Origin of the sequence: Saliniramus fredricksonii, from assembly GCF_900094735.1 — a bacterium.
Taxonomy (GTDB): domain Bacteria; phylum Pseudomonadota; class Alphaproteobacteria; order Rhizobiales; family Beijerinckiaceae; genus Saliniramus; species Saliniramus fredricksonii.
In genome coordinates, this window is record NZ_FMBM01000001.1 from 457,416 (window position 1) to 515,086 (window position 57,671).

Below are 57,671 nucleotides of genomic sequence, written 5' to 3' on the forward strand. Positions count from 1 at the left end.
CGATCGCCGCCGTCGGCATGGCCGGGTTCGAGCGCCGTACCATCGGCACGCTTTCGGGCGGGCAGATGCAGCGCGTGCTGTTTGCCCGGCTCTTGCTGCAGGATGCCTCGCTGATCCTGCTGGACGAGCCCTTCACCGCGATCGACGCCAAGACGACCCGCGATCTGCTCGATCTGGTCCGGCGCTGGCATGACGAGGCCCGCACCGTCATCGCCGTTCTGCACGATATCGACCTGGTGCGCGAAGTCTTCCCCGAAACACTTCTGATCGCACGCGAGCCCGTCGCCTGGGGCGCCACGGACAATGTCCTGCGTCCGGAGAATCTCCTGCGCGCACGCCGCATGGTCGAGGCGAACGATCCGTTCGCCCAGGCCTGCGAACGCGCATGACCCCGGGGACGTGATCGTGTTCGACGCCCTGATCGGCCCCTTCATCCAGTTCGACTTCATGCGCCGGGCGCTGTTCGGCGCATTGGTGCTGGCGCTGGGCGCCGGGCCTGTCGGCGTGTTCCTGATGCTGCGGCGCATGAGCCTGACCGGCGATGCCATGGCACATGCGATCCTGCCCGGGGCCGCGATCGGCTTTCTGATTGCCGGGCTGTCTCTGCCCGCCATGACGCTCGGCGGACTGACTGCCGGAATCGTCGTGGCCGTGCTCTCGGGGCTGGTGACGCGCTATACGGTGCTCAAGGAGGATGCGTCACTCGCGGCCTTCTATCTGCTCTCGCTCGCGCTCGGCGTCACCATCGTGTCCCTGCGCGGGTCCAGCGTCGATCTCATGCATGTGCTGTTCGGCTCCGTGCTCGCCCTCGACGATGCCGCGCTGATCCTGATCGCTTGCATCACCAGCGTGACCCTGCTGATCCTCGCCGCGACCTATCGCGGTCTGGTCATGGAATGCGTCGATCCGATGTATCTGCGCTCGGTGGCGCGGATCGGCACGCCACTGCATCTGGTCTTTCTCGGTCTCGTCGTGCTCAATCTCGTCGGTGGCTTCCAGGCGCTCGGGACCCTACTCGCCGTCGGGCTGATGATGCTGCCTGCAGCCACTGCGCGGTTCTGGAGCGCGGATGTCACCATGATGGTCATCATCGCCGTCGCCACGGGCATGTTCTCCGGGATGGGCGGTCTGCTGCTCTCCTACCATCACGGCCTGCCGGCCGGCCCCGCGATCATCCTGGTCGCCGGTATCGCTTATCTGATTTCGCTCTTCCTCGGGCGTGAAAGCGGCCTGATCCGGGCCGCCTTGCCACGCCGCCACCTCGAAGCCTGAAGCGCTGATGCGAAAACGGAGGTTTTTATGCTTCACAGACGTAATATTATAACATTGCTTGCCGGGACGATGCTGGTCGGAGCAAGCAGCATTCCCGCGCTCGCGCAGGAGCGCATCCAGGCAGTCGCGACCTTCTCGATCGTCGGTGACATCGTCGGCAAGGTCGGCGGCGAGCGCCTCGATGTGACGACGCTGGTCGGTCCTGACGGCGACGGTCACGTCTATTCGCCCAGCCCCGCCGATGCCCGCCGCCTCGCCGAGGGTGATATCGTCTTCACCAACGGTCTTTTGTACGAGGGCTGGATCGATCGCCTGATCGCCTCCTCGGGTACGCAAGCCCCGGTCGTCGCGGTTGCGGACAATATCGACGCGATCCCCGATGGCGGGCATGGCGATGCACATGACGATCACGGCCACGATGACCACGGCCACGATCACGATGACCACGGTCACGACCACGACCACGATCATGACGGCCACGAGCACGATCATGGCCACGATCATGACGACCACGACGACCATGGCCACGACGATCACGACCACGGGCATGACGATCACGGGCATGACGATCACGGGCATGACGACCACGGGCACGACGATCACGGGCATGACGATCACGGGCATGACGATCACGTCCATGGCGAATTCGATCCGCATGCCTGGCAGGATGTCGGCAATGTGAAGGTCTATGTGGCCAATATCCGTGATGCGCTGATCGCGCATGATCCCGATGGCGCGGAACTCTACAGCAGCAATGCCGAGGCCTATATCACCGAGCTCGCCGCGCTCGATGCCGAGATTCGCGAGGCCGTGGCGGCCCTGCCGGAAGGCGCGCTGGTGATCACCAGCCATGATGCGTTCCGCTATTTCACGCATGCCTATGATCTGGAATTCGATGCCCCGCTTGGCACGTCCACCGAGGTCGAGGCCACGGCACGGGATGTGGCGCGGCTGATCGGGACCATTCGCGCCAACGACATCCGCGCGGTCTTTGCCGAATCGCTGACCGATGCCCGGCTGATCGAGCAGATCGCACGGGAGGCCGGGGTGCCGGTTGCCGGCACGCTCTATTCGGATGCACTTTCTCCGCCCGACGGCCCGGCGGGGACTTACATCGACATGATGCGACACAATATTAGTCTCATCAGCGAAGGTCTCGGTTCCTGAGGCCTTCCGGCAAATACGAAGCGGCGGGGCGATCGATGCGCCCCGCCGCCTTCGATCAGGAGGCAACAGATGTCCGATACGCAGCCGCAGACCGAAGCCCTCACCGGCAAGATCCCCGTCACCGTCCTGACCGGGTATCTCGGCGCGGGCAAGACGACGCTTCTCAACCGCATCCTCACCGAAAACCACGGCAAGCGTTACGCCGTCGTCGTGAACGAGTTCGGCGAGGTGGGGATCGACAACGACCTCGTCGTGGGCGCGGACGAGGAAGTCTTCGAGATGAACAACGGCTGCATCTGCTGCACCGTGCGCGGCGACCTGATCCGCATCATGGACGGGTTGATGAAACGGCGCGGCAAGTTCGACGCGGTCATCGTCGAGACGACGGGGCTGGCTGATCCGGCCCCCGTCGCCCAGACCTTCTTCATGGATCAGGATGTCGCCGACGCGGCGCGGCTCGACGCGGTCGTCACCGTCGCGGATGCGAAATGGCTCGTGGAGCGGCTGAAGGATGCGCCGGAGGCCAAGAACCAGATCGCCTTCGCCGATGTGATCCTCCTGAACAAGGTCGATCTCGTCAGCGAGGCCGAACTCGCCGATGTCGAGGCGCGTATCCGCACCATCAACCCCTATGCCCGACTGCATCGCACCACGAAATGTGATGTCGAGATCGCACAGGTTCTGGAGCGCAATGCCTTCGATCTGGAGCGCATCATCGAACTGGAGCCCGATTTCCTCGAGGAAGGCCATCACCATCACCATGACGAGGAGATGCAATCCATCGCCATCACCCTCGACGGTGAGGTCGATCCGGAGAAGTTCCTGCCCTGGATTTCCGAACTCACGCAGGTGCAGGGGCCGGACATCCTGCGCTGCAAGGGCATCGTCGCCTTCCCCGACGAGCCCAAGCGCTTCGTCTTCCAGGGCATCCACATGATCCTCGACGGCGATGTCCAGGGTGACTGGAAAGCCGGTGAGCCCCGCCGCTCCCGCGTCGTCTTCATCGGGCGCAATCTCGACGAGGCGGCGATCCGCGAGGGCTTTCTCGCCTGCGCCGCATGATGGCTGTGCGCGTGCATCGCGGCGCGGTTTCCGTTAGGCAAGGAGCGTCCGGCAGCCGCCGGGCGCACCACGCGAGGACGACATGCCGCCGCTTTTCGAAGAACTCGACTGGAGCCCGACCCCGATCGGACCGGTAAGCCTGCGCCGCCGGCAGGACCTGCGCACCGGCAAAGACGTCTACGAGGTCAAGCTCGGCGAGGAATTCCTCATGTCGAGCCGGTTCACCGCCTCCGAAATCGCGCTCGCCCGCGCCGGTCTGGCCATGACGGAAGGCGATCACCTCGATGTCGTGGTCGGAGGTCTCGGACTCGGCTATACGGCGGTGGAAGCCCTGGCCGATCCGCGCCTGCGCTCGCTCACCATCGTGGAATATCTCGAACCTGTGATCGCCTGGCACCGTAACGGGCTTTTGCCGCTCAGCGCGATCCTGCGCGATGATCCGCGCGTGCGCTTCGTCGCGGGCGATTTCTTCGCCATGAGCGCCGACGATGGCTTCGATCCCGATGAGCCCGGTCGCCGATTCGACGCGATCCTGCTCGATATCGATCACAGCCCGGAGGCCCTGCTCGATGCGCGCAGCGACAGTTTCTACACGCCGCAAGGGCTGAGCAGCCTCGCGCGCCATCTGTTGCCGCGCGGGGTGTTCGGCCTGTGGTCGAACGAGAGCCCGGATCCGCGCTTCGCCGAGCGGCTCGCCGGCGTGTTCGACGCGGCCCGTGCCGAGACCGTGCGCTTTTACAATCCCTTGCAGGAGAAAGAGGCGGTGCAATGCGTCTATCTCGGGCGCCGGCGCGACGGATGAGGCGAAGCCATGCCCGTCGATTCCACCGGACCCGCGACGCCGCCATGCGCGCCGTCTCCGCCATGCCCGCTCTGCCGCAGCCGATCCGCGCAAGCCTTCGTCACGGTCACGGGACGCGATTACTTCCGCTGTCCGCTTTGCGCCTTGCGCTTTGTCGATCCGGCGCATCATCCCGACCGCGAGACCGAGCGCGCCTGTTACGCGCTGCACGAAAACGATCCTGACGATCCGCGCTACCGCGCCTTTCTCGCCCGGCTGGCAGACCCCCTCCTCGCGGAACTGCCCCCCGGCGCATCCGGCCTCGATTACGGCAGCGGCCCCGGCCCGGCGCTCGCCGCCATGCTGCGCGAGGCCGGGCACCGGGTCGCGCTCTACGATCCTCTCTTCGCCCCGGATACCCGGGTGCTGGAGAAGAAGTATGATTTCGTCACATGCACCGAGACCGCCGAGCATTTTCATGATCCGGCCCTCGAATTCACCCGGCTCGACGCGCTCTTGCGCCCCGGCGGGTGGCTTGGCCTGATGACGATATTCCAGAATGACGATGCGCGCTTCGCCGGCTGGCATTACCGGCGCGATCCCACCCATGTCGTGTTCTACCGGGAAGAGACCATGCACTGGATCGCCGACCGTTTCGGCTGGCACTGCACGATCCCGCGTCCCGATGTGGTGCTGATGCGCAAGCCGGGCGGGTCGGCAGAGGGGCAGACGTGACCAATTTCCTGCACGAGGCCCGTTTCAGGGCGGTGGCCGGAGTGCTGCGTGAGGCGGGTGCCCGCCGCATTCTCGATCTCGGCTGCGGCGACGGCGATTTCATCCTGCATCTGCTGGATGATTCGCAGATCGCGGCGATCACCGGGGTGGAAAAGGACGAAGCCGCATTGGGGCGGCTGCGTACACGGCTGCGCGATCATCCGCTCGCGCGGAAGGTGCAGATCATCGCCGGCGACATCACCCGCCCGCCGCCCGGCTTGCCGCAAGCGGATGCAATTGTCCTGGTCGAGGTGATCGAGCATCTCGGTCCAGGTCCCCTGCAAGCGCTGGAGCGCGTCCTCCTGCGCGACATCGCCCCGCCGCTCGCCGTGATCACGACGCCGAATGCCGAGATGAATCCGCTTCTCGGTGTGAAACCCGGGCGCATGCGCCATCGCGATCACCGTTTCGAATGGGACCGAAAGCGCTTTCGCGCCTGGGCGGAAGCCGTCGCCGCACGCCACGGCTACACCCTGGATCTCACTGATATCGCCGGCAAGCATCCACGATTCGGCGGCGCCAGCCAGATGGCGGTGTTTGCCCGCGACAGCTCCGGTCGGTGAGCCGAGGCTGGACGGCATGTGAAGGTTTTCGGCGCGAACCCCTTTGTTTGATGGGGGCGTTGCCGGAGGTCCTTGCCTATCATCGCATCGCAAATCAGCCGAAGGGGACGCCATGACCATCCGACCCAACGCGCCGAAGCGCTTTCCCGCCATGAAAATCGCCAGCGCCCTCAGCCTTGCGCCGCTGCTGGTGCCGCTGCTCGCCGATTCGCCCGTGCAGGCGGCAGCCCGCCCCGAATCGCATGCGCTGGTCTTCACCGCAGAACCCCCGCCTTCGCAGATGAGCGTGACACCGCTACCGGAAATCACGATCGGCGACGCGGCATTGGCTCAGCGTAAGGCGCTGGTTTCAGGCAGTACCGGCGCGCGATCGGGCGCCGGTTCCATTGGAACGCGCGATGCGGTCGTGGTCGCCGCGGCCGATAGCGGCCCTGCCATGACATCCGATCCCGGTCCCGCATCTCCGCAGGGAGCAGGCGAAGGCCAGCCGGGCGGCGGCGCCTCGGGCGAGCCGCAGGTCGCCGATGACGGCATTCCGACGGCCCGCAGCTTTCCCGGCCTGCCGACCATGCCGGTGATTCCGACAGGGCCGGCGCGCGACGATCTCTTTCCGCTCGTCGATCCGCAGGATTCGTCCCGGTTCATGCCCGACGATGATATCGAGACCGTCAGCGACGGTTATCTGGAGGCGCCGCGCCAGGTCGAGGCGGGGCGTGAGTTCACCGCCCGATGGGATGATCGGCTGTCGCGGCATGATCGCGTGACAATCGTGCCGGAGGGCACACCGGACGAAATCCTCGGCGACGGACAGCAAAACATCCGGGTGGGCAACAACAGCAGGCGCGTCGTGCGCGCGCCCGATGCGCTCGGCACCTACGAGTTGCGCTATTTCTCCGACGACGAACAGCGTGTCCATGCGCGCGTCACCGTCGAAGTCCGCGACCCTTATATCGCGATCAGCGTGGATGACGAACTGCATGCGGGCCGCGATTTCACGGCCAGCTGGGACCGGCGGCTCTCGCGCCATGACCGGATCACCATTGTCCCGCACGATGCGCCGGAGGATGCGCTGGGTGAGGGAAGCCGAAATGTCCGCATCGGCAACAATGAGCGGCGGGTCCTGCTTGCGCCGGACGAACTCGGCATCTACGAGGTCCGCTACTGGCGCAACCGGCAGGAGCGCGTCGTCGGCAGCGCCCTGGTCAATGTCGTCGATCCGGAGATCGAACTCGACGCGCCCGATACGGCGATTGCCGGCACGGACTTCACCGTCGGCTGGGGCCAGCGGCTCTCGCGCCACGACCGGGTGACCATCGTCCCGCTCGGAGCGCCCGATGATGTTCTCGGCGAAGGGCAACAAAACACCCGTGTCGGCAACAACGAGCGCCGCACCCTGCGCGCGCCCGACACGCTCGGCGCATATGAAGTGCGTTACTGGCGCAATGAACAGGAACGCGTCGTCGGGCGTGAGATCATCGACGTGATCGATCCCGAGATCCTCGTCATGGCACCGCCGCAGGTCGAGGCGGGGAGTGAATTCGACGTCAGCTTGAATGAACGGATTTCGCGCCATGATCGCATCACCATGGTGCCGACCGGATCTCCCGAGGAGATGGTGGGATCCGGGGAGCAGAACGTCCGGATCGGCAACAATCAGCGGCGCACCCTGCGCGCCCCCGGGATGGATGGCGAATACGAGGTGCGCTACTGGCGCAACGCACAGGAACGCCCCGCAGGCCGGGCGCTGATCACGGTCGTGCCCGAGGGTACCGATATCGCGACGACCGATCAGGATACCGCATCCGCGCAGGATCTGATTGCCCTGATGGAACGCCTCGTCGAGCGCGCAAACCGGCTCGACGCGGTCCCTGCAAACGAGCGCCGAGCAATCCGTGACGAACTGATCGCCTTCGGCCCGCCCGGCCTGCAGATGCTCGGCGAATTCATGGCCAGCGGCCGGATCGAGCCTTGGAAGGCAGCCGGGTTCATGGGCGGGTACTTCGATCCGGCACCGCCCCCTGCCATCAGGCCCTATACCGGCTTCGTTCCCCCGGCCGCCGGCATGGGCGGCAGTGCGGGCCAGGCGCCGGCACAGGCGGGCCAGGGTGATGCACAGGCCCCGGCGCAGCCTCAAACCCGGTCACAAGCGCAGAATACGGCAGAGCCGGGGGCACTCAGCCAGCAGGACGAGCGCAGCATCATCATGCTGATCGCCCGGCTCGAAGACGCGGCGCCGGGCGCGCAACAGGCGATCATCGATGAACTCGCCGGCTATGGGTCCGCAGCCACCGATATCCTGCTCGAAATGATGCAGGACGGTCTGATCGACCGCGCCCTCGCCCTGCGCGCCGCCGCCGCGATCGAGGCGGATGGCGAGACGCAGCAGGACCAGACGCGGCAGGACCAGATGCGCATGCAGCAAGCGCCCGTGCAGCAAGTCTCGCAGACGGATGCGCAACGACCCGCCGGCTATCAGGTCATCGGCGTGGCTGCCGACGACATGCTCAATGGCCGCGACCGCCCCGGCGTCCCCGGCAGTACCGTGATCGGGCAGCTGGCACCGGATGCGCGCAATGTCGAACGCAGCGGCGATGTGCAGGATGTGGGCGGGCGCGACTGGTGGCATATCCGCCATCACTCCCTTCCAGCCGATGGCGGCTGGGTGAATGCGCGCTTCCTCGCAGTACAGGGCGAGGGGGCGCAGACCGCCCCGGATGGTCCACGCAAGCCCTTCACCGAGGCCGAGGGCTATGCGGTCATCGATCACGGAGCCGTGCGCGACCGGCTGTTCGAGACCTTGCCGCAAACCTCCGCGATCTTCGCGCCGGGTGGCCGGCTCAACCCGCTCACCCAGGCGATTCTGATGCTGGAGAACGAGGAAGGCGTCGTGCCGCATGCGCGCTATCGCATCCGCTATGCCATGGAGGGGAGGGAAGACGGCACGGGCGGGCCGCCGGTGCCCTACAGCTTCGTCGCAATCGACCGCTATAATCTCGGCGCAGCCTTCCGTGAGGCGGTGGCGGAATCCTCTGGTGGGGCACGCACCCCGCCGCCGGAATCCTTCGATGCGGGCGAGCATGTCGCCTTCCGCATGACCTTCCGCCCGATCCAGGGCCGTACCGCCGATCCCGTGGCGATAAGCCGGCGGGTGATCTCCGATGACGAAGCCCGCACCACGCGCTGCCTCACCCTGCCCTGCCTCGATGTGGCCAGTGCCGGCGATGAGGCGATGCCCTGGCGCGAGCACGATGGCAGCGGCACGGGTTTCGATCGTCCCTACGAGGATATCCGCAACGGGGCCTATACGCCTGCCGCCATGGCGGATCTGCTCGTGCTCGAGAGTGGCGCGGCGCGGATCAGCGAGGGGGATCTGCGCTGGACGGGCTTCGAGGAATCCGAGAGCGTGCGCCCCGGCGAGCCTTTCTTCGAGATCGTGATGGATGTCAATCTGGCCCAGGATTTCGGCATCGAGGCCATCTCCTGGTACGGCCATCTGATGGATGATTCCGTCGCGGCGATCTGGCAGCGGGCGATGACCTTCGCGAGCGGGGATGCGGCGCCGCATCTGTTCACGGAGCGGGCCTTCGAATGTGCCCGCGGCACGCCCGGTCCGGCAGGGCTTTGCCCCTGATCGGATAACCGGGCAGGGCGGCGCTTCGCGCGGTTGCGCCCCGCCGGGATCCCAGCACCACCCACACGCAAAAAAGTCACGACCAGAGCAACAGGGGCAGGCATGTTCCAGCGCATCCAGCATTTCTTCAATACACTCTCGACCAACTGGTCGGAGGATCCCGGCGCGCGCGGTGCGGCCAAGATGACGGCGGGCGGGGTGCTCGTCGCCGAAGGCGTTTTCGGCGTGGTGCGTGGCCGGACCGGACGCAATGGACGACGGCAGCGCGGCGGCCTTCTCGGCGGGATACTCGGCATCGTCTTCGGCATCATCTTCATCAATGTTGCCGGTTTCGTGGAGGGGCCGGGCATCGATGATCCGGTCGAAATCACCGGAGAAGTCGTCGCCGTCGAGCGCGCCGGCACCAGCGGCGAGAACGACACGCCGATGTACCGCACCCGGATCGCCTATACCGTGGACGGAGAGAGCTACGAATTCAGTCCCCGTGGCCGAAGCTCATGGCGACCGAATGTGGGCGCGGATGTCGATGTCGCCTATTCCCGTTCGGACCCGGCCCATGCGAAGCGGATCGGCGGCATCGAGGAATGGGCGCCGCAGATCTTCGGCTGGGCCGGATGGTTCGTGGTCGTCACCTCCGCATTCAGCCTGCTCGTCAGCATCGCCCTGATCATCTTCGGCATCTGGCTGTTCCAGCAAGGCCGCGCCGATCGCCGGCTCAGCGGTGAGGATCGCAGCTTCTTCGGCGATCTCTTCGCCATCGCAAAGGACGTGCGCGCGGGCAATATGGATATCGCCGAGACGGCGGCCGGCATGGCGGGGGCTGCACAGGGATCCGGGCAGCCCGCTGCCGCAGCGCCCGCGCAGCCTGAAGCCGGCGCCGCATCCGCCACGGCAGCCACGGCTGCAGCGCCAGCCGGCTGGATGCTCGACCCTGCTGACGAGAGCATGCTGCGCTGGTGGGACGGGCAGCAATTTACCGATCAGCGCCGCCCGCGCGATTGAGGCCACTCAGCGGAACAGCCTCACCGGAACAAGGCAGGAGCGCACCATTTCGCTGGTGGTGGAGCCGATGATCAGGCTGCGGATGCGCGAATGGCCATAGGCGCCCATCACCAGGAGATCGATCTTCTCGGCCTCGATGGCCGTGATGATGACGCTTTCGGGCTGGCCTTCGCGAATTTCCGAAGAGACGGTGAAACCGGCATCGCGCAGAACGCTTTGTGCGGTTTCCAGCCGCTCCCGCACCATGGCCGAGGGCTGGCCGACGGTGAGAAGGCGGCATTCCATGCCGGTGAAGAGCTTGCCGGCGGCGATGTGGCGCACGGCCTTCATCACGCTGTCGCCGCCATCGAAGGCGATCAGGAAACGGTTTTGCGGCTTGAACGCGCGCGAGGTGACGAGAACGGGCTTGCGCGAGGCCCGGACCACCCGCTCCAGATTGGAGCCGAGATGCATCCTGGCGAAATCCGCCGCCTCGCCACGCTTGCCGACGATGACGAGGGCGGCATCGCTCTCGGCTTCCTGCAGGGCCTCGACGAGATCGCCGTTGCGCAGGCGCGTGTTGATCTGTTCGACACCCTGTCCACCGATGCGCGCGCGGGCTTCCTCGAGGATCAGCCGTCCGCGCTTTTGCGCCAGCCGCGCCCGCTCCTCGTCATGCGAGGCCAGTTCGGCCAGAAGATTCTCCCGCGCATCCGCATTGATGGCGCCCGAGAGATCCGCCGGCGCCGTCGAGACGTCGCGACGCCCGAGCACATGCATCAGTTCGACCGGGTAACCGGTCTTCTGCGCGACCCACGCCGTATGATCGCAGACGCTTTGCGAATAGATCGAACCGTCGATCAGCGCCACCAGTGCGGACATGCCGCCTCCCTTTCGATTTCGCTTGCACGCCCATGGCCGCAAACCGCCACCATCGCGTCCGTTCCTCGCAGAATGACGGGGTCCCGGTCAAAAAACCAGCCGAATCGGGCCAGACCGGGCATGGATGCCGATCAATGCCCCATCAGCTTGTCCATGGCGCCCGGCTTGTCGTGGATGGCGAGCCTGTCGACGAGGGTTTCACTGGCCTGGTTCATGCCCACGAGTGCGACCTCGGCGCCCTCACGACGGAATTTCAAGACCACCATGTCGAGGGCGGCGACGCTGGAAATATCCCAGATATGGGCGCGTGAGACGTCGATCGTCACCTTCTCCAGCGCCTCGCGGAAATCGAAAGCGGCGGAGAAATTTTCAGCCGATGCGAAGAACAACTGCCCTTCGACCCGGTAGGTGCGATGCGCCCCGTCGGATGAGAGCGTGGAGGTGATGCGGAAGATCTGGGAGATCTTCCAGGCGAAGAATATCCCCGAGAGCAGCACGCCGACCAGCACGCCGATGGCGAGGTTATGGGTACCGACCACGGTGATCACGGTCGCGAGCATCACCACGGAGGAGGAGCGGGGGTGATCGCGAAGATTGCGGATCGAACTCCACGAGAAGGTCCCGATCGAGACCATGATCATCACCGCAACGAGCGCGGCCATCGGGATCACCCCCACCCAGTCGCCCAGCACCACGACCATGAAGAGCAAGAAGACGCCGGCGGCGAAGGAGGAGAGCCGCCCGCGACCGCCCGATTTCACGTTGATGATCGACTGCCCGATCATGGCGCAGCCGGCCATGCCGCCGATGAAACCGGTCGCGGTATTGGCCACGCCCTGCGCCACGCATTCCTGCTTCTTGTCGCTCGGCGTATCGGTCAGCTCGTCGACGATCGTCGCCGTCATCAGCGATTCGAGCAGACCCACCGCCGCGACCGCCGCCGAATAGGGCAGGATGATCATCAGGGTCTCGAGATTGAGCGGAATGTCGGGGATCAGGAAGACCGGCAGCGTCGAGGGCAATTCGCCCATATCGCCGACGGTGCGCAGATCGAAGCCCATCATCAGGGAGACGGCGGTGAGCACCACGATGCAGACCAGCGGGCTCGGCACGGACTTTGTCAGCATCGGCAGCAGATAGATGATGCCAAGCCCGGCCGCGACCATGACATAGGTGAGCATCGGCACGCCGGTGAGTTCCGGGATCTGGGCGAGGAAGATCAGGATGGCGAGCGCATTGACGAAGCCGGTCATCACCGAGCGCGAGACGAAGCGCATCATCTGCGCCACACCGGTCATCCCGGCGGCGATCTGCAAAAGCCCGGCCAGAACCGTCGCCGCGAGCAGGTATTCCAGCCCGTGATCGCGCACGAGCGTGACCATCAGCACCGCCGTCGCGGCCGTGGCTGCGGAAATCATGCCCGGGCGTCCGCCCACGATCGCCGTGATCACGGCGATCGAGAAGGACGCGTAGAGCCCGACCTTGGGATCGACACCGGCGATGATCGAGAAGGCGATCGCCTCCGGAATCAGCGCGAGCGCCACCACGAGGCCGGCGAGGAGATCGCTGCGGATATTGCCGAACCAGTCCCGGCGCTGGCGATTCCAGAAATCAATCGTCACGAAACGGCTCCGTTACCTGCCGCATCACAAACGAGGGTCCATCGCGCAAAATCACGGCGCGCAGGAACGAAGCCGCTCTGTCGGAAGGATTTCTGCAGGACCCTGCACACGGACGCGACGGATCTCGCGCCGTGCGGGGCACGCTGCTGCACCGCAGCATGAACTGGAGGCGCGTTTAGGATATCCCTGCGACAAAGGCAACAGGAAGCCTTGCAGAGCAGGCATGCGTAGCTGGCCAGTGGGGGGAGCCCCTGAAGGACGAGCTCCGTGCCGGATGAGGCGGCACGTGCTGCCTGCAGTACAAACGATCGGCCAGAGCGTTCACAATCCCATGAAAGCGCGCTCACGATAGACCAGGGCCCGCCGCCTCAGCCCATAGCGCACTGCACGGACTTCGCCCACGAGCAGATGATGCGTCGCGACGAGCGGGCTCTGCTGCAAGCGGCAATCGAAGGCGACAAGCGCATCGGACAGAACGGGTGCACCGGTCTCCAGCGTGTCCCAGCGCCCCTCGGCGAAACGGTCATCGCCGGACAACTCCGTACGCCCGGCAAAGATCTCGGCGAGCATCGCGTCATCGAAAGCAAGCGCATTCACCGAGAAGATGCCGGTTTCGAGAATGGCACGGGTCGTGGCACTGTCCGCATTGGCACAGACGACGAGTGTCGGCGGGCGGTCTGATACCGAAGCGACCGCCGTTGCCGTGAAGCCGCTGCGGACCGTCGCGTCTGAAGTCGCCACCACATGAACGGCGCCGGCGACATGGCTCATCGCATCGCGATAATCGCGTGATTCGAGATTGCTCACGACGGCGACGCCCCGCTTCTCCCCGGCCTGTTGCGCTCCATTGTGCACACTTGCCCCATCTGCCTGATCCCGCCACGTTCGTGTTTCACACAATATTGCCGCAGATATGGTTCCGCCCGGCGGATTGAGAAGAGGCGGCAAGTCCCTGGAATCTGTCGACTGCCGGTTCGGCGTGCACGGGACGGGCGCATCACCGCGCCGTCGCCGTAGCAGGCCCGGCGGCAGATCGAACAGTTTTCAACTGCAAAAATCACATAAATGCGTCTTTGATCGGCATGATTCGGCTCATCCATGGAGATGCAATCGCTCAGGATTCGATCTCCACCACGCCACCGGATTCGAGGGTGCGCCGCAAGCGGGTGAAGGCGAGGCGGATGCGGGATTTGACTGTCCCCAGCGGCAGGCCGGTCTGCTCCGAGATCTCGCTATGCGACAGACCCTCGAAAAAGGCCAAGCGTACCAGTGAGAGCTGCTCGTCAGGAAGACTGCTCATGGCGACCCGCACGGCTTCGTCGCGCTGTGCGGCATCCATGTCCCCCTCGATATCGGTATCGTCGGGCAGATCGAAGACGGGGTCATCGGGCTCGGCCAGGGTCGAACGGTCGCGGCGCAGGAGATCGATGCGGCGGTTGCGGGCAATCCGGTAGAGCCAGGTGGAAAGCGAGGATTTGGCGGGATCGAACAGTTCCGACTTGCGCCAAAGCGTGGTCATCGTGTCCTGGGTGATCTCCTCGGCCAGCGCCGCATCGGCACCCTGACGAATCAGATAGGCCTGCAGGCGCGGGGCGAAGAAATCGAACAGGCGCGCAAAGGCCGCGCGGTCGCGCGACTGCGCGACGGCCCTGGCCAGTGCAGCGAGTTCGCCGGGTGAGAGCAAGCCGGTCCTCGATTCTTCTGGCGGCTGATGCCGCTTCTCGATCTGTTGTGCGCGCGGTGGCGATGGCACGAAATTAGAAGCAGGCGCGCGATGGCGCAATGCAAAACCGCCGATTCAGGAAAGGTTAACGTATTTTTGCCCATTTCAGGACAATGTAGTGAAAAACCGCGAGCACGATTCGCCGCATGGCGAGCCACCAAACTGTCCAGGGTCAGATACATGATGCTCACACGTTTTCTCCGCCGCTTCGCCCCCGCCATCGCGCTGGCCGGTGCCATGATGGCGGCGCCCTCCGGCGGCGCCCTTGCCCAATCGGGCGCGACGCTTCTGGACACCTTCAACGATTGGGGTGCCTACACTGCCAGCGCGGATGGCGCCAAGGTCTGCTATGCGCTGTCGCAACCCGAGCGCCGCCTGCCCGAAGAATTGCGGCGTGGTGCCGGCTATCTCTTCGTCTCGTTCCGCCCGGCAGAGAACGTGCGCAACGAAGTGGCCGTGGTCATGGGCTTTCCCACCCGCGACGGTCAGGACGCGATCGCCGATGTCGACGGTACGCGCTTCACCATGGTGACGAGCGGCGAGAACGTCTGGATCAAGGATCCCGCCGATGAGGGCCGTCTCGTCGACGCCTTCCTCGCCGGGAGTGAATTGCGGCTCGAAGTCGTGTCCGGGCGCGGCAACGAGACGACGGATGTCTACTCGCTGATGGGCTTCACCGCCGCCCTGCGCCGGGCGCGCGAAGAATGCAGCTGACGCGTTGGTCTGCGCGACCGGGCCGCGGCGCTGCGTGACGCACAGCGCCGTGTTGCGCCGGGATGCGCAGGGCTGCGTGGTGTCATGATGCCGGATCGTGGAAAAAGGGCGCGGCGCAATCCGCCGCGACCGGGAAGCCGCGAACACATGCGCGCATGCGCTTCATGCTGGTCGCGATCACCCGGGGATCAGGCGTCGCCTCGCTTCCAGCCCTTGCGTGTCGCCTCTGCCTGGCATCCTGCCTGGCGTCCTATTTGCAGAAGAGACGATAGAGCGTGCCGATCAGTTCGCGCGCTTCCTCGGAAGCGAGGCGGTAATAGATCGTCTGCCCCTCACGCCGCGTGGTGACGAGGCCGAGCGCCCGCAGCTTCGACAGATGCTGTGAGAGCGCCGATTGGCCGAGCCCTACCGATTCGGCGAGGGTGCCGACGGAGACTTCCTCGTCCATCATGCGACACATCGCCATCAGGCGCTTGGAATGACCGAGCGCTGTCAGCAATTGCGCCACCATGTCGGCCTTGGGTTCGAGGGTCTGAAGATCTGAAGCTTTCACATGCACACACGGGTTCGCTGCCATATCTCCGTCTGTAGCGCGGGAAATGCTCTCCTGGCAACGCACATTTTCGAGACGTGATTTTGCGGCAACCGTCTTCGTCAGGACTTCAATGGCCATGACCGTCGAGCCTCCCGCGCAGGGCCGACAGGTCATAGCCTGCGCGCGCCGCGGTTGCGATGATGTCATCTTCCGACATCCGGCCGGCATTGGCCAGGGCCCAGAGCACGCTGGAGCGCGTTCCCGAGCGGCAGAAGGCCACGACCGGCCCGGCGAGCTCGTCGAGCGCGGCGCGGAAGGCGGCGACGTCTTCCGGGGCGAATTGTCCCGAGATCACCGGTACGTAGCGGTATTCCAGACCGAGCTCGGCTGCACGCGCGGCAATCGCTTCCTGCGGCGGCTGGTCCGGACCCTCGCCATCGGGCCTGTTGTTGATCACCGCCTTGTAGCCGGCTGCGGCGATCGCATCGAGATCCTCGAGGCGCAGCTGCGGCGCGACGGCGATATCATCGGTGAGCGGAATATAGGACATGATGCGGTCTCGCTTTCATGGAGGGCGCTGAACCGGGGGTCGGTTTACAACAGACCCGCATTCTGCACCAGCATGTAGATGGCAACAGCGAAGATCAACGCGGCGAAGACGATATTCAGCGTGCCCTTGGCATCGGCCAGCTTGCGCGCCACCCGTGCGCCGATGGCACTGCCGACGAAGCCGCCGGCGATGAACAGGGCCGCCACCGGCCAGTCGACCAGGCCCGAAAATGCGTAGTTGCCCGCCGTCGTGACGCCGAAGGCGCTCACCGCAAAGAGTGAGGAACCGATCGCATTGATGATCGGCATGCCCGTCGCCGCGATCAGCCCCGGCACGATCAGGAAGCCGCCGCCGATGCCGAAGAACCCGGCGAGCAGGCCGGCCCCAAGGCCGAAGGTCACCAGCTTTACGGCATTGTCGCGTCCCAGCACCACGTCGGGAAGCCCGACCGCATTGCGCCGCTTCAGCATCAGCGCGCCGACAACGAGCATCAGCACGGCGAAGGCGGAAAGCAGCATCTCGCCGTCGATCATCTGCCCGATGGTCGAGCCGAGAGCCGCCCCAAGCACGCCGGCGCCGGCGAAGACCGCCGCGCAGCGCCATTTCACGGTGCCCGAACGCGCATGCGAGCCGAGGCTCATCATCGCGTTGACCGCCACGGCGACGGCGCTGGTGCCGATCGCCACATGCGGGCTCGCGACGCCAACGAGATAGACCATGGCCGGCACGGCCAGGATCGATCCGCCACCGCCGACGAGGCCGAGCGAGAAACCGACGAGCGATCCGGATGCCAGTCCGGCAAGGCTCTGGGCGAGGGAGAGGGCGAGCATGGTCTGTCAGCCTGACGCAGAAAGAGGGATACGCGCGACACGCAAAGGGCGCGCCGCGCGGTATGCATGGGACCGGGCGGGCCGGAAGATTACGCCGTCCTGGCGACTGGCGGGTTCTTCAGCGCCTTGTTCCAGGGCATGTGAATCAACACGCGGGCAAGCCCGCAGAAGCCCGTCATGCCGGCGACCATCAGCCCGGCGCCGACGAAGGCGGGGATGATCAGGAAGCCGGGTGCGATGAAGATGCCGGCAAGCGTGCCGAAGAAGCCGAGCGAGCCGGCGCCGATCTGCACCTGACGCATCAGGTCGAGCGGCTGCGACTTGTCCTCGACCACCGGCAGGCCGGCCTTGCGCCACGCGTCAATGCCGCCTTCGACGATAAAGGCGTCGCAGCCTTCACCAGCCTTGTCGGAGAGCGCCTGCGCGTTGGACAAGGTGCGCATGCCCGACTTGCAGTGGAAGAGCACCACATTGGCGCCGTCACGCGGCAGTTCGCCCTTGTCGAATTCATTCAGCGAAAAGTTGCGCGCATGCGGGATGCGCTCGCGCGCATGCTCGGCCCGATCGCGCACATCCACGAGCACGGCACCTTCATCGATCAGGCGCTTGGCTTCGGCGGGGGAGATGGTCGGAAGGCTCATGGTCTGTCATCCTCGTCTGGGTATTCCGGTTGCAACACTTGCGAGGCGTCTCGCCTGCAGGATCTGCGAGCGGCGCCTCTCTGAAGCTGTCAGTAATTTAGAATTTACTTATATATATGTCAAGGGGCGATTTGCCCTGGCACCGGCAATACGCCGTGCGGCTGCGCCGGAGCCGGGCGCCCCAACGAAGAAGGGCCGTCCACGAGGGACGGCCCGACCTCGATTGCGGCTGCTCCGCTGTGGATCTTTCCGGGGGGCTGGGGGGCTGACGTTACCGGAAGAACCCACATGGAAACCATCGAGATACGTATTTTTCTGATGGGTTCGGGGCTTCCGTTTGTCGTGAAAGCGGCGAATTTGTGATTTTGCGTCCTCGCGAAGATTTTCCCGTGTGACACGGGCCGCACCGGGCCTGCACAAACGCCGAAGTTTCCTCTAGAACGACTGCATGAGCACGAACCCGCACAATCCGATTCCCGATCTCAGCCAGGCCGTCCAGCGCGTCGATGCGAGCGCGCATGTCGGCGTGATCTGCTTCCTGCAAACCACCGCCGCCTTCTGTCTCGGCGATGGCGGCGTGCTGCTGGTGCGCGATGGCGCCGAACACCGGGTGCAGGTGCATCCCGATGGCAGCATCCTGTGTGCGACGAGCGATGGCGAGCGCCTCGTCACCGGCGGCGATGACGGGCGCGTCGCGGTCACCGGCGCCGACGGATCGACGCGCGATTTCGCCGATAGCGGCGGCACATGGATCGATGCGCTCGCCCTGCATCATGAAGGCGGCATCGCCTGGAGCGCGGGGCGCAACGTGACCGCGCGTGATCGCAAGGGAAAGGAGAAGCGCTTCACGGCCCCCTCCTCCGCCCGCGGCCTCGCCTTCGCGCCGAAGGGTTATCGCCTCGCGGTGGCGCATTATAACGGGGTCAGCCTGTGGTACCCGAATCTGGAGAAGGAACCGGACCCGCTCGAATGGAAGGGCTCGCATCTCGACGTGACCTGGTCGCCGGACGGGCGCTTCGTCGTCACCTCCATGCAGGAGAATGCGCTGCATGGCTGGCGACTCGCGCCCGATCGCGGCCATATGCGGATGTCGGGCTATGCCGCCAAGCCGCGATCGCTCTCCTGGAGCGCCGATGGCGACATGCTCGCCACGAGCGGCGCCGATGCGGTGATCGCCTGGCCCTTCGACAGCAAGGAAGGGCCGACCGGAAAGGCCCCGCGTGAATTCGGCGTGCGCGCGGCACGCGTCACCCGGGTCGCCTGCCACCCGCATCTGCCGATCTGTGCCGCCGGCTACGAAGACGGCTGCGTCCTGCTGATTCGCGTCAGCGACGGTTCGGAGCTGCTGGTGCGCCCGGCGGTGAAGGGCAGCCGCGTCACCGCCCTCGCCTGGGACGCAGCCGGCAAGCTGCTCGCCTTCGGCTGTGATGACGGGGCAGCGGGCATTCTGCCGCTTCCGTGAGCGTTGCGGGCGGCCTGCATGGCCTCGGCCCCGCGCATGAACAATCATGGCGCAGAAACAGGCAGTAATCGTTAACGAAACTTAACACCCGCATGACCTGCCCTGCCGCTTCCCGGAATATCCATATACGGCGATTTCATGTGGTTTTCGCATGCTGGCGCAGCTGGAGGAACATCACATGGGAATGCTCGCACGAATCGCCGGACCGCATCGCGCCGCGCAACCGGATCTGCGCGCGGCCTTCGAGAGCCTGCCCGTTGCAGTGATGATCTGCGAGACGCGCGATTTCGAGGTCGTCTACGCCAACCCGGAATCGCGCACGCTGCTGGGGCGGATCGGCCATCTTCTGAATATCGATCCAGAGAAGATCATCGGCACCTCGATCGATGTCTTCCACAAAAATCCCGCCCATCAGCGGCGCATCCTGTCGGATCCTGGGAATCTGCCGCACAACGCCCAGATCAGGCTGGGTGACGAGTATCTCGACCTCGCCATCTCGCCCCTGATCGATGCGCGCGGTGCCTATACACATGCCGTGCTGACCTGGTCGATCGCGACGGAAAAACGCCGCCAGCAGGATGAAGTGGCACGGCTCCTGCAGATGATCGACCGCATGCCGATCAACGTCATGACCTGTGATCCCGAGAACTTCACCATCAATTACGTCAATTCCACCAGCATCGAGACACTCTCGAAAATCGAGGAGCATCTGCCGATCAGGGCGAAGGATCTGCTGGGGCAGAATATCGACATCTTCCACAAGCGCCCGACGCATCAGCGCTCCATCCTCGCCGATCCGGCCAACCTGCCGATCAACAGCAATATCCGCGTCGGCCCGGAAGTCCTCAATCTGCGCGTCTCGGCCATCATGTCGAAGGAGGGGCGCTATCTCGGCCCGATGCTGACCTGGAACGTCGTGACGGAGGAGGTTCGGGTGGCCGAGAGCGTCACCGAGACCTGCACCACCATGACGGGAACCGCCTCCGAGCTCGCCAGCGCTGCGGCGCAGATGACCGGGATCGCCCGCCATGCCCAGGCCATGGCCGGCACCGTCTCTGCGGCGACGGAGGAGCTCTCGGCCTCGATCAGCGAAATCGCGACGCAGGCCGCATCGGCGGCCGATCTTTCCGGCTCGGCCAGCCAGCGCGCCGGGACCGCCGATGACATGGTGCGCGAACTGGCCCAGGTCTCGAACCAGATCGGTTCGATCACCGAGGTCATCGCCACCATCGCCGCCCAGACCAACCTGCTGGCGCTGAACGCCACGATCGAAGCCGCGCGTGCGGGCGAGGCCGGGCGCGGCTTCGCGGTGGTCGCCGCCGAGGTCAAGGCACTGGCCGATCAGACCGCCCAGGCGACCAGCCAGATCAAGGCGCAGATCGAGACGATCCAGTCGGTTTCGGGATCAACGGCGGAGGCGATCGGCGCCATCGTCAGCGATGTCGACACCTTGCGCGGCGCTTCGAACCAGATTGCGGCAGCGGTGGAGGAGCAATCAGCGGCGATTCGCGAGGTGACCAGCAACATGACCGGTGTCTCCGACGCGGCGCATCAGACCGGACAGGCGGCCGTTGCGATCAAGGATGTCTCCGCCTCACTCGATTCGGACGCGCATCGCTTCAAGGACGTGATCGACGCCTTCGTGAACCGGCGCGGGAAGAAGTGAGCAGCAACGATGCATGATCCCCGCTGCGCAGGGCTGCGTTGACGTCGATTTGCGCATATGTGTCATAAAAATCGATTGCGCCACAGGCAGGCAAACATGTAACGTGAAGGATAGCGGATCCGTAAGCACAATCATAAATATAAGAAATGATACATGCCGAACGCACCAGGTCGCGGAAAGCCCAAACAGCTCAGTCTTGCTCTTCGGCGTGTCACGCGAAGCCTGCATGACGTTTCCGAGGAACGCTTCGACACGCTGAGCCGGCTGGCACCCGAAAGGATCGCCACGCATCTCGCCATGATGACGCGGATGCTGCTCGCCTGGCACGCGGCGGCAACAGGCAACCGCGCGGCGAACAGCGTGCCGCGTGTTCTCGCCCGCGCCATGGCCGGACACGAAGCTGCGGTCAGTGCCGCCGATGGCGCATCCCCGCCGCTCCTGCCCGTGCCGCTGGCACGTTTCACCCTCATGAATCGCGCCGAGGCGATCGGCAGTGCCTACACGATCTGCGGCGCCGCATTGGGGCTGCGCCCCGCCCTGCGCAGTGCCGCCCCGTCCGGGCCGGAGGAACAGCAGCGCATGGAAGGCCTGGCTTGTGCGGGTGCAGCGATGCAGCAGCGCTGGCGCGGCATGCGCAGGGCGATCGATCTGTGGGGGCTCGAGCATCCGCACATGCAGGCCGATGTGCTTGCCGGTGCCTGCACGGCCTTTTGCGTGGCCCTGACGATCCTCGATGCGATGGTCGAACAGAACATGATGGAGGCGTCGCGCCATGCCTGAACGCGACAACCGCGCCGCCATGGTCCCGCAGCTCGGAGATCGGGAGGGGCTGGAGCGCCATATCGCCATCTGCGAAGCCGAGCCGATCACCTTCCCCGGACGCGTCCAGTCCTTCGGCGCCCTGCTGGCCTTTGATCCGACGGACGGGCGGCTGCATTACTGGTCGGAGAATGCCGGTGCCTGGCTGGGGCGCGATCCGGTGCCCGGATGCGTGCTCGCGGATCTCCTGCCCGCCCCGGCGATCGCCCGGATCATGGAGATGCTCTCCTGCGAGCATTACGCGCCGACGAATTTCACCTCTGTGGCGCGTTTCGACAATCACGTGAACGATGCCGTGGTGCATCAGATCGACGACCTGGCCGTGGTCGAATTGCTGCCTGCGGGGGCGGCCCTCGAGGCCGCGCAGAGCGTCTCCGCCGCACAGGCCGCGCTGGCGCGCCTGCGCGCGACCGAGGGGCTCGACGACCTGCTCGCCGCGACCGCACGGGAATGGCGCGCGCTCACTGGCTATGACCGGGTGATGGTCTATCGCTTCGATGAAGACGGCCACGGCGCCGTCGTGGCCGAATCCTGCGATCCGCAGCGCGAATCCTTCCTCGGGTTGCATTACCCGGCGAGCGATATCCCCAGCCAGGCGCGCCGGATGTATCTGCTGCAGCGGGTGCGGATGATTCCTGATATCCACGCCCCGACGCTGACCCTGCACGCAACCGATTTCATGGCGCGCTCATCGACGGGGGAGGCGGAAGGCGCGTCCGGCGCGGGGCTCGACATGACCTACGCCGTTCTGCGCGCGGTCTCGCCCTATCATCTGGCCTATCTCGACAATATGGGCGTGCGCGCCACGCTCGTCGTCTCGCTGATCCGTGACGGCGCGCTCTGGGGCATGGTGGTGTGCCACCATGACGCACCGCGCATGGTCGACAGCACCCTGCGCGGATTGTGCGACATGCTCGGCCAGAGCCTTTCGGAGATGATCGCCACGCGCAGTGCGGTCGACCATCAGCGGGCGATGGCGCAGCGTGCCGAGGCGCTGCGCAAGGTCGAAACCGCCCTGGATGAAGCCGGGCGTCTGAGCGACGCATTGAAGGCGGTCGCACCGGACCTGCTCGCCGTCATGCAGGCCGGAGGGGTCTATTGCAATTTCGGTGGCGCCGGCCTGCTGCTCGGCGAGACGCCGCCCGAGCGCGATTGCAAGGCGATCCTTCAGGCCATGGCGCAGAAACAGACCGGGCAGGGCCGCCATCACGGCGGCACGCATTGCCTGCCGGAGGCCGATCCGCGCTTCGAATCCGTGCGGCTGGTCGCATCGGGGGCTTACGTCATACCAACCCCCAACACGCCGCTCGACGGTCTCGTCTTCTTCCGGCCGGAGCGCACGCAGGAAGTCGCCTGGGGCGGGGATCCCAACCATCCCGTCCATATCGACGAGGCGTCCGGAAAGCTTGGCCCGCGCCGCTCCTTCGCGGCCTGGATCGAGGTGGTGCGCGGACAAAGCAAGCGTTGGGATGATGTCGATGCGCGCATGGCGGAGCTTTTGCGCCGCAGCCTGGTGAGCGCGCTTTTGCGCATCACCGAGGAGCATGTCGCCTTTCTCGGCCAGCACGAGAGCGAAACCGGGCTGATGACGCGCAGTGCCCTGGAGGCGCGCCTGCGGCGCATCACGGCGGCGGCGCCGCAGGCGCATGTGGGCGTGATGCTGATCGCCGTGAAACAGCGCGAAGCCGTCGCCGCGCGGCACGGAGCCGGGGCTGCCATCGCCCTCGATCGGCTGATGCGCGAGAATATCGGGCCGGCGCTCACCCGCACGGATCATCTCGGGCGCTATGATGACGATACGCTGATGCTGGTGGCGCGCCGTGATTCACCGGAAGCCCTGCGCATGCTCGCGCGCAGCATCATCGAAATGGGGCGCAAGCCGGTGGAGATCAATGGTTACCAGCATACGCCGCTCATCCGTGTGGGGACGGCATTCTGCCCCGAAGTGCCTCCCGCCGAGGCACCGGCAATCGCCATGCGGGCGCTGCGCGAGGCCAGAGACGACAACCGCAGGCGAATCGTCTTCGGCGCGCCGACAGGCCCCGATTCCGGTCCGTCACACGCGGAACTGATGCTGGAAATCGGCCCGGCACTGGCGCGTGGCGAGATCAGGGCCGTGTTCCAGCCCCTCGTCGATATCCGGAGCGGGCGCGTGCGTGGCCTTGAGGCGCTCGCCCGGTTCGAAAGCCCGACCCATGGCCCCGTCAGCCCGGCCCGCTTCATTCCAGCCGCCGTGGAAGCCGGCCAGATCTTTCTGCTGACCACGACCATGATTGATCTCGCCCTGCGCGTCGCGGCGCCGCTCATCCGTGACGGCAAGATCGATTTCGTCAGCGTCAATCTCGATGCGGCGGCGCTCGCCCGGCGCAGCATATCCGCCGTGGCCCGCTCGGCGCTGGATGCGCATGGCCTGCCTTATCACCATCTCGTTCTGGAGGTCACCGAGACCTCGATGTGTTCGCAGGAAGCGGTCGAGGCGCTCCGGCAGCTACAGGCGGAGGGGATGAAGATCGCGCTGGATGATTTCGGCGCGGGCTATTCCTCGCTCGGCGAACTCGCGCGCCTGCCGGCGGATATCGTCAAGATCGACCGCAAGCTGGTCAGCGGCATCGGCACGCAGCCGCGCGTGACGGCGATCTTCTCCGCCGTGCGCAACCTCGTCGCCAGCCTCGGAATCGCCTGTATTGCCGAGGGTATCGAGACACGCGAGGAATGCGATGCTCTTGCGGACGAGGACCTTTTCGCAGTGCAGGGGTATTATTTCGCCCGCCCCATGAATGCCGAGGCTCTGGCGGCCTTCATCGGGAAGGCGGGCCGGGAATCGTGAACCCTCGCCGGCAAACCGGCGCAGGCACACAGGCGGACACGTCCGATCCGGATCGGCAAGCGTATGTCATACAGACTTTGACGTCATCAGCTTGCGCGGCTAAGTCTTGCGTCACCCTCGAAGGCGCGGATCACTCTGCGTCGCCCTTGCGGGGACGATCGGTCGATATGGCCTGCCGGTCGGCTTGTGAAGAATGGTGGTCTCATGCCTGTCGAAACTCCGCTCCTCGATACGATCCGCGACCCGCGCGACCTGCGCAAGCTGTCCGAAGACAAGCTGCGGCAGGTCTCCGACGAACTGCGTTCGGAGACGATCGATGCCGTCTCCGTCACGGGCGGGCATCTGGGCGCCGGGCTCGGCGTGATCGAACTGACGGTCGCCCTGCATCACGTCTTCGACACCCCCGACGACCGGCTGATCTGGGATGTCGGCCACCAGGCCTATCCGCACAAGATCCTGACCGGGCGCCGCGATCGCATCCGCACCCTGCGTACGGGTGGCGGCCTCTCCGGCTTCACCAAGCGGGCGGAGAGCGCATACGATCCGTTCGGCGCGGCGCATTCCTCCACCTCGATCTCCGCTGGCCTCGGCATGGCGGTGGGGCGTGATCTCGACGGGCGCAAGAACAATGTCGTGGCCGTGATCGGCGATGGCGCGATGTCGGCGGGCATGGCCTATGAGGCGATGAACAATGCCGGCGCCATGCATTCGCGCCTGATCGTCATCCTCAACGACAACGACATGTCGATCGCGCCCCCGGTGGGCGCCATGTCGGCCTATCTCGCGCGGCTGGTTTCCGGGCGCACCTATCGCTCGATCCGCGAGACCGCCAAGCAGCTCACCCGCCGCCTGCCCAAGTTCTTCAGCGAGAAGGCGGCGAAGGCCGAGGAATATGCGCGCGGGTTCTGGACCGGCGGCACCATGTTCGAGGAGATGGGCTTCTACTATGTCGGCCCGATCGACGGGCACAATCTCGACCACCTCCTGCCCGTGCTCAAGAATGTCCGCGACATGGAAACCGGCCCGATCCTCGTCCATGTGGTGACCCAGAAGGGCAAGGGTTATGCACCGGCGGAAGCTTCCGCCGACAAGTATCACGGCGTGGTCAAGTTCGACGTGGTGACCGGAACGCAGTCCAAGCCGAAGGCGAATGCGCCGGCCTTCACCAAGGTCTTCGGCGAGAGCCTGATCCGGGAGGCCGAGGCCGATGACAAGGTCGTGGCGATCACCGCCGCGATGCCGTCGGGCACGGGTATCGACATGTTCGCCAAGGCCTTCCCCGGGCGCACCTACGATGTCGGCATTGCCGAGCAGCATGCGGTGACCTTCGCCGCCGGGCTGGCGACGGAGGGCTACAGGCCGTTCTGCGCGATCTATTCCACCTTCCTGCAACGCGCCTATGACCAGATCGTGCACGATGTCGCGATCCAGAACCTGCCGGTGCGCTTCGCCCTCGACCGGGCCGGCCTCGTGGGCGCGGACGGGCCGACCCATGCCGGCTCCTTCGACATCGCCTATCTGGGCTGCCTGCCCAATTTCACCATCATGGCCGCCGCCGACGAGGCCGAGCTCGTGCATATGGTCGCCACCGCCGTGGCGCATGATACGGGCCCCATCGCCTTCCGCTATCCGCGCGGCGAGGGTGTCGGTGTCGACATGCCCGAGAAGGGCGTGCCGCTCGAAATCGGCAAGGGGCGGATCGTCAAGCAGGGCAGCCGCATCGCCATCCTGTCACTCGGCACGCGCCTGAAGGAAGCCCTGGGCGCGGCAGAAGACCTCGACGCGCGCGGGCTGTCCACCACCGTCGCCGATGCCCGTTTCGCCAAACCGCTCGACGAGGAACTCGTGCTGCGGCTCGCCCGCGAACACGAGGTGCTGATCACCGTCGAGGAAGGCTCGATCGGCGGGTTCGGCTCCTTCGTGCTGCATTGCCTGGCCGCCAATGGCGCACTGGATAGCGGCCTCAAGGTGCGCCCCATGGTGCTGCCCGACATCTTCATCGACCAGGACAAGCCCGACGCCATGTATGCGCAGGCCGGCCTTGATGCCGATGCGATCGTCGCGAAGGTCTTTGCGGCGCTCGGTCGGGATGCGGATGGCAGGGACGCGGATGGCCTGGAAGCCGGCGGGCGCGCGAAGATCGGCTGAGAATGCGATGAGCATGCTTTCGCCCGGCGCCACCGATCCCGAAATGCTCTTCACCGTCGCAGACGGCATCGCCCGGGTGGTATTCAACCGGCCCCGGGCGATGAATGCTTTCACCTATGCCATGTATGACCGGCTGGTGGAGATCTGCGAGGCTGTGAATGCCGATCCCGCCATCCGGGTGATGCTGCTCTCGGGCGCGGGCGGCCAGGCCTTCGCAGCCGGCACCGATATATCCCAGTTCCGGAACATGTCCGGGCGCGACGACGCGCTCGCCTATGAAGAACATATGGACCGGGTGTTTTCCACGCTGGAGACCTGCCGCGTGCCGACCATCGCCGTGATCACCGGGGCGGTGACGGGCGGGGGCGCGGCGATCGCATCCTGCTGCGATATCCGCATCGCCAGCGCCGATATGCGCTTCGGTTTCCCCATCGCGCGCACCCTCGGCAATTGCCTCTCGGTGCGCACCATCGAGCGTGTGGTGGCATTGATCGGCGAGGCGCGCACCAGGCAGATCCTCTATTCATCCGAATTGATGGATGCGGATCAGGCGCTCGCGGCGGGGTTCGTCACGCAGATCCTGCCCGATCACGCCGCGCTCGAAGCCCGCGCCGAGGCGCTCGCCGCGCGAATCGCGCAAAACGCGCCGCTGACGCTCTCGGCCACCAAGGAAGCCTTGGCGCGGCTGCGGGCCGGCCCGGCAAAGCCCGGAGCCGATGACGATCTAATCCTGCGCTGTTATCTCAGCGATGATTTCCGCGAGGGCATGGAGGCCTTCCTCGCCAAGCGCAAGCCACGTTTTCGCGGGCAATGACCGGGAGCCGGCTCAGCCGGCCCGCAGATTGCGACCGGTTTGCTTCCCGGCTGTCGCGCCCGGCTCCTTCACCGGCTCTGCGCGGTCTTCACTGCCCGCCTGCTCGGCGGCGACGAAGACGTTGCTCGCGGCCATGATATGCGCATGCATCACCGCTTCGGCCCAATCCGCATCCCGGGATCCGATGGCGGTGACGAGATCGAAATGGTCGAAATCGCTGCGCTGGGCATCGCGATCCCCGAAACTGGCATAGGCCTGAACCAGAAAACCGACATGCATGAGATTGGCTGCCGTGCGGTAGAGGTGGCTGTTGCCACTCAGTTCGAGAATCAACAGATGGAAGGCGCGGTTACGCTCCGAACGCCGGGTCCCGCCTTCGCCGGTCACCCCTTCGCGGGCGATGGCTTCGGCCATGCGTGACAGACGCAAGGTATCCGCTTTGCCGGCATTGCGGGCAGCGAGACGGGCGCCCATCGCTTCGAGCCGTGCGCGAACCTCGTAGATCTGGCGCGCCTCCTCCGGGCTCCACGCCTTCACCACGGCCCCGATATGCGAGGCCATGTCGATGAAGCCGTCACTCGCCAGCCTTTGCAGGGCCGCGCGGACCGGCGTACGGCTGACGGAGAGCCGCTCGGCCAGCATTTCCTCCGTGATCCGTGAACCGACCGGAAAGGCACCCGAGATGATCGCCGAGCGGATCTCGTCATAGACCCGCTCCATAGCCGTGAGACGCATGTTCCCCTTCATCACTCCACACTACCCTGTGATGATCACAAACGCCATGATGCATGACCCGAGCGGGATATAGCCGAGATTCCGGTCTGCGTGGAAGGGGCTTGTGTCACCCGCGTAGCAACGCCTCGATCGCCGTGATCACATGCGGATGTTCCGGCACCGTCGTCGTCGCGAAGACGGCTTCGATGTCGCCGTCGGGAGCGATGAGATATTTGTGAAAATTCCAGCGCGGCGTCTCGCCGGGGCGGACCTCCCGGGCCCAGCGATAGAAGGGATGCGCCTCGGCGCCTGTGACCTGGCTGATCGCCGTGAGCGGGAAATCGATGCCGAACCGAGCCTCGCAGAAGGCCGCGACATCCGCATTGGAGGCGAGTTCCTGGCGAAAATCATTCGATGGCACGCCGATCACGACAAGCCCGGCATCGCGATAGCGGGCATGGAGATTCTGCAGGCCCTCGTATTGCGCCGTGAACCCGCAACGCGAGGCGGTGTTCACAACGAGGATCGGGCGTCCGCGAAACCGCTGCAGATCGAGCCTGTCGCCATTGATGGTCTCGAAGGAGAAACTGTGTGCGTTTCGTCGCGACATTGCCGGCCCGGACGATGCGGGTTCGGCCAGAACGGAACCGCGCGCGGCGGCAAGCAAGCCGAAGCCGGCCAGGATGCCACTGCCCAGAAGCTCCCGGCGATTGATCGCCCCTCGCCTGCGCCTGCCTGCAACCATGATCGACGCTCCCCGCTATCGCCTTTCCGCCACGATGATATGGCGCGCCTGCGCGCGGGTTCCAGGGGTCTTGGCCGCAACCGGCCTCAGCCCGTCACCGAATAGGCGAGTATGACGAGCCCGATGCAGCACAGCGTCCAGGCCAGGGCCCCGCGTGCCGCATGCAGCCGCACGGTGCGATCGAGCCGTGCCTCGGCATCCTCGTCCCAGCCGAAAGCCGCACCGGCGCTGTCGGCGAGATTGCGCAGGGTCGCGACGCGGGCCTGAACGGAATGCGGCCGGCGATGCTGATCGAAACGATCAGGATATGGCCCGGAATCGTGGGACATGGATTCTACTCCGACGCCCGCTGCCGAAGAGACGGCAGCGCAAGGCCCGAGATGCTACGTCGGCTTGTGTTAAGGATCCGTTTCAGGCGCGCCACGCGGCGTTTCGACCCGCGCGATCCGCCGCAAACCGACATGCGCGACGCTGCCCTCGCTTCCGGAGCGCTGCGGGTTTATGCAGATGGCGTATTTCGTGCGACGACGCGGGATTGGGCAAAGGGGTTCGGCATGGCTTCCGGCAACGCGACAGCATCCGTTACGGCACGGCGTGCAGCGAAGGTGACCAGCCGCGATCTCGGCCTCGAGCGCAAGCTGCGGCGCGCCATGCAGGGCGAGGTGCGCTTCGATGCGTTCACGCGCGGGCGCTACGCCACCGATGCCTCGATCTACCAGATCATGCCGATAGGCGTGGTCATGCCGCAGAATGCCGAGGATCTCGAAGCCGCGCTGACCATCGCGCGTGAGGAAGGCGTGCCGGTGATCGTGCGCGGCGGCGGCACTTCGCAGAACGGGCAGCCGATCGGCGAGGGGCTCGTCATCGATTGCGCGCGCCATCTCGACCGGGTGCTCGATTACGACCCGCAGGCGCGCAGTATCCGCGTCGAGCCGGGCATGGTGCTGGAGCGACTGAACGCGCGGCTGAAAGCGGACGGCCTGTTCTTTCCCGTCGAGCCCTCCACCGCCTCGCGCTGCACGATCGGCGGCATGACCGGCAACAATTCCTGCGGCGCGCGCTCGATCCGCTACGGCAAGATGGTCGATAACGTGCTCGCGGTCGATGGCTGGTTCCACCACGCAGAGGCCTTCCGCTACGGCTCGATGGGCGGCGATGACGGCGGCGTCACCGGCTCGGCGGATGCGCGCAGGCTCGCCACCTCGCTGGTCGGGCTCGCCCATGCCGAGCGCGCCGGGATCGAGGCGCGGTTTCCGCAGGTACAGCGGCGCGTGGGCGGCTACAATCTCGATGCGCTGCTTGCACCTGTGCCCAACCTCGCGCATCTGCTCGTCGGCTCGGAGGGCACGCTCGCGATTTCGCGCGCGGTGACGCTGGCGCTCTCGCCCCTTCCGCAACATCGCGTCATGGGCGTATGCCATTTCCCGAGCTTTCGCGCGGCGATGGAGACGACGCGCCATCTCGTCGAGCTCGGCCCGGTAGCCGTGGAACTCGTCGATCGCAACGTGCTCGAACTCGGTGCCGATATCGACATCTTCCGCCGCACCCTCGCGCAGATCACCAGGGGGCAACCTGATTGCCTGCTGCTGGTCGAATTCGCCGGCGAGAGCGCGGATGGCCTGCGTGATGATCTCAAACGTCTCGACCAGTGCATGGCCGATCACGGCTACCCCGATGCCGTGGTGGAGGTGGTCGATCCGGGTGCTCAGAAACAGGTCTGGGGCGTGCGCGAGGCCTGCCTGAACATCATGATGTCGATGAAGGGCGACGGCAAGCCGGTCTCCTTCATCGAGGATTGCGCCGTGCCGCTCGAACACCTCGCCGATTACACCGACCGCGTCACCGCGATCTTCGAGAGACATGGCACGCGCGGCACCTGGTATGCGCATGCCTCGGTCGGCTGCCTGCATGTGCGCCCGATCCTCAATATGAAGACCGATGACGGCGTGCGGGCCATGCGCGCCATCGCCGAGGAGACGTTCGAGGAGGTGCGCCGGTTCGAGGGCTCGCATTCCGGCGAGCACGGGGACGGGATCTCGCGCTCGGAATTCCACGAGGCAATGTTCGGCACCCGCATGGTGCGCGCCTTCGAGGCGGTGAAGAACGCCTTCGATCCGCAAGGCCGCCTCAATCCCGGCAAGATCGTGCGCCCGCTCGCCTTCGATGATCGCGACCTGATGCGCTATCCGCCCGGCTACGCCCAGGCCGCGCCGCGCGAGACCGCCCTCGACTGGAGCGATCACGGCGGCATGCTCGCCGCCGTGGAGATGTGCAACAATAACGGCACCTGCCGCAAGCGCGTCGGCGGGGCGATGTGCCCGAGCTTTCGCGTCACCGGCAGCGAGATGCATGTGACGCGCGGGCGCGCCAACACGTTGCGCCTCGCCATGACCGGCCAGCTCGGCGAAGACGCCTTCACCGATCCCGCCATGAAGGCGACGATGGATCTGTGCGTCTCCTGCAAGGCGTGTCGCCACGAATGCCCGACCGGCGTTGACATGGCCCGGATGAAGATCGAATTCCTCAGCCATTACCATGCCCGCCACGGCCTGCCGCTGAAGGAGCGGCTCATCGCCTGGCTGCCGCGTTATGCGCCGCTCGCTTCGCGGCTGCGCGGGCTGATGAACCTGCGCGACAGGGTGCCGGGGCTTGCGGCCTTGTCCGAGACGCTTGCAGGATTCTCCGCCCGCCGCGCGCTCCCCGTCTGGCGCAAGCCCTGGAGGGAGACCGGCGAAGCAGCATCGCCGGAGGCGGTGATCGGAGACGGGCGGGACGTGGTGCTCTTCGGTGATACCTTCAACCGCTATTTCGAACCGGAAAACCTCGCCGCCGCCGCCCGTGTGCTGGCACGGGCCGGCTATCGCCTGCACCGGGTCGCGCCGGCGGATCGCGGGCGTCCATTGTGTTGCGGGCGCACCTTCCTCTCTGCAGGACGGGTCGACGAGGCGCGTCTGGAAGCGCAGCGCACCCGCGATGCGCTGATCCCCTTCGTCGAGCGGGGCGCGCGCGTCATCGGGCTCGAACCCTCCTGCCTGCTCACCCTGCGCGACGAATTTCACGCGCTTTTGCCCGACGAGGCCACGCAGGCGCTCTGCGACGCCGCCTTCCTCTTCGAGGAGGCGCTCGCCGCCGATCAGGAGGCGGGTGTGATCGACCTTGCCTTCGCCGATCAGGGCGGGCGCAAGGCCTATCTGCACGGGCATTGTCATCAGAAGAGCTTCGAGGCACTTAGCCCCGTCGAGACGCTTCTTCACGCGGTGCCCGGCCTCACGCTCGAGACGATTGAATCGAGTTGCTGCGGCATGGCCGGCGCCTTCGGCTATGATGCACGCACCATTGATACCTCGCTCGCCATGGGGGAACTCTCGCTCTTCCCCGCCCTGCGCAAGGCTGATCCCGACGCGATCATCCTCGCCGATGGCACCTCTTGCCGCCACCAGATCGGTGACGGCGTGGCGCGTGAGGCGGTGCATGTGGCGCGGTTCCTGGATCAGGCGCTCAACGAATGATTCGCACGTTGCGCGAGCCGATCTCACCGGAATCCGGACATTTCATCACGATGCGGATATCATCGTAGCTGCGGTCGGTCCAGCCGGGCTGGAGCCAGTTATGATTCGGCCCCGGCTGACCGGGCGGGCGGTCTTCCCAGCCGAAATACATGTAGGATCCCGGCGTGCAGCCGCGATCCTCGACCTGCGGCGCGCGATGCTTGCCCTCGGGCAGGATGCCGCCATCGCTTTCGCCGACACATTCGTCCAGGCTTTCGCAGCGCACGGTTTCGAGCATGTCGAAACCCTGGTCGATCTGGCCCGGACGGAACCACCGGTTCCATGCGCCCGGAATGTCTTCGGCGACGCGGATGATGTCGAAGATCTCGCGCCCGTTCACGATCCGTGTGTCGGTGAAATATTCGAAGACGGGGGCAAAGGGCGGGCGATTGGGATTATCAAGGAGCCCGGGATGCGATCTCACATGCCGCTGATTGCGCATGCTGAAGCTCAGCGATTCACCTTCGGCGCAACGCGGCCAGTCGAAATCGTATTCCGTCCCCTCGTTATCCGCAATCAGCGTCATCTGGCTGCGATACCGATCGCGCCCTTGCGGATCGGCCGGGTTGGCGGATTCATGGTCGTAGCAATAGGCGAAAAGCTGGTTGTAATCCCCCGCATCGGGGTTGAGATAGGTCATTTCCGGCGGATCGTATTGCTGTGTCAGCGCATCGATATGCACATCCGTGCGTACGCTGACATGCATCGATTCCGCGATTCCGGGAACGACATGCGCCATCACCGTGCGCAGATCGCCCGAGAGTTCCAGCGAGAAGGTATTCTGGTTGATCCAGCTGCCTTCGGAGACGATCGAACCCAGATGATCCGGCTCGCGGCCCTGGCCCGAGACCTGCGCCAGATAGGCCTCGATGACCTGTTCAGGGTTCTGACGATTCTCGGAATTCGCCACATGCAGCGCGAGCCCGTCGGATACGGCCTGGAGTTGCGAACGCGCATCGGTTGCGCGACTGTAATCGACAGCGATACCGGCCACGCCGAAGAGCGGGATCGCCGTCACGGCGAACACCATGGCGACGCCGCCACGTCTGTCCCGGCAGAACTCGAACATTGCACCACCTGCCTTTATCTGCTGATGACCACGTGCTGGAAAAACATCGGTGATGGATAACGCAAATTTAGACGAATGCGCAGCACTTCCGCTGCGTAAAGTTAATGGATATCTCATCGAAACAAGTAGTGAATCTGATTTCTGATTTGGGTCAATTTGATCTGACCATCGTGAAGCGGCGCACGAGCCGCAGATTTCCGCAGCAGACAGATCGACATTGCCAATCCGATACAATGCAAGACATCAAAAGCCTGCAATTAAAACTGATTTATTCTACAGATACACAATTAAAAGATGCCGCATCCCTCGTTGGAAGACGCGTCGCACGACGCCCGACCTTCCTCCCGCGAAAATCATGGCATCTCACGTCGATATCGCCCATATAAGCGTCGGACCCTATCGAAAGCGAAGCCATGAGCGCATTGGCCGGCAGGCGATTTCTGAAGATGAACGGGCTGGGGAACCGGATCGTCGTGCTCGATCTGCGCGGCACGGCAATCACGGTCTCGGCGCAGGAGGCGCGTGCCATTGCGGCACATCCGCGCTCGCCCTTCGACCAGCTCATGATCATCCATGATCCGCGCGGGCCGGGCGCCGACGCCTTCATCCGCATCATGAACAATGACGGCTCGGATGCCGGCGCCTGCGGCAACGGCATGCGCTGCGTCGCCTGGGCGCTTTGCGTCGATCCGCCGATCAGCGGCGGCATCGACCGCGACCATCTGCGCCTCGAAACACAGGCCGGCATGCTCGAGGCCTGGATGCGCGACCAGACCCGCTTCACCGTCGATATGGGCGCGCCGCGATTCGACTGGCAGGACATTCCCCTGCGCGATCCGTTTCCCGATACCCGCTACATCGAGTTGCAGGCCGGGCCGATCGACGCGCCGGTTCTGCATTCGCCCTCGGCGGTGAATATGGGCAATCCGCACGCGGTCTTCTTCGTCGATGATCTCGACGCGCATGATCTCGCCCGGTTCGGGCCGTTGCTGGAAAACCATCCGATCTTTCCCGACCGCGCCAATATCTCGCTGGCCCAGGTACTCTCGCCCACGCGTATCCGGCTCAAGGTCTGGGAGCGCGGCGCGGGGCTGACGCAAGCCTGTGGATCCGCCGCCTGCGCGGCGCTCGTTGCGGCGGCCCGGCGCAAGTTTACCGGGCGCGAGGCGACGGTCAGCCTGCCAGGTGGTGATCTTGACATCGTCTGGCGGGAAAGCGATTCCCACGTGCTGCTGACCGGGCCGGTCGAGATGGAATGGGAAGACCGGTTTCCGGCAGGGATTTTTGCCGGGGCTGCGTGAGGCGGTGCGTACCTGTGGGCAGGCCCGCAGGACGGCAGGATACGAGGATCACAGGATCGCATGACGGACCCGCCGCATGCGCTTCGCAGGAGGTAACGATACACCGCCCATGAGCATCGATCTCGTCACATTCGGCTGCCGGCTCAACACCTACGAGTCCGAGGCGATGGAGCGTCAGGCCCGCGAGGCCGGGCTCGATGACGCCGTCATCGTCAATACCTGCGCAGTCACGGCAGAGGCTACCCGCCAGGCCCGCCAGAGCATCCGCCGCATCGCCCGCGAACGCCCCGGCGCGCGCATCATCGTCACCGGCTGCGCCGCGCAGGTCGAGCCCGGGACCTTCGCCGCCATGCCGGAAGTGGCGCAGGTCGTGGGCAATCACGAGAAGATGCAGCCCGGGACCTGGCAGAAGCTGCAGGCTTTCGGCATCGGCGAGAGCGAAAGGGTCATCGTTGACGACATCATGGCCGTGCGCGAAACCGCCGCGCATCTGATCGACGGGATGAAGGGGCGCACCCGCGCCTTCGTGCAGGTGCAGAACGGCTGCGACCATCGCTGCACCTTCTGCATCATCCCCTATGGGCGCGGCAATTCGCGCTCGGTCCCTATGGGCGTCGTTGTCGAGCAGATCCGCACACTTGTCGAAAACGGCACCCGCGAGGCGGTTCTGACCGGTGTCGACATCACCAGCTATGGCAAGGATCTGCCCGGCGAGCCGCGTTTCGGCACGCTGGTGCGCGCCATCCTGCGGCATGTGCCCGAGCTCGAGCGGCTGCGCATTTCCTCGATCGATTCCGTCGAGGCGGATGATGATCTGATGCGCGCGCTGGCCGAAGAAGAGCGGCTGATGCCGCATCTGCATCTCTCGCTCCAGGCCGGCGACGACATGATCCTCAAGCGCATGAAGCGCCGGCACCTGCGCGATGACGCGATCCGCTTCTGCGAGGAAGCGCGACGGCTGCGTCCCGATCTCGTCTTCGGCGCCGACATCATCGCGGGCTTTCCCACCGAAACCGAGGCAATGTTTGCAAATTCCCTCGCACTCGTCGATGCATGCGGGCTCACGCATCTGCACGTCTTCCCCTTCTCGCCCCGCCCCGGCACACCGGCCGCGCGCATGCCGCAGGTCGATCGCAAGCTGGTCAAGGAGCGCGCCGCGCGCCTGCGCGCCAAGGGTGCGCAGGCACTGCGGCACCATCTCGATGCCGAGATCGGCCAGCTCCGCAATGTCCTGACCGAAACCGCCGATACCGGGCGCACCGAGGGCTTCACGCCGGTCCGCTTCTCCGCCCCGGTCGCCGCGGGCGAGATCCGGGCCGTCACCATCGCCGCCCATGACGGGCGCGTCCTGCACGCCTGAAGGCGGTCACCACACCCCGCCTGTTTTTGCGCCATAGCTTCGACCAATGGCGGGCTGGTATTTCGCATGTTCTCGATGTGCAATACTGGCAAGCACGCTTCGGGGCCGTATGACGCCCCGCGTGAAGGCGTGCACGGCATGATTCTCTCCAAAGCCGGGGAGATGGGCGGAGATGAAGGATGACACGAGCGCTTCTCCCCACCCTCATTCCCTCCCCGCCGGGCAGGGAGGCATGGCGCGCGCTTCAGGAACCAGCGGAGGCGCGATGCTGCCGCAGCGGCTGATGCAGGGCTATCGTGCCTATCGCGAAAAGGCATCCGGGTCGCAACGCGTGCGATTCGCCGGGCAGGCGCGCGCGCAGCAGCCGCAGACCATGGTGATCGGCTGCTGCGATTCACGCGTGGCGCCGGAGACGATCTTTGATGCCGAGCCCGGCGAACTCTTCGTCTGCCGCAACATCGCCAACCTCGTGCCACGCAGCGATTCGCCGATGGGCGATGCCAGCGTCGCGGCAGCCCTCGAATATGCGGTGCTCGCGCTCGCCGTGAAGCATATCGTCGTGCTCGGCCATGCCGGCTGCGGCGGGATCGCGGCCTTCGCGCGGCGCGCCAAACCACTCTCGGCGCAGGATTACACCGGGCGCTGGATTGCCGGCATCGCAGAGGCGCAAACGCGGTTGCCCGAAAAGGCGCGGGGGCAAACCGATTACACCACCCTGCTCGAACAGGCCTCGGTGGCGACGAGCCTGCACCATCTGCGTGGCTATCCCTGCGTCGCGACGGCCGTCGAATCGGAAGGCCTGACGCTGCACGGCGCGCATTTCGATATTCGTACCGGCGCACTCGCCCTGTATGACCAGAACGCGGCCAGGTTCATTCGCGTCGCATAGAGGCTGTGCTGCATGACAGGGCGGTGAGGAAAATCGCTTGCACAGGCGCGGCTCCCGGCGCTATGACTAGCGCAACGCGGGCGTAGTTCAGTGGTAGAACGTCAGCTTCCCAAGCTGAATGTCGTCGGTTCGATCCCGATCGCCCGCTCCAGTCCCGCTCGGCCTCTGTTTATCAACACGGTTACGGTTGTGGGATTGCCGTGCCTTGGAATCCCTGTCGACAGGCCCTGAAACTTTCGCGGATGCCTGCCATAACTGCCGGCAGATCACCGGGGGAAAGCCGCCCGGCTCTCTCTCGATCCGACAAATCACGGCGATGCGCCCGTGTATCGCTTCAGCGATTGCCGGCCCTTTCGCGAATTGAGTCAAAACCGGCAGCGAACACGAATTCGGACAGGCAATGTTGCGTGCCGGCCTTTCCCGGCATGCCCCCCCTGCGAAATCGCGAAGCCCGCATAGGCTGGGCTTCAGCTTGTTCTGACCGGAGGCGCACCATAGCCTGTAACAAAGCCAACGGTCATCAAACGGGAGTTCATTATGCCCCTTACAACGGCGCAGGACGATGGGACGAGGGAGATGGCACGCGCCCGTCTGGCCGTCGATATCGGGGGGACCTTCACCGATCTCGCGCTGGATACGGGCGCGCGGGTGTTCACGCTCAAGGTGTTGACGACGACACGCGCGCCCGAGGAGGGGGTGCTCGAAGGCGTGGCGCGCATCCTCCGGGAGGCAGGGCTGAGCCCCTCCGATATCGGTCTTCTCGTACATGGCACCACGCTCGCCACCAACGCGCTGATCGAGCGCAAGGGCGCACGGACCGCTCTCGTCGTCACCGAAGGCATGCGCGATTCCGTGGAAATGGCCTACGAGAACCGTTTCGAGCAATATGATGTGAATGTCGATCGCCCGGTGCCGCTGGTCCCGCGCGCCCTGCGGCTGCCGGTCCGCGAACGTCTCGCCTCGGACGGTTCGGTGCTGCTGCCGCTCGACGAGGACAGCGTCCATGCCCTTGCGGGCGCGTTGCGCGAAGCGGGTGTCGAGAGCATCGCCATCGGCCTGATCCATGCCTATGCCAACCCGGCCCACGAGCAGCGCGTCGCCGAGATCCTGCAAACGCATCTGCCCGAGGCCTCGATCAGCCTTTCCAGCGAGGTCTGCCCGGAAATCCGCGAATACGAACGGCAATCGACCACCTGCGCGAATGCCTATGTCCAGCCGCTGATGGCGCGCTATCTCACCCGCCTCGGCGAGCGCCTGCGTGAGGACGGGCTGAGGTGCCCGTTCTTCCTGATGACTTCCGGCGGCGGCCTGGCCAGCCTCGACACCGCCATCCGCTTCCCGATCCGCCTGGTCGAATCCGGACCCGCCGGCGGCGCGATTCTCGCCGCGCGCATCGCCACCCAGATGGGGCTCGACAGCGTGCTCAGCTATGATATGGGCGGCACCACGGCGAAGATCTGCCTGATCGACGCGATGACGCCCCTCAAGAGCCGCACCTTCGAGGTCGATCGCGTCTACCGCTTCAAGCGCGGCAGCGGCCTGCCGGTGCGCATTCCGGTGATCGAGATGGTCGAGATCGGCGCCGGTGGCGGCTCCATTGCCCGGATGGATACGCTCGGGCGCATCCAGGTCGGCCCCGACAGCGCGGGATCGGAACCCGGTCCCGCCTGCTACGGGCGTGGCGGCACCGAGCCGACGGTAACCGATGCCGATGTCGGGCTCGGGCGCATCGATCCGGCGCTGTTCGGCCAGGGTGCCGTGCGTTTCGATGCCGATGCTGCCCTGGCGGCGCTCTCGGCGAAGATCGGCGAGGCTGCCGGCCTCGACGCAACGCATGCGGCTTACGGCATCTGCGAGATCGTCGACGAGAACATGGCCAATGCCGCGCGCGTCCATGCCATCGAATGGGGCAAGGATATCGCCGCGCGCACCATGATCGCCTTTGGCGGCGCCGCCCCACTGCATGCGGCGCGCCTCGCCGAGAAGCTCGGCATCGACACGGTGATCGTGCCGCCGGATGCCGGCGTCGGCTCGGCGATCGGTTTCCTGATGGCCCCGATCGCCTATGAGGTGGTGCGCAGCCGCTACATGCGCCTCGACGCTTTCGACGCGGGTGAGGCCAATGCCACGCTCGACGCCATGCGCGCGGAAGCGGAGGAAGTGGTTCGCCTCGGCGCTCCGGATGCGGCGCTGGTCGAGACCCGTGAGGCCTATATGCGCTATATCGGCCAGGGCCACGAAATCAGCGTCACCCTGCCTGACGGCCCCCTCGACGCGGATGCGGCACAGACCATGCGGGCGGCCTTCGACAAATCCTATAGCGCGCTCTACGGACGCACGATTCCGCATCTCGGCATCGAGATCCTGAGCTGGACCTTGACGCTGCAGACCCGCCTCGACGCACCGGAACCGGTCGCACCGGGCGCGCGGGGCGGCGTCGCGACAAAGCCGCACACGACGCGCAGCATCTTCGATCCGGGCCTTGGAAAGACGGTCGAGGCGGGGGTGCATCTGCGCAGCGACCTCGCACCCGATGCCGTGATCGAGGGGCCTGCCCTGATCGCCGAAGCGCAGACGACGAGCGTCGTCTCCGCCGCCTTCACGGCCCGCATCGCTTCATCCGGCGCCATCGTCATGCAACGCCGTACAAGCCAGGAGGACCGGGCATGAGTGCGTCATCCGCAGCGGGCGATACCGCGCTCGCCAATATCCGTCTTCAGATCATGTGGAACCGGCTTCTCTCGGTCGTCGAGGAGCAGGCCCAGACCCTGATCCGTACCGCCTTCTCGACCTCGGTGCGCGAAGCCGGCGACCTCTCGGCCGGCGTGTTCGACGCGAAAGGCCGCATGCTCGCCCAGGCGGTGACCGGCACGCCCGGCCACGTCAATGCCATGGCCGCGAGCGTCGGGCATTTCCTCGCGCGCTTTCCGCTGGAGAGCATGGTCGAGGGCGACGTCTTCGTCACCAACGACCCGTGGCTCGGCACGGGGCATCTGCATGATTTCACCGTGGTCACGCCGACATTTCTCGACGGGCGCCCGGTCGCATTGTTTGCGGCGACGAGCCATGTCGTCGATGTGGGCGGGATCGGTTTCGGGCCGGACGGGCGTCAGGTCTACGAGGAAGGCATCTACCTGCCGATCATGCATCTGGCTCAGGCGGGTCGCATGAACGAATCGCTGCTGGCAATCGTGCGCTCGAATGTGCGCGAGCCGATCCAGGTCGAGGGGGATCTCTACTCCCTCGCCGCCTGCAACGAGACCGGCTGCCGCCGCCTCATCGCGATGATGCGCGAATTCGGCCTCACCGATCTCGACCATGTCGCCGAGCACATCATCACGCAGTCGCGGGAAGCCATGCTCGCGGCGATCCGCGCGCTTCCCGCAGGTGTCTACGAGAACAGCATGCGCGTCGATGGCTATGAGCGTCCCGTTGATCTGGTTTGCCGGCTGAGCGTGGGCGATGACGGCATCACGATCGATTTTGCGGGCACCTCCCCCGTTTCGGGCTACGGCATCAATGTGCCGCTGACCTATACGGATGCCTATGCCAGCTTCGGCGTGCGCTGCATCGTCGGCGGCGACATCCCCAACAACTGGGGCTCGCTCGATCCGATCCGCGTCGATGCACCGGCAGGCTCGATCCTGAATGCGCCGCATCCCTGCGGCGTGGCGGCGCGGCACGTGATCGGCCAGATGCTGCCCGATGTCGTGCTCGGCTGCCTCGAACAGGCCATCCCCGGCGGCACGCCGGCAGAGGGCTCGTCGAGCCTGTGGAATCCGACGCTGATGGGCGGGCACGGCGTGGTCGATGCGGATTACGGCGCCGCGACGCCTTTCGCCATGACCATCTTCCATACCGGCGGGACCGGTGCGCGTGTGGGCAAGGACGGGCTCTCGGCCACGGCCTTTCCCTCGGGCGTGCGCAACACACCGGTGGAGATCAACGAGACGATCTCGCCGCTGGTCTTCTGGCGCAAGGAATACCGCACCGATTCCGGCGGCGCCGGGCGCCATCGCGGCGGGACCGGACAGGTGATGGAGATCAGCCACCGCGAGAATGCGCCGTTCTCCGTCGGCGCCATGTTCGACCGCTGCGCCCATCCCGCGCGCGGACGACAGGGTGGCGGGCCGGGCGGCAATGGCGCGGTACGCACGCAGAACGGGCTGACCCTGCGTCCGAAGGGTCGCCAGACCGTCCCCGCCGGTGATTGTCTGGTGCTCGAGACACCCGGTGGCGGCGGGCTCGGCGACGCGAAGGCGCGTCCGGTCGCAATGGTGGCGGAAGATGTCCGCAACGGGATCGTCACCCCGCAAGCCGCGAGGGACGCGTATGGCGTGGTGGTGGACGTGCACGGCACGGTAGACGAGGCCGCCACGAAGGCCCTGCGCGGCTGAGCATGCGCAAAGGCCACCGCCTGCCCTCAGGGGCGGGCGGTGGCCTGCTCCGGCAGCCACGTGGCGATGCCCGGAAAAATCGTCAGCAGAATGATCGCCACGATCATCAGGAAGAAGAACGGCAGCGCTGCCCGCGCGATATAGAGCAGATTCCGCCCCGTGAGCCCCTGCAGCACGAACAGGTTGAAGCCCACCGGCGGCGTGATCTGGCTCATCTCCACCACCAGTACCAGATAGATGCCGAACCAGATCAGATCGATCCCGGCAGCCTGCACCATCGGCAGGATCACGGCCGTGGTGAGAACGACGACGGAAATGCCGTCGAGGAAACAGCCCAGAATGACGAAGAGAAGCGTCAGCGCCACGAGCAGCATGTAGGGCGACAACTGCATCTCCTGGATCAGCATCGCCAGCGCACGCGGAATTCCGGTATAGCCCATCGCCACGGAGAGGAAGGCCGCACCGGCATAGATGAAGATGATCATGCAGGACGTGCGCGTGGCACCCATCAGGCTTGCCGAGAAGGTGTGCCGGTTCAGGGAGCCCGTCAGCGCCGACAGGATCAGCGCGCCGGCGACCCCGATCGCCGCCGCCTCGGTCGCCGTGGCCCAGCCGCGATAGATCGAGCCGATCACGAATGTAATCAGCAGAATCACCGGGATCAGCCGGCGAGACGACCAGAGCTTCTGCTTCAGCGTCATCCTGATGTCGGAGACCGGGATTTTCGACGGGTTGAGCAGCGCCCAGCCGCCGACATAGAGCATGAACAGCGAAGCGACCATCACACCGGGCAGAATGCCGGCGATGAAAAGCTGCACGATCGAGACTTCCGCAGAGACACCGTAGACGATCAGGATGATCGAAGGCGGAATCAGCAGGCCGAGCGTGCCGGAGCCCGCCAGCGATCCGATGATGAGCTTCTCGTCATAGCCACGTCTGGACAGTTCCGGAATCGACATCTTGCCGACCGTCATCGCCGTCGCCGCCGAGGAGCCGCTGACGGCGGCGAAGACGGCGCAGCCGAGGATGTTCACATGCATCAGCCGCCCGGGAAGCCGCCCGAGCCAGGGCGCGAGTCCGGCGAACATGTCCTCGGAGAGCTTCGTGCGAAACAGGATCTCGCCCATCCAGACGAAGAGCGGCAGCGAGGCCACCGTCCAGGTCGCCGTTCCGCCCCAGATGCTGGTGGACATGATGAGGCCCGCAGGCGCGCTGCTGAACATGGTGATGCTGACGAGCCCGAGGGCCGCGAGCGCCATGGCCACCCACAATCCGCCGCCGAGAAAGGCGAACAGCAGGACGATCAGGATGATCGATTGCGTCAACAGATCCAAGGGCCCGGTCCTTTTGTGAATCAGTCGTTTGATGCGTCTTCGCGTTCGCGCATGACGACGTCGCGTGTATCGTCGAAGCTCGGCGTACGGCCAGACAGGATGTTGAAGAACTCTTCCACCATCGCCAGGGTCAGCATGGCGATGCCGAGGAACATGGCGCCCTGGGGTATCGCCAGCGGAATCGAGAGCAGACCATCGGAAACCTCGCGAAAGCGGATCGAATCCTGCATCAGCCCCCAGGTCGATCTTGCGAAGAAACCCATGAGCAGGGCGCCGATGCCCACCGAAAGCAGATCGGCCACGCGCCGCGCCTTGTCCGGCAACATGTGGAGAACGAGCGATACGCGGATATGGCTGCCGGCCCGGAAGGCGTAGGCCAGCGCCAGAAAGCTGGTTGTCGGCAGCAGGAACGCCGCCGTCTCGTTGACGCCCGGCACCATGATCCCGAAAAGCCGCCCGATAATCTGGGCGAGCATCAGCACCGCAATGGCGGCGAGCGCGATCGCGGCCACAATACCGCAGGTCTTGTACGCGATATCCGTTACCCGACGCAGCATATCCATGCGCGACCACTCCCTGACCCGGCTGGTTGTTGCGTTGCGGTAGTCACATCGGCGGGTATGCGCACGCGGCGGCTCGATGCCCGCGTGCGCATGATCATGCAAGCATGAGCGCGATTACATCGCCTCGTATGCGTCGATCAGGCGCTGGCCGTTTTCGCCGGCCTTCTCGATCCATTCTTGCGTCATCTGCGCCCCGACATCCTCGAGCTCGGAGACAAGCGCATCGCCGGGCTCGACGACATTCATGCCGTTATCGGCGAGTTCGGCCGTAGCCTTGGCGCCCTCTTCCCGGGCCTGCGCCCAGACGCGTTCCTCGGCATTGGCCGCTGCGGTCATGACGGCTTCCTGGATGTCGGCATCGAGTGCATCGAAGGCGCTCTGGTTGACGAATACCAGGTTCTTGGGATGCATGGCGTCCGTGGTGTAGTAATATTCGAGGAAGTCCCAGGACTTTACATCGACGCCCGTCGTGGCGGAAGTCAGCATCGCATCGACGACACCGGTCGAGAAGGCCTGGGGAACCTCGGCATACTGCACCGTGGTCGGGGTCGCGCCCATCAGCTCGGCCAGACGCGACGTGGCCGCGTTATAGGCGCGGAAGGGCACGCCCTCCATATCCGCCAGAGTCTCGACGGGTTCCTGTGCGTACAGGCCCTGGCCCGGCCAGACCCCGGAGAACAGCACCATCAGGTCTTCCTCTGCGAGGACTTCCTCGAGAATCGGCTTCTGCGCCTGCCACAGCTTCTCGGCATTGTCGAACCCGGCTGCGAGGAACGGCACACCGTCAACCTCGAAGATCGGGTTTTCATTGCCATAAGCCGAGAGCAGGATCTCGCCGATCTGGGCCTGTCCGGTGCGGACCGCGCGCTTGATCTCCGGCATCTTGAACAGCGAGGCGCCGCTATGCACCGTGATGGTGAGGCGGCCATCCGTCAGCTCCGAGACTTCCTCGGCAAACTGGATGACGTTCTGGGTGAGATAATTCCCGTCCGGATAGGGGGTGGGCATGTCCCAGTTCTGGGCCTGGGCGGAAAAGCTGAAACCGAGGCTGACCCCGGCCACGAGCAGCCCCTTGGTGAAATGATTCATGTTGTTCTCCCAACGCGGGTTCGATCCTCTGGAAACGGTCATGCCGAATGTGTTCATGTTCTTTTTCGGCATAGCGCGCGTCAGCGTGTCCCGGTCCTTACGTTACGTCAAGCCTGAAGAATTCGCTTCGAGCGCGCAGATCAAACGCATGGGCTGTGAATTATTGCACAAAAATGCGCCCATCTTGAAAATGCAGCCTGCCGTCGATCCGAAATGTCAGGCAGCCATGACTGAACGCGATAGAATCGGATCTCGAAGCCTGCAGCATGCCGGATGGGGCCGGGAAGTCGTGCTTCGTCAGGGCTCTACGCCAATTGCGGGAAGCTGGGCGCGACCGTGTTGCCCATAGCGAAGACCGGCAATGCCGGGGCCGATCCGCACAGACAATGTCGCCGCGCAGATCCAGTACGGACGGCAGCCAGCATCGCTGCGCCCTCAACCGCGTCAAATGGTGTGTCGAAACCCCCATGCCGGGCGTCTTGCCATTATCAAGAACTGCCAAATACTCACACCGGCGGTCGCCCAAGGCCGTCACGAGCGCGCCGTAATGGCGTTGCCCCCTTGCGGTGCCGTCAGCGCACCCGGATTCGCGCGGCTCGATTCGCGTGCGCTCTCGACTTCCTTGCGCAGCGAATCGCATTCACGCTTGTATTGGCGTTCCAGCTTGCGGTGCTTGCCCTGGACCAGCCAGGCCGCGACACCGCCGATCATCACGCCGACGGTCAGGGCAATGAAAAGCACCAGCCAAAGCGGGGCCGAAATGGCCATGAGCGGGTCGGATGCGGAGAACGGATCGAATGAAACAGTGATCGGCGCGCGATTGGCGATGGCGAGCAGGATGATGACGAAGCCAACTGGTATGAGGATGAGCGCCTTGATGAAACCCGCCATAGCGTCGTCGTTCCCTGATCTGTTTCTCGTCTCGCGCGGATTATGGCCCGCATCCGTCTCAATCAACCGCGCGGGCCGCGATCGCGGGCTGCGTCTGCTCGCCGCCTGCTGTACCCGAAGCGCTGCTGCCGCCATTGAGCCGCAGGCGCATTTCCTTGCCGGTCTTGAAGACCGGAATCACCTTCTCCGAGACCGGAACCGTCTCGCCGGTACGCGGATTGCGCCCGATCCGGGCATCGCGCTTCTTCACGGAGAACGCGCCGAAGCCGCGCAATTCGACCCTGTCACCGCGCGCCAGCGCGTCCACGATCGTATCGAGAATCGCATTCACGATGTTTTCCACGTCCCTCTGATAGAGATGCGGGTTCTGTTCAGCGATTCTCAGGACCAGTTCTGATTTGATCATCGGCGCTAATTCTTTGAATTTTATCTAATTTTCAAGCTCAGGCTGCCAGATGGCGAGCAGCCCGTCAAGTTCGATGCGTTCGCGATGGCCGGCGAACCCGTAGAGCTTCCCCGAAAGCCGCTCGAATCCGGCGGCATCGGCAAGCAATGCCGCGCCCGTCATCAGATCGAAGGCCGAACGCTCCCGACGCGGAGACCATGTCTCGATCGGCAGATCGGCATCGAGGTCATGTGCCTCTGCCAGCCAGGCCAGCGCGTCGTCCTCGTTGCCCAGAGCATCGACGAGCGCCAGATCCAGTGCCCGGCGTCCGATATGGACGCGCCCATCGGCGACGTTGGCCGTGGCCTGTGCATCGAGCGCACGGCGCTCCGCAACGAGTTCGCGAAACCATGCATACGTGTCGTCAACCAGCTCGCGCAGGGCCGCAACGGCTTCCTCGTCGATCTCGCCGGTCGGGCTCGGCGCCGCCTTGAGGGGGGTGGAGCGCAGTTCGAGCATGCTGATACCGATATTGTCGAGCAATTCCCGGACATTGGGCATCTGGAACACAGTGCCGATCGAGCCGACCACCGCCGTCTCGCGCGAGACGATATGGTCGCTCGCGAGCGCGGCGATATAAGCGCCGGAGGCCGCCGTTCCATCGACGAAGGCAACCACGGGCTTGTCCTGTGCGAGCGCACGCAGGGACTGATACAGCTCTTCCGCGCCCGTGACGGTACCGCCGGGGGAATTGATACTCACGATCACGCCGCGCACCGCCCGCGATTCGGCGATTCGCTCCAGCATCTCCGTCTTGCGCCGGTCATTGGTGATCACGCCGGAAATCTCGACCCGCGCGATATGCGCCGTGCCCATCGAAGCCAGATCGCCGGGCCCGGCAATGCGCCAGCCGAGAGCGATCAGCGCGGCGAGCAGGGCGGCGATACCGAGACCGCGCCAGAAGGACAGCTTGCGCCGCATTCTGCGCCGATCGGCGATCAGTTCAGCATCGCTGGCCATGGCGCGTCCTCGTTTGCAGCCGATTCGAACAACGCATTCCGTTATACAGGCCAAAGCCGATGCGACAAGCGCGGCATTTGCACGAATTTCGGGCCGAAAATGAATGGCTGAGCGCCAGCACCGGGCTCAGCCTCCGGCGGCGATGCGCAATCCGCCAACCGGCACACGGGTCTTGCCGGCATCCGTCGCCGGTTGCCCCGCGCCCGCACGTCCCGCTCCCGATGCAACATAGAGCCCGCGCTGCGACGCGTGCGGCGAAAGCGCGTCTGTGAGACCGATCACGGTCTCGGCAGCGCCGAGCAACAACACGCCATCGGGCGCAAGCGCTGCCGAGAGCCGGCGGAGCACATCGGTCTTGGTGGGCTGGTCGAAATAGATCAGCACGTTGCGGCAATAGATCACGTCGAACTGGCCGAGCTGCGAGAAATCCTTGATCAGGTTCATCTGCTTGAAGGTGACCATGGACTTGATCGCCGGCGAGATGTGCCAGGCATCGCCCTTCTGCTGGAAGTATTTCAGCAGCATCTGGATCGGCAGCCCGCGCTGCACCTCGAATTGCGTATAGATCCCCGCCTTCGCCTTGTCGAGCACTTCGGCGGCGATATCGGTCGCGACGATCTCGATCTGCCAACCGGCAAGCTTTGCGCGCGCCTCGTCGAGAAGCATCGCCAGCGAATAGGGCTCCTGCCCCGAAGAGGCGGCGGCGCACCAGATGCGCAGTTTGCGCCTGCCCGCGCGCGCGGCGAGCATTTGCGGCAGGATCGTGTCCTTGAAAATGTCGAAGGGTGTCTTGTCGCGGAAGAAGAAGGTCTCGTTTGTGGTCATCGCCTCGACCACCGCCGTCTCGAGCGCGCGATCGCGCCCCTGGCGCAGCTTCGTCACCAGATCGGGCACGCCGGTCAGCGCGAAGCGCCGGCAGACCGGCCCGAGCCGGCTGTCGATCAGATAACGCTTCTCCGCCGAAAGCGAGAGGCCGGAGCGCTCTTTCAGATAGGCGCGGAGAAAGTCGAAATCGGCATCCAGCATTACCTGCTCCCACCCAAATAGCGTCGTGCCGCGCCAGCCATGTCCCGCAGCGGCAGGATTTCATGGGCGAGGCCGGCCTTGGCGATCGATCCGGGCATGCCCCAGACCGTACTCGTCGCCTCGTCCTGGACGATCACCGCCCCACCCGCTTCGCCGATGGCGCGCGCGCCATGGGTGCCGTCGGACCCCATGCCCGTGAGCACCACGGAGAGGACCTGCGCCCCGAAGATCGTCGCGGCGTCGAAGAACAGCACATCGACAGCCGGCTTGCAGAAGTTCACCGGCGCACCGTCATCGAGGCGCAGCGCGATGCCCGAGCCGCCATTGCGGCGCAGACCCATATGCCTGCCGCCGGGCGCGACATAGATCCGTCCGGGCTGCAAGGCTTCGCCGTCCTGCGCCTCGGCTGCAGGCAGCCCCGTCTGCGCCCCGAGATGCTCGGCGAAGACGGCGGTGAAGACCGGCGGCATGTGCTGTACGACCAGAACCGGCAAATGACGCAGTTGCGGGCCAAGCCCCGTGAGAAACTCGCCCACGGCGCGCGGACCGCCCGTCGAGGCACCCACGACCAGCACGCGCTTGGGCGTGTTCGAGGCCACGGGCCGCAGGGTCGGCGCCGCACGGGAAGGGGCGGCGGGCGCACGCGCATATGAGGGCGCGGCTGTCGGCACATGCCCCGCCGGGCCGGGTCGGGCGGATGCGGATGTGCCAGCCCCTCCTGCCGGGGGTGCGCGCAGGAATTGTCGACCGCTCGGTCCGGCGGCGGCACCCGGGGCGCCGCGCTCGACGCGGAAGGTCCGTGCGCCGGGCGCGGCTATCGGGCGGGCCCCTGCCCCGCTTGCAGACATCCCCGCAGCCATTCCCGCAGACATGGCCGGCGTCATCGCCGCATCGACGCCGTCGCGATGACGCGCGGCAAGGCCCTCGATCTTGATCATCAGATCATGTCGGAAGGTCACCGAGGTGGAGACACCGCGGTGGCTTTCGGGTTTGGCGAGATAATCGACGGCGCCGAGGGAGAGACATTTGAGCGAGGTCTGCGCATTGCGCTGGGTGAGCGTCGAGACCACGACGACGGAGACGCCGGGGCATTTCGCGAGCAGCAAAGGCAGCGCGGTGATGCCGTCCATCTCCGGCATCTCGATGTCGAGCAGCACGATTTCCGGCTTTGCGCGGGCGATCTGGTCGACGGCGACCCGGCCGTTATTGCAGGTCGCGACCACCTTGTGGCCGGCCTCTTCGAGCCAGCGCGCCGTCAGACCGCGGATCACCACGCTGTCGTCGACGACCATGATCCGCATCGGCGTTGCGGTGACGGATCCCTGATTCGAAGCTGTCGCGATGGACATGGACTCATCGACTCCGGTGCGCTGCCCGAACGGGTCGGCGCGCGAAACAAGCTGGCATCACTGCCGGAAAGCGGCGGCACGGATTGCGCCGGCGCAGGATTCAGACGAGCCCGACTTCCTGCATCTTGGCGGTCATGATCTCCTTGTCGAAGGGTTTCATGATGTACTCGTCCGCGCCGGCGCGCATGGCCCGGGCGATATTGCCGACGTCGTTCTCGGTGGTGCAGAACACCACTTTCGGCGCCTCACCGCCGGGCAATTCGCGCAATGCCCGCAGGAAGGAATAGCCGTCCATCACGGGCATGTTCCAGTCGAGCAGGACAGCATCCGGCATCTCGGAGCGGCAGCGGTTCAGCGCCTGCTCGCCGTCCTCGGCCTCCGAGGTGCGGAAGGAGAGCCCCTCCAGAATGCGCCGCGCAACCTTGCGGATGACGGCTGAATCGTCGACGATCAGGCAATGCTTCATCACGACCTCCTCGGAAGCGTCAGGCTGCGCGGGATTCGGCGTCGAAGGCGAGAACCGCATCGACATCGAGGATGATCAGGAGCCGCCCGTCGAGGCGGTGAACGCCGCGCGAGAGCTTGACCCAGGCCTGATCCATATGGACCGGACTGGCCTCATGCGTCTCGGTGGAGAGCTTCATCACCTCGCCGACGGAATCGACCAGCAACCCGTAGGATTCGCCGTTGCGCTCGAGGCCGACGGCCATGTCCTGGGCGCCCTCGTCGCGATCGGGCAGGCCGAGGCGTCGGCGCAGACACATCGCGGTGACGACGCGACCGCGCAGATTGAGCAGTCCCATGATCTCGCGCGGAGCCAGCGGCACGGTGGTGAGTGAGGAGGCGATGAAGACATCGTGCACCCGGTCGATCGGCAGACCGAACATCTGGTCACCCAGCATGACGGTGACAAATTCCTCGTATTCCTGCACCGCGCGCCCGTCGCGCCCGGCATCGTTCACGTTGGCGGCCATCATGCGGCTTCTCCCAGCTGGGCTTCGGTTTCGGCGAGAGCGGCGACGAGACCGCTCCGGTCGAATTTCGCGATGAATTCCGAGATATCGAGCTTGCGCGCCTCCTCGATCGCCTCCGGCGTGACGGCGGAAGACAGGGCGATCACCGGCAGGCGCGACAGCCGCGCCTGGGCCCGCACGGCGCGGATCAGCGCAAAACCGTCGCGGCCCGGCATGTCGACATCGGCGACGATCGCGTCGACGCGGCGGTCGGCATTGAGGGCGGCAAGCGCCTGCTCGGTGCCCGCCGCCGTGATGACACGGTAACCGGCGGCCTTGAGCACGGGGCTGAGCATTTCACGGAAGAAGGAGGAATCATCCACCAGCAGCACCGTGCGGGCATCCTTGGGATTCTTGACCGGCGCCCCGGAGGTCCAGTCCTCGTGGGCAAGCGGCAGGTAATGCACCACGTTGACGATCTCGGTGGCGCGCCCGCGCAGCACGGCGGAGCCAAGTAGATCCGGGCGGTCCGCGACGAGTTCGATGTCGAGCACGTCGTCGATGATGTCGACAATCTCGTCGACCACCAGCCCCATGGCCCGCTCCCCGTCGGAGAACACGACCAGCGCCTGCGGCCCCTCGCTCTTGATCGCGATGGCCGGATCGGCCGGCACCAGTGGCATCAGCTTGCCACGATACTGGATCAGCGGGCGTCCGCCGACCCATTCGATCTTGGCAGCATCGATTTCCTCGAGGCGTGTGACCAGCGAAAGCGGCACCGCCTTGTGGGTCTCGCCACCACCGCGGAAAACCAGCAGGGTCGTCGATTCGTTGTCGTTGCTCTCTTCCATGTCCTCAGCCGCCTCGACACCGAACTGGGTATCACCCGAACCCTGCCCGACCATCTTCGCGATGCCGTTGGGATCGATGATCAGCACCACGGCACCGTCGCCGAGGATGGTGTTGCCGGAGAACATCGGGATATGGCGCAGCTTGGTCGCCATCGGCTTGACCACGATTTCCTCGGTGTGGAAGACGCCGTCCACCAGGATACCGAAGCGCTGACGCCCGACCTGCGAGACCACGACGAAACCCTCATCGCCCGGATTGGCCTCCGCCCCGTCGAGACCGAGCACCTTCCCGATCGGCACGATCGGCAGAAGCCGGTCGCGCAGGCGCAGGACCGGGGTCCCGTTGATGCGCTCGATCTGGTGATCCGAACCGTTCTTGACACGCACGAGTTCCAGAACCGAAACCTGAGGAATGGCGAATCGCTGATCCTGAGCGGAGACGATCAGGGCGGCCACGATGGCCAGCGTCAGCGGGATCTTGATGGTGAAGACCGTGCCCTTGCCCTGCTCGGAGCGGATCTCGACCGTACCGCCGATCAGCTCGATATTGGTCTTGACCACATCCATGCCGACACCGCGCCCGGACACGGCGGTAACCTGGGCGGCGGTCGAGAAGCCGGGATGGAAGATGTACTTGGCCATCTGGGCTTCGCTCATCCGCTCGATTTCCGCCTCGGTGGCGAGCCCCTGCGAAACGATCTTGCGCGCGATCGCGTCGTAGTTCAGGCCCTTGCCATCATCGGCGATCTCGATCGTGATGGTGCCGCCTTCATGATAGGCGTTGAGACGGATGGTGCCGCGCTCGGGCTTGCCGGCGGCGCGGCGCGCCTCGGCATCCTCGATGCCGTGATCCGCCGAATTGCGGATCATGTGCGTCAGCGGGTCCTTGATGACTTCGAGCACCTGGCGGTCGAGCTCGGTATCGGCGCCCTGCATCACCAGCTCGATCTTCTTGCCGAGTTCGGAAGAGAGATCGCGAATGACGCGCGGCAGTTTCTGCCAGGCGGTGCCGATGGGCTGCATGCGCGTCTTCATGACGCCTTCCTGCAGCTCGGCGGTGACATGCGAGAGGCGCTGCAGCGGCACCTTGTAGCCGCTGTCATCCTCGCGCCTTGCGATCTCGAGCAGCTGGTTGCGGGTGAGCACCAGCTCGGAGACCATCGTCATGAGATGCTCGAGCGTATCGACATTGACCCGGATGGTCTGGACCTTGGCGACGTTCTGCTCCGCGCCGGCATTGCCGGGATTGTCCTTCACCTCGGGCTTCTTCGCAGCCGGCGCCGGCTTGCTTTCGGCGGGCCTGTCATCGACGACGGGTGCCGCAGCGGCGACCGGCGCCCCGGCGACAGCCTCTTCGACCGGCGCCTCGTCGGGTTCGCCGAGCACGCGGCCCTCCATCACGACGGGCGCTTCGATCTCTTCGAGCACACCCTCCTCGTCATCGGGACCGGGCGCTTCCATGAAGGCACGCTCCAGCTCGTCGAGAGGAATTTCACCGGGGAGAAGGTCCCGCTCCAGCTGCTGGAAGACGAATCCGCCCGCTTCCGGAGCATCATCCGCCGCTGTATCAGCGGGCGCTTCGGACGACACTTGCGCGCTGCCGGCTTGTTGCGACACGAGCGCTTCGGGGTCGGCATTGGACATCGCGTCGAGCGCGCCGATCAGATCCTGATCCTCGCCCTCCGGCTCGGCGGCGGTGCGCTCGAGCTCGGCGACGATCTCCTTGATCCGGTCCAGCGTCTGCAGGATCAGCGAGACGGCATCGGTGGTGACCGGGTGGCCGTCACGGAACTTGCCCATCAGGGTCTCGGCCGCATGCGCCAGCGCCTCGAGACGCGGCAGGCCGAGGAACCCGCAGGTCCCCTTGATGGTGTGGACGAGCCGGAAGATGTTCCTCAGGATCGTCTCGTTGTTGGGATCCTGTTCGAAGCGAACCAGTTCGACATCGACCGTATCGAGGTGCTCGCCGGTCTCGGTCAGAAATTCGCGCAAAAGATCATCCATGACGTCACTCTACTCTCGCAGGGCCTGCTTCTGGAGTTCGAGTGTCGTCAGAAGTTCTTTATGTTCCGTTTCCTGAATATGGAAAAAAGGTAAATCTGCTCGGAATTATACTTAACAGAACGTTCACCCGGCGCGTTGCGATGCTTTGATGCGATACCGGATTTTATTCGGATTCCGCGCGCAACCGGAAGGTGTCGCCTTCCAGGTCGAGCGAAACGGCCATGCCTGATGCGCGGGCGACGAGGCCCGCATAGTAGAACTGGATCCCGTGCGCGTCGACACTGTCATTCTCCGGCTCGCCGTCGAGCAGCGCCTGCGCATGCGGCGGGATCCGGGCATTCTTGCCGGTGGCGGCGATCAGGAAGGTGGAGGCGCTCTCGTCGCCGGTGATGGTGACCTCGATCTCGCCGCCGCGCGGAATGCCCTGCGCGGCCATGACCAGGAGATTGAGCAGGAGCTTGACGCGGTTCTTCGGCAAAAGCTGGCGCTCTGCATTCCAGACGAGGCGCGTCTTGTCGTCGTGGAAGAAACCCTTGGCGACCTGTTCGGCATCACCGGTATCGATCGCGGCGCCCGCAGAACCCGCAGCCCCGAAGGCGATGCGGGCGAATTGCAGCCGCGCCGAGGCCTGCCGTGCGCTCTTGCGGATCAGATCAAGAGCGAAATCCTTCATGCCGGGATCGCTCTCGTCCTCCATCACCTCGAGCCCGTTGACGATTGCCCCGACCGGGCTGATCACATCGTGGCAGACCCGCGAGCACAACAGCGCGGCGAGATCGAGGGAATCGAGATCGAGCTTGGCCATGAAACATGTCTCCGATGGCGCCCCGGCAACATGCGCGAATCACGCGCAAGGACGTACCGGTTGTTCCCTAACCGGCTTCGCGCCCCTTGAAAAGCCTCGATTGCACCGTCAAAGGCGCGCCATCTGCTCGCGGCTCTTGCGCCAGACCCGTTCTGCGCGGGCTGCAGCGTCGGGATCATCGAGAAAGGCGTCGCGCGCGGCACGCGTGTGAAACAGGTACAGCCGTCCGTCGACGATCGCGGCGATCCGCGCCTGCGCCTCGACCATGCGCCCTTCCGTCATGGCGAGAGCATCGTTGCCACCCAGGCGCGGGGCGTAGATGTCGGGTCGCGACAGGAAGGCGGCGCGGTTCGCCGCATTGGAGAACCGCCAGGCGTGACCGTTCCAGACGGCTTCATGCACCGCATCGCCAGGGCGAGGGGGGCCGCTCATGAAATAGGTGACCGGGTCGAAACCCTCCAGCGCGATCCCGGCATGATCATGTCGGCGCACCCCTTGCTGCGCTCCCACGAGCGGCGGCAGCAGGGCCAGGCGCGCCGCACCGGCATCGGTCGAATCGGGGCTGGCGGCACGGGCATCCGCTGCGGATACCGGCAGAGCCAGCAACAGCGCGAGCCCGGCGATCCGGGCGCCGTGGCGCAGAAGGCACGCCCGTGATGCACCCGTCGATCCTGCCTTTGCGGAGAATGCCGTCACCTCGCATGAGGGCGAGCCGCTTTTGCGCGTTAACGCCATGTTACCCTTCTTGGTTAAAGCTTGGTTTCGCGGACGGAACACATCTCCGCCGGCTGGGGGTTGTAGCGCTCCGGGGATGAAACCGGAGTTCAGATAATCATTCGAATTGTCACTATCGGGCGATTCGACATAGCGAGCAGGAGATCGCGCATGCGCTCAATCGGTTTCATGATGCGCCCGGCCATCGCGCTCGGGAGCCGCAGCGTCCTGCGCTTCGTGCTGCCGGCAATCGTCGCCCTGATGATCGCCGGGCCGTTCGCCGCTGCGGGCATCGCACAACAGAACACGTTACCGCCTCCTGGCCAGCCCGGCAGCGGTGTCGCACCCACCCCCCGCGATGCTCCCGAAAAATTCGAATCCCAGGAGATCATCGAACAGGGCCATGCCTTTTTCGGCTCGATCTCGCGCGGCCTCGCGCTGACGGTGCAGGAAGCCTTTTCACGCTGGGGCCAGCCCAACGGCTACATCCTCGGCCAGGAGGCCGGTGGCGCCTTCATCGGCGGATTGCGTTACGGCGAAGGCGTGCTCTACACACGCAATGCCGGCAACAGAAACGTGTTCTGGCAGGGTCCCTCGATCGGCTTCGATTTCGGCGGCGAAGGCTCGCGCACGATGATGCTCGTCTATGAACTGCCGTCGACCGACGCGATCTACCAGCGTTTCCTCGGCATGGACGGCTCGGCTTACGTCGTGGGTGGTTTCGGCATGACGGCGCTTTCGGCCAATTACATCATCGTGGTACCCATCCGCTCCGGTGTCGGAGCGCGGCTGGGTATCAATATCGGCTATCTGAACTTCACCGAACGCCCGACCTGGAACCCGTTCTGACGCGAAGCCCGGAAAGCGGGGTGGCGGTCCGGCGCGCGGCGTGGCATGGTTGGTCCCTGCGCAGGATCGAGCGAGGGCGCGTGGCCGCGTGATCGAAACCATCATGATCTTCGCGTTGGGATTTTTCGTCTCGACGCTTTTCGGGCTGATGATCGTGCCGGCGCTCAACGAGCGCGCGGACCGGCTTGCGCGCCGGCGGGTGGAAGCGCAATTGCCCGCATCCGTGGCCGAGCTCAATGCCGAGCGCGACATGCTGCGCGCGGAACTTGCCATGCGCGAACGGCGCATCGAGCAACGCCTCGAGACGATGCGCGAAAAGCAGACCACGGACATGGCCGAGCTCGGGCGGCGCATGACGCGCATCGCGACGCTGACGGAGGAAGGCGAAGCGGCCCGCGCCGAAATCGCCCGCCTCGAACGGGATCTCGCCATGACCCGCAATGCGCTGGCCGACAGTGAGGCCCGCGCGGCGGGGCTGAGTGCTCAACTCCTCGAAACCCGGGAAACGCTCAACGCGCGTGACACGACGCTCGCCGATCTGCAGACGCGCCACGGACGCGCCCTCGCCGATCTCGACGCACGGCGCATCGAGGTCTCCGACCTGCAGACGCGGCTCCAGGCCGAGACCGGTCGCGCCCGTGAAATCGAGCGGGTTTCGCGCAGCCGGGCCGAAGACATCGCGGAATTGCGAACGGCGCTGGAACGCACCCGCAAGGCCCTCGCCGACGAAGAGGCGCGCGGCAGCGTGCTCGAACGCCGGGCGGAGAATTTTGCCGGCGCACGCGATGCGGCCGTCGCCGCGCGGGCGCAGACCGAAGCGGAACTCGCTCTGGCGCGCGACAAGCAAGCCGAGACGGCCCGCGATCTCGCCGCCCGCCATGCCGAACTGGAAAAAGCCAGCGCCCGCATCGCCGCTCTTGAAGGACACCTCGCCCTCACTCGGCGCAAGCTGGATACCTCCGACGATGCGGCCCGAGCGGCACAGGATGCCTTGCGGCGCGAGATCGACGGATTGCGGGCGGAAAAGGCCTCCCTGCACGGTGCGCTCGACCATGCCCGCGGTGAACGCCGCCGGATCGAGGCGGAGTTCGGCGCCTTTCGCAAGGAGGCGCAAAGGCAGCTGGAATCCGAGAACGCAAGGCTGCGCGCGCGTATCGACGCGGTCACGCGCATGATCATGGGCGAGAAGACGCCGGGCGGCGACCCCGCGAAGGCAGCATCCCGGGAACCGGGACCCTCGACAGCCGGCGCCCCCAAGACGCCCCAGGCCGGCAAGACGAAACGCGCCAGCAAGACGACACGGACCAGCAAGACCGGCAAGGCCGGCAAGACTGATGACGGTCGGGCGATTTCCGACAGCAGGCCGCCGGCGAAACCGACCGGCAGGGTTTCGGATCGCGAGAAGAATACCGCGCAACCCGCCGACGGGACGCAGCCGGAAGGCGTTTAGCCGACCGTGTCCGGAAGGCGACCGGGCTGCCGGCGACCGGGCGGTCGGGGCATGGGGTGCCGGCATGCCGTTTCACGAAAACATGACGACGCGGACGCATGGCGATCCCGCTGCGCGCGTCGGAGCGCGTTGATGAGCATGCGACATCTCAAGGACCGACGACGACATTTTGTCGACAAATTAGGTATAAATCGCTATTAAAATATTGACAGGCGTGCCGGGCCCGTACAGCATGCAACCGCGCATGTAAAATCAGAGGGATGCGCAAACCCGATGGGAGATTGTATATGAAAGCTTTTGCTCGCGCAACAATGGGGCTCGGTCTGGTTGTCGGAATGACTGCCGGAGCCTCGGCTCAGAGCTGGGACATGCCGACGCCTTACCCGGACGGCAATTTCCACACCATCAACATCAGCCAGTTCGCCGATGATGTCCGCGAGGCCACGGATGGCACACTCGACATCACCGTCCATTCCGCCGGGTCCCTGATCCGCCACCCGGAGATCAAACGCTCGATCCGCTCCGGCATCGCGCCGATCGGGGAGGTGCTCGTCTCGCTCCATGCCAACGAGGCGCCGATCTACGGCCTCGATTCGGTGCCCTTCCTCGCCACCAGCTATGACGATGCCCGCGCGCTCTATGAAGCGCAGCGCCCGGCGCTCGAAGAGGCGCTCGCCGAAGAAGGTCTGACGCTGCTGTTCTCTGTGCCGTGGCCGCCGCAGGGCATCTATGCCAAGATGGAGATCACGTCCATCGACGACATGGAGGGCCTGCGTTTCCGCACCTACAATCCGGGCACCGGTCGCATCGCGGCGCTCTCGGGGGCGACGCCGGTGCAGGTCGAGGTCGCGGATCTGCCGACGGCCTTCGCCACCGGTCGTGTCGAGGCGACGATCACCTC

The 57,671-nt window shown here is 65.4% G+C and carries 50 protein-coding genes and 1 tRNA gene (2 of these 51 cut by a window edge); 26 read left to right on the plus strand and 25 right to left on the minus strand.

The features are described 5' to 3' along the window. The 9 genes from aztA to GA0071312_RS02135 form a co-directional block, all read left to right on the plus strand. On the plus strand, positions 1-389 hold the 3' portion of the coding sequence (aztA, locus tag GA0071312_RS02095) for a zinc ABC transporter ATP-binding protein AztA (protein ID WP_238947056.1). The gene continues 403 nt to the left of window position 1, outside the view; the window shows 389 of its 792 coding nt (coding positions 404-792); the start codon falls outside the window, past its left edge; its stop codon occupies positions 387-389. Between the two features lie 13 nt (positions 390-402). Then, a complete protein-coding gene (locus tag GA0071312_RS02100) occupies positions 403-1,272 on the plus strand; it encodes a metal ABC transporter permease (protein WP_074444130.1) in 870 nt (289 codons plus the stop codon). A 27-nt stretch (positions 1,273-1,299) separates the two neighbouring features. Next, positions 1,300-2,439 carry a metal ABC transporter solute-binding protein, Zn/Mn family gene (locus GA0071312_RS02105; RefSeq protein WP_074443423.1) on the plus strand — a complete coding sequence of 380 codons (1,140 nt, stop codon included), beginning with the start codon at positions 1,300-1,302 and terminating at the stop codon, positions 2,437-2,439. Between the two features lie 69 nt (positions 2,440-2,508). After that, on the plus strand, positions 2,509-3,501 hold the full coding sequence (locus GA0071312_RS02110; RefSeq protein ID WP_074443424.1) for a CobW family GTP-binding protein: 993 nt from the start codon (positions 2,509-2,511) through the stop codon (positions 3,499-3,501). An 82-nt stretch (positions 3,502-3,583) separates the two neighbouring features. Further along, positions 3,584-4,303, plus strand: a complete 720-nt coding sequence (locus GA0071312_RS02115; RefSeq protein ID WP_074443425.1) for a spermidine synthase family protein — start codon at positions 3,584-3,586, stop codon at positions 4,301-4,303. A 9-nt stretch (positions 4,304-4,312) separates the two neighbouring features. Next, positions 4,313-5,017, plus strand: coding sequence for a class I SAM-dependent methyltransferase (locus GA0071312_RS02120; RefSeq protein ID WP_074443426.1), 705 nt, complete (start codon positions 4,313-4,315; stop codon positions 5,015-5,017). Then, complete coding sequence (locus tag GA0071312_RS02125; RefSeq protein WP_074443427.1) at positions 5,014-5,619, plus strand: methyltransferase; 606 nt, start codon at positions 5,014-5,016, stop codon at positions 5,617-5,619. The genes GA0071312_RS02120 and GA0071312_RS02125 overlap by 4 nt, the downstream gene beginning before the upstream one ends. A gap of 112 nt (positions 5,620-5,731) precedes the next feature. Then, the gene (locus GA0071312_RS02130) at positions 5,732-9,250 is read left to right on the plus strand and encodes a hypothetical protein (RefSeq protein WP_074443428.1); all 3,519 of its coding nucleotides are present in this window, start codon (positions 5,732-5,734) and stop codon (positions 9,248-9,250) included. Positions 9,251-9,352: 102 nt separating this feature from the next. Further along, positions 9,353-10,252, plus strand: coding sequence for a DUF3592 domain-containing protein (locus GA0071312_RS02135; protein ID WP_074443429.1), 900 nt, complete (start codon positions 9,353-9,355; stop codon positions 10,250-10,252). A gap of 6 nt (positions 10,253-10,258) precedes the next feature. Here GA0071312_RS02135 and GA0071312_RS02140 read toward each other — a convergent pair whose 3' ends face one another. The 4 genes from GA0071312_RS02140 to GA0071312_RS02155 all read right to left on the minus strand — a co-directional run bounded on the left by GA0071312_RS02140 (position 10,259) and on the right by GA0071312_RS02155 (position 14,419). Beyond that, positions 10,259-11,113, minus strand: a complete 855-nt coding sequence (locus GA0071312_RS02140) for a universal stress protein (RefSeq protein ID WP_074443430.1) — start codon at positions 11,111-11,113, stop codon at positions 10,259-10,261. Positions 11,114-11,244: 131 nt separating this feature from the next. After that, complete coding sequence (locus GA0071312_RS02145) at positions 11,245-12,729, minus strand: SulP family inorganic anion transporter (RefSeq protein ID WP_074444131.1); 1,485 nt, start codon at positions 12,727-12,729, stop codon at positions 11,245-11,247. A gap of 327 nt (positions 12,730-13,056) precedes the next feature. Further along, entirely contained in the window at positions 13,057-13,542 is a 486-nt protein-coding gene (locus tag GA0071312_RS02150) for a flavin reductase family protein (protein WP_131817685.1), read from the minus strand. 307 nt (positions 13,543-13,849) lie between these two features. Beyond that, on the minus strand, positions 13,850-14,419 hold the full coding sequence (locus GA0071312_RS02155) for a sigma-70 family RNA polymerase sigma factor (RefSeq protein WP_074443432.1): 570 nt from the start codon (positions 14,417-14,419) through the stop codon (positions 13,850-13,852). A gap of 219 nt (positions 14,420-14,638) precedes the next feature. Here GA0071312_RS02155 and GA0071312_RS02160 point away from each other — a divergent pair, with 219 nt between their 5' ends. Next, the gene (locus tag GA0071312_RS02160) at positions 14,639-15,172 is read left to right on the plus strand and encodes an invasion associated locus B family protein (RefSeq protein WP_108721780.1); all 534 of its coding nucleotides are present in this window, start codon (positions 14,639-14,641) and stop codon (positions 15,170-15,172) included. 250 nt (positions 15,173-15,422) lie between these two features. On the opposite strand, the gene GA0071312_RS02165 is transcribed toward GA0071312_RS02160, so the two are convergent. The 4 genes from GA0071312_RS02165 to GA0071312_RS02180 form a co-directional block, all read right to left on the minus strand. Beyond that, positions 15,423-15,683: an ArsR/SmtB family transcription factor gene (locus GA0071312_RS02165; protein WP_420819954.1), complete on the minus strand. Its 261-nt coding sequence runs from the start codon at positions 15,681-15,683 to the stop codon at positions 15,423-15,425. Positions 15,684-15,834: 151 nt separating this feature from the next. Then, on the minus strand, positions 15,835-16,257 hold the full coding sequence (locus GA0071312_RS02170) for a protein tyrosine phosphatase family protein (RefSeq protein WP_074443434.1): 423 nt from the start codon (positions 16,255-16,257) through the stop codon (positions 15,835-15,837). A gap of 44 nt (positions 16,258-16,301) precedes the next feature. After that, the gene (locus GA0071312_RS02175) at positions 16,302-17,087 is read right to left on the minus strand and encodes a sulfite exporter TauE/SafE family protein (RefSeq protein ID WP_074443435.1); all 786 of its coding nucleotides are present in this window, start codon (positions 17,085-17,087) and stop codon (positions 16,302-16,304) included. An 89-nt stretch (positions 17,088-17,176) separates the two neighbouring features. Continuing rightward, entirely contained in the window at positions 17,177-17,728 is a 552-nt protein-coding gene (locus GA0071312_RS02180) for a rhodanese family protein (RefSeq protein ID WP_074443436.1), read from the minus strand. Between the two features lie 448 nt (positions 17,729-18,176). Between GA0071312_RS02180 and GA0071312_RS02185 the strand changes: the two genes are divergently transcribed. From GA0071312_RS02185 to GA0071312_RS02210, 6 genes are all read left to right on the plus strand, one after another. Continuing rightward, positions 18,177-19,190, plus strand: a complete 1,014-nt coding sequence (locus GA0071312_RS02185) for a WD40 repeat domain-containing protein (RefSeq protein ID WP_074443437.1) — start codon at positions 18,177-18,179, stop codon at positions 19,188-19,190. Between the two features lie 151 nt (positions 19,191-19,341). Further along, positions 19,342-20,856: a methyl-accepting chemotaxis protein gene (locus GA0071312_RS02190; protein WP_083204228.1), complete on the plus strand. Its 1,515-nt coding sequence runs from the start codon at positions 19,342-19,344 to the stop codon at positions 20,854-20,856. 153 nt (positions 20,857-21,009) lie between these two features. After that, positions 21,010-21,636: a heme oxygenase-like domain-containing protein gene (locus tag GA0071312_RS02195; RefSeq protein ID WP_074443438.1), complete on the plus strand. Its 627-nt coding sequence runs from the start codon at positions 21,010-21,012 to the stop codon at positions 21,634-21,636. Next, positions 21,629-24,502, plus strand: a complete 2,874-nt coding sequence (locus GA0071312_RS02200) for a bifunctional diguanylate cyclase/phosphodiesterase (RefSeq protein WP_074443439.1) — start codon at positions 21,629-21,631, stop codon at positions 24,500-24,502. Before GA0071312_RS02195 ends, GA0071312_RS02200 begins: the two co-directional genes overlap by 8 nt. Before the next feature lie 204 nt (positions 24,503-24,706). Then, positions 24,707-26,650 carry a 1-deoxy-D-xylulose-5-phosphate synthase gene (dxs, locus tag GA0071312_RS02205; RefSeq protein ID WP_074444134.1) on the plus strand — a complete coding sequence of 648 codons (1,944 nt, stop codon included), beginning with the start codon at positions 24,707-24,709 and terminating at the stop codon, positions 26,648-26,650. Between the two features lie 13 nt (positions 26,651-26,663). Next, complete coding sequence (locus GA0071312_RS02210) at positions 26,664-27,464, plus strand: enoyl-CoA hydratase (RefSeq protein ID WP_074444135.1); 801 nt, start codon at positions 26,664-26,666, stop codon at positions 27,462-27,464. Positions 27,465-27,476: 12 nt separating this feature from the next. On the opposite strand, the gene GA0071312_RS02215 is transcribed toward GA0071312_RS02210, so the two are convergent. The 3 genes from GA0071312_RS02215 to GA0071312_RS02225 form a co-directional block, all read right to left on the minus strand. Then, a complete protein-coding gene (locus GA0071312_RS02215; RefSeq protein WP_165603936.1) occupies positions 27,477-28,199 on the minus strand; it encodes a GntR family transcriptional regulator in 723 nt (240 codons plus the stop codon). Positions 28,200-28,305: 106 nt separating this feature from the next. Beyond that, positions 28,306-28,923, minus strand: a complete 618-nt coding sequence (locus GA0071312_RS02220; protein WP_074443441.1) for a glutathione peroxidase — start codon at positions 28,921-28,923, stop codon at positions 28,306-28,308. An 86-nt stretch (positions 28,924-29,009) separates the two neighbouring features. Then, positions 29,010-29,252, minus strand: coding sequence for a hypothetical protein (locus GA0071312_RS02225; RefSeq protein WP_074443442.1), 243 nt, complete (start codon positions 29,250-29,252; stop codon positions 29,010-29,012). A 225-nt stretch (positions 29,253-29,477) separates the two neighbouring features. Here GA0071312_RS02225 and GA0071312_RS02230 point away from each other — a divergent pair, with 225 nt between their 5' ends. After that, the gene (locus GA0071312_RS02230; protein WP_083204368.1) at positions 29,478-32,432 is read left to right on the plus strand and encodes an FAD-binding and (Fe-S)-binding domain-containing protein; all 2,955 of its coding nucleotides are present in this window, start codon (positions 29,478-29,480) and stop codon (positions 32,430-32,432) included. On the opposite strand, the gene GA0071312_RS02235 is transcribed toward GA0071312_RS02230, so the two are convergent. Next, complete coding sequence (locus tag GA0071312_RS02235; protein WP_074443443.1) at positions 32,422-33,540, minus strand: Tad domain-containing protein; 1,119 nt, start codon at positions 33,538-33,540, stop codon at positions 32,422-32,424. The two genes, GA0071312_RS02230 and GA0071312_RS02235, sit on opposite strands and share 11 nt — an antisense overlap. Before the next feature lie 413 nt (positions 33,541-33,953). On the opposite strand from GA0071312_RS02235, the gene dapF reads away from it, so the two are divergent. From dapF to GA0071312_RS02265, 6 genes are all read left to right on the plus strand, one after another. Next, entirely contained in the window at positions 33,954-34,841 is an 888-nt protein-coding gene (gene dapF, locus GA0071312_RS02240) for a diaminopimelate epimerase (protein ID WP_074443444.1), read from the plus strand. A 109-nt stretch (positions 34,842-34,950) separates the two neighbouring features. Next, the gene (gene mtaB / locus GA0071312_RS02245) at positions 34,951-36,201 is read left to right on the plus strand and encodes a tRNA (N(6)-L-threonylcarbamoyladenosine(37)-C(2))-methylthiotransferase MtaB (protein ID WP_074443445.1); all 1,251 of its coding nucleotides are present in this window, start codon (positions 34,951-34,953) and stop codon (positions 36,199-36,201) included. Positions 36,202-36,433: 232 nt separating this feature from the next. Continuing rightward, positions 36,434-37,090, plus strand: coding sequence for a carbonic anhydrase (locus GA0071312_RS02250; RefSeq protein WP_165603937.1), 657 nt, complete (start codon positions 36,434-36,436; stop codon positions 37,088-37,090). A gap of 76 nt (positions 37,091-37,166) precedes the next feature. Beyond that, positions 37,167-37,241, plus strand: a tRNA-Gly gene (locus GA0071312_RS02255). Positions 37,242-37,666: 425 nt separating this feature from the next. Beyond that, on the plus strand, positions 37,667-39,760 hold the full coding sequence (locus GA0071312_RS02260) for a hydantoinase/oxoprolinase family protein (protein ID WP_083204233.1): 2,094 nt from the start codon (positions 37,667-37,669) through the stop codon (positions 39,758-39,760). Next, complete coding sequence (locus GA0071312_RS02265; protein ID WP_074443447.1) at positions 39,757-41,487, plus strand: hydantoinase B/oxoprolinase family protein; 1,731 nt, start codon at positions 39,757-39,759, stop codon at positions 41,485-41,487. The genes GA0071312_RS02260 and GA0071312_RS02265 overlap by 4 nt, the downstream gene beginning before the upstream one ends. A gap of 26 nt (positions 41,488-41,513) precedes the next feature. Here the strand turns inward: GA0071312_RS02265 and GA0071312_RS02270 are convergent, their stop codons facing one another. The 13 genes from GA0071312_RS02270 to GA0071312_RS02330 all read right to left on the minus strand — a co-directional run bounded on the left by GA0071312_RS02270 (position 41,514) and on the right by GA0071312_RS02330 (position 54,492). Beyond that, positions 41,514-42,821 carry a TRAP transporter large permease gene (locus GA0071312_RS02270; RefSeq protein ID WP_074443448.1) on the minus strand — a complete coding sequence of 436 codons (1,308 nt, stop codon included), beginning with the start codon at positions 42,819-42,821 and terminating at the stop codon, positions 41,514-41,516. 20 nt (positions 42,822-42,841) lie between these two features. Continuing rightward, a complete protein-coding gene (locus GA0071312_RS02275) occupies positions 42,842-43,384 on the minus strand; it encodes a TRAP transporter small permease (protein WP_238947057.1) in 543 nt (180 codons plus the stop codon). 114 nt (positions 43,385-43,498) lie between these two features. Further along, the gene (locus GA0071312_RS02280) at positions 43,499-44,473 is read right to left on the minus strand and encodes a TRAP transporter substrate-binding protein (RefSeq protein ID WP_074443449.1); all 975 of its coding nucleotides are present in this window, start codon (positions 44,471-44,473) and stop codon (positions 43,499-43,501) included. Between the two features lie 531 nt (positions 44,474-45,004). Continuing rightward, positions 45,005-45,364 carry a LapA family protein gene (locus GA0071312_RS02285; protein ID WP_074443450.1) on the minus strand — a complete coding sequence of 120 codons (360 nt, stop codon included), beginning with the start codon at positions 45,362-45,364 and terminating at the stop codon, positions 45,005-45,007. 58 nt (positions 45,365-45,422) lie between these two features. Beyond that, positions 45,423-45,770, minus strand: coding sequence for an integration host factor subunit beta (gene ihfB / locus GA0071312_RS02290; RefSeq protein ID WP_074443451.1), 348 nt, complete (start codon positions 45,768-45,770; stop codon positions 45,423-45,425). A gap of 24 nt (positions 45,771-45,794) precedes the next feature. Next, complete coding sequence (gene sppA, locus GA0071312_RS02295) at positions 45,795-46,769, minus strand: signal peptide peptidase SppA (protein WP_074443452.1); 975 nt, start codon at positions 46,767-46,769, stop codon at positions 45,795-45,797. Between the two features lie 126 nt (positions 46,770-46,895). Next, positions 46,896-47,795, minus strand: coding sequence for a CheR family methyltransferase (locus GA0071312_RS02300; protein ID WP_074443453.1), 900 nt, complete (start codon positions 47,793-47,795; stop codon positions 46,896-46,898). Next, complete coding sequence (gene cheB, locus GA0071312_RS02305) at positions 47,795-49,144, minus strand: chemotaxis-specific protein-glutamate methyltransferase CheB (RefSeq protein WP_083204235.1); 1,350 nt, start codon at positions 49,142-49,144, stop codon at positions 47,795-47,797. The genes GA0071312_RS02300 and cheB overlap by 1 nt, the downstream gene beginning before the upstream one ends. A 100-nt stretch (positions 49,145-49,244) precedes the next feature. Further along, the gene (locus tag GA0071312_RS02310) at positions 49,245-49,610 is read right to left on the minus strand and encodes a response regulator (protein WP_074444140.1); all 366 of its coding nucleotides are present in this window, start codon (positions 49,608-49,610) and stop codon (positions 49,245-49,247) included. Between the two features lie 19 nt (positions 49,611-49,629). Next, positions 49,630-50,121, minus strand: coding sequence for a chemotaxis protein CheW (locus GA0071312_RS02315; protein WP_074443454.1), 492 nt, complete (start codon positions 50,119-50,121; stop codon positions 49,630-49,632). Beyond that, positions 50,118-52,952 carry a hybrid sensor histidine kinase/response regulator gene (locus GA0071312_RS02320; protein WP_074443455.1) on the minus strand — a complete coding sequence of 945 codons (2,835 nt, stop codon included), beginning with the start codon at positions 52,950-52,952 and terminating at the stop codon, positions 50,118-50,120. The genes GA0071312_RS02315 and GA0071312_RS02320 overlap by 4 nt, the downstream gene beginning before the upstream one ends. Positions 52,953-53,115: 163 nt before the next feature. Continuing rightward, positions 53,116-53,757 carry a histidine phosphotransferase ChpT gene (gene chpT / locus GA0071312_RS02325; protein WP_074443456.1) on the minus strand — a complete coding sequence of 214 codons (642 nt, stop codon included), beginning with the start codon at positions 53,755-53,757 and terminating at the stop codon, positions 53,116-53,118. A gap of 108 nt (positions 53,758-53,865) precedes the next feature. After that, positions 53,866-54,492, minus strand: coding sequence for a YHS domain-containing (seleno)protein (locus GA0071312_RS02330; RefSeq protein ID WP_083204236.1), 627 nt, complete (start codon positions 54,490-54,492; stop codon positions 53,866-53,868). A gap of 150 nt (positions 54,493-54,642) precedes the next feature. Here GA0071312_RS02330 and GA0071312_RS02335 point away from each other — a divergent pair, with 150 nt between their 5' ends. The 3 genes from GA0071312_RS02335 to GA0071312_RS02345 all read left to right on the plus strand — a co-directional run. Then, positions 54,643-55,320 carry a DUF1134 domain-containing protein gene (locus GA0071312_RS02335; protein ID WP_238947058.1) on the plus strand — a complete coding sequence of 226 codons (678 nt, stop codon included), beginning with the start codon at positions 54,643-54,645 and terminating at the stop codon, positions 55,318-55,320. Positions 55,321-55,408: 88 nt separating this feature from the next. Further along, a complete protein-coding gene (locus tag GA0071312_RS02340; protein ID WP_074443457.1) occupies positions 55,409-56,770 on the plus strand; it encodes a coiled-coil domain-containing protein in 1,362 nt (453 codons plus the stop codon). Positions 56,771-57,057: 287 nt separating this feature from the next. Further along, positions 57,058-57,671: the 5' portion of a TRAP transporter substrate-binding protein gene (locus GA0071312_RS02345; RefSeq protein WP_074443458.1), read on the plus strand. 364 nt of this gene lie beyond the right edge of the window; 614 of the gene's 978 nt are visible here — the first part of the coding sequence; its start codon is at positions 57,058-57,060; the stop codon falls past the right edge of the window.

Bases quoted from the DNA above. Each gene is read 5' to 3' on its own strand.
- GA0071312_RS02105 (WP_074443423.1), top strand. From the start codon at position 1,300: ATGCTTCACAGACGTAATATTATAACATTGCTTGCCGGGACGATGCTG.
- GA0071312_RS02110 (WP_074443424.1), top strand. From the start codon at position 2,509: ATGTCCGATACGCAGCCGCAGACCGAAGCCCTCACCGGCAAGATCCCC.
- GA0071312_RS02115 (WP_074443425.1), top strand. From the start codon at position 3,584: ATGCCGCCGCTTTTCGAAGAACTCGACTGGAGCCCGACCCCGATCGGA.
- GA0071312_RS02120 (WP_074443426.1), top strand. From the start codon at position 4,313: ATGCCCGTCGATTCCACCGGACCCGCGACGCCGCCATGCGCGCCGTCT.
- GA0071312_RS02130 (WP_074443428.1), top strand. From the start codon at position 5,732: ATGACCATCCGACCCAACGCGCCGAAGCGCTTTCCCGCCATGAAAATC.
- GA0071312_RS02135 (WP_074443429.1), top strand. From the start codon at position 9,353: ATGTTCCAGCGCATCCAGCATTTCTTCAATACACTCTCGACCAACTGG.
- GA0071312_RS02140 (WP_074443430.1), bottom strand. From the start codon at position 11,113: ATGTCCGCACTGGTGGCGCTGATCGACGGTTCGATCTATTCGCAAAGC.
- GA0071312_RS02160 (WP_108721780.1), top strand. From the start codon at position 14,639: ATGATGCTCACACGTTTTCTCCGCCGCTTCGCCCCCGCCATCGCGCTG.
- GA0071312_RS02165 (WP_420819954.1), bottom strand. From the start codon at position 15,683: ATGGTGGCGCAATTGCTGACAGCGCTCGGTCATTCCAAGCGCCTGATG.
- GA0071312_RS02170 (WP_074443434.1), bottom strand. From the start codon at position 16,257: ATGTCCTATATTCCGCTCACCGATGATATCGCCGTCGCGCCGCAGCTG.
- GA0071312_RS02175 (WP_074443435.1), bottom strand. From the start codon at position 17,087: ATGCTCGCCCTCTCCCTCGCCCAGAGCCTTGCCGGACTGGCATCCGGA.
- GA0071312_RS02180 (WP_074443436.1), bottom strand. From the start codon at position 17,728: ATGAGCCTTCCGACCATCTCCCCCGCCGAAGCCAAGCGCCTGATCGAT.
- GA0071312_RS02185 (WP_074443437.1), top strand. From the start codon at position 18,177: ATGAGCACGAACCCGCACAATCCGATTCCCGATCTCAGCCAGGCCGTC.
- GA0071312_RS02190 (WP_083204228.1), top strand. From the start codon at position 19,342: ATGCTGGCGCAGCTGGAGGAACATCACATGGGAATGCTCGCACGAATC.
- GA0071312_RS02195 (WP_074443438.1), top strand. From the start codon at position 21,010: ATGCCGAACGCACCAGGTCGCGGAAAGCCCAAACAGCTCAGTCTTGCT.
- GA0071312_RS02200 (WP_074443439.1), top strand. From the start codon at position 21,629: ATGCCTGAACGCGACAACCGCGCCGCCATGGTCCCGCAGCTCGGAGAT.
- dxs (WP_074444134.1), top strand. From the start codon at position 24,707: ATGCCTGTCGAAACTCCGCTCCTCGATACGATCCGCGACCCGCGCGAC.
- GA0071312_RS02210 (WP_074444135.1), top strand. From the start codon at position 26,664: ATGCTTTCGCCCGGCGCCACCGATCCCGAAATGCTCTTCACCGTCGCA.
- GA0071312_RS02215 (WP_165603936.1), bottom strand. From the start codon at position 28,199: ATGCGTCTCACGGCTATGGAGCGGGTCTATGACGAGATCCGCTCGGCG.
- GA0071312_RS02220 (WP_074443441.1), bottom strand. From the start codon at position 28,923: ATGGTTGCAGGCAGGCGCAGGCGAGGGGCGATCAATCGCCGGGAGCTT.
- GA0071312_RS02225 (WP_074443442.1), bottom strand. From the start codon at position 29,252: ATGTCCCACGATTCCGGGCCATATCCTGATCGTTTCGATCAGCATCGC.
- GA0071312_RS02230 (WP_083204368.1), top strand. From the start codon at position 29,478: ATGGCTTCCGGCAACGCGACAGCATCCGTTACGGCACGGCGTGCAGCG.
- GA0071312_RS02235 (WP_074443443.1), bottom strand. From the start codon at position 33,540: ATGTTCGAGTTCTGCCGGGACAGACGTGGCGGCGTCGCCATGGTGTTC.
- dapF (WP_074443444.1), top strand. From the start codon at position 33,954: ATGAGCGCATTGGCCGGCAGGCGATTTCTGAAGATGAACGGGCTGGGG.
- mtaB (WP_074443445.1), top strand. From the start codon at position 34,951: ATGAGCATCGATCTCGTCACATTCGGCTGCCGGCTCAACACCTACGAG.
- GA0071312_RS02250 (WP_165603937.1), top strand. From the start codon at position 36,434: ATGGCGCGCGCTTCAGGAACCAGCGGAGGCGCGATGCTGCCGCAGCGG.
- GA0071312_RS02260 (WP_083204233.1), top strand. From the start codon at position 37,667: ATGGCACGCGCCCGTCTGGCCGTCGATATCGGGGGGACCTTCACCGAT.
- GA0071312_RS02265 (WP_074443447.1), top strand. From the start codon at position 39,757: ATGAGTGCGTCATCCGCAGCGGGCGATACCGCGCTCGCCAATATCCGT.
- GA0071312_RS02275 (WP_238947057.1), bottom strand. From the start codon at position 43,384: ATGGATATGCTGCGTCGGGTAACGGATATCGCGTACAAGACCTGCGGT.
- GA0071312_RS02280 (WP_074443449.1), bottom strand. From the start codon at position 44,473: ATGAATCATTTCACCAAGGGGCTGCTCGTGGCCGGGGTCAGCCTCGGT.
- GA0071312_RS02285 (WP_074443450.1), bottom strand. From the start codon at position 45,364: ATGGCGGGTTTCATCAAGGCGCTCATCCTCATACCAGTTGGCTTCGTC.
- ihfB (WP_074443451.1), bottom strand. From the start codon at position 45,770: ATGATCAAATCAGAACTGGTCCTGAGAATCGCTGAACAGAACCCGCAT.
- sppA (WP_074443452.1), bottom strand. From the start codon at position 46,769: ATGGCCAGCGATGCTGAACTGATCGCCGATCGGCGCAGAATGCGGCGC.
- GA0071312_RS02300 (WP_074443453.1), bottom strand. From the start codon at position 47,795: ATGCTGGATGCCGATTTCGACTTTCTCCGCGCCTATCTGAAAGAGCGC.
- cheB (WP_083204235.1), bottom strand. From the start codon at position 49,144: ATGTCCATCGCGACAGCTTCGAATCAGGGATCCGTCACCGCAACGCCG.
- GA0071312_RS02310 (WP_074444140.1), bottom strand. From the start codon at position 49,610: ATGAAGCATTGCCTGATCGTCGACGATTCAGCCGTCATCCGCAAGGTT.
- GA0071312_RS02315 (WP_074443454.1), bottom strand. From the start codon at position 50,121: ATGATGGCCGCCAACGTGAACGATGCCGGGCGCGACGGGCGCGCGGTG.
- GA0071312_RS02320 (WP_074443455.1), bottom strand. From the start codon at position 52,952: ATGGATGATCTTTTGCGCGAATTTCTGACCGAGACCGGCGAGCACCTC.
- chpT (WP_074443456.1), bottom strand. From the start codon at position 53,757: ATGGCCAAGCTCGATCTCGATTCCCTCGATCTCGCCGCGCTGTTGTGC.
- GA0071312_RS02330 (WP_083204236.1), bottom strand. From the start codon at position 54,492: ATGGCGTTAACGCGCAAAAGCGGCTCGCCCTCATGCGAGGTGACGGCA.
- GA0071312_RS02335 (WP_238947058.1), top strand. From the start codon at position 54,643: ATGCGCTCAATCGGTTTCATGATGCGCCCGGCCATCGCGCTCGGGAGC.